Annotated in this window: 56 protein-coding genes; 16 read left to right on the forward strand and 40 right to left on the reverse strand. The window is 70.2% G+C overall.

The window, feature by feature from the left end; genetic code table 11:
* Positions 1-101: 101 nt before the first annotated feature.
* The 4 genes from H9Y04_RS42080 to H9Y04_RS42095 are packed head-to-tail and all read right to left on the reverse strand — an operon-like array spanning position 102 to position 3,762.
* Positions 102-770, reverse strand: a complete 669-nt coding sequence (locus tag H9Y04_RS42080) for a response regulator (protein WP_187819550.1) — start codon at positions 768-770, stop codon at positions 102-104.
* Positions 770-2,017, reverse strand: a complete 1,248-nt coding sequence (locus H9Y04_RS42085; protein WP_187819551.1) for a sensor histidine kinase — start codon at positions 2,015-2,017, stop codon at positions 770-772. The genes H9Y04_RS42080 and H9Y04_RS42085 overlap by 1 nt, the downstream gene beginning before the upstream one ends.
* Before the next feature lie 24 nt (positions 2,018-2,041).
* Complete coding sequence (locus H9Y04_RS42090) at positions 2,042-2,845, reverse strand: ABC-2 transporter permease (RefSeq protein ID WP_187819552.1); 804 nt, start codon at positions 2,843-2,845, stop codon at positions 2,042-2,044.
* A complete protein-coding gene (locus H9Y04_RS42095; RefSeq protein ID WP_187819553.1) occupies positions 2,842-3,762 on the reverse strand; it encodes an ABC transporter ATP-binding protein in 921 nt (306 codons plus the stop codon). The genes H9Y04_RS42090 and H9Y04_RS42095 overlap by 4 nt, the downstream gene beginning before the upstream one ends.
* Positions 3,763-3,909: 147 nt before the next feature.
* On the opposite strand from H9Y04_RS42095, the gene H9Y04_RS42100 reads away from it, so the two are divergent.
* Positions 3,910-4,455, forward strand: a complete 546-nt coding sequence (locus H9Y04_RS42100; protein ID WP_187819554.1) for a GNAT family N-acetyltransferase — start codon at positions 3,910-3,912, stop codon at positions 4,453-4,455.
* On the opposite strand, the gene H9Y04_RS42105 is transcribed toward H9Y04_RS42100, so the two are convergent.
* Together H9Y04_RS42105 and H9Y04_RS42110 are read right to left on the reverse strand one after the other, a co-directional pair.
* The gene (locus H9Y04_RS42105; protein ID WP_187819555.1) at positions 4,452-5,030 is read right to left on the reverse strand and encodes an NADPH-dependent FMN reductase; all 579 of its coding nucleotides are present in this window, start codon (positions 5,028-5,030) and stop codon (positions 4,452-4,454) included. The two genes, H9Y04_RS42100 and H9Y04_RS42105, sit on opposite strands and share 4 nt — an antisense overlap.
* An 84-nt stretch (positions 5,031-5,114) precedes the next feature.
* The gene (locus H9Y04_RS42110; protein WP_187819556.1) at positions 5,115-6,635 is read right to left on the reverse strand and encodes an MFS transporter; all 1,521 of its coding nucleotides are present in this window, start codon (positions 6,633-6,635) and stop codon (positions 5,115-5,117) included.
* 78 nt (positions 6,636-6,713) lie between these two features.
* On the opposite strand from H9Y04_RS42110, the gene H9Y04_RS42115 reads away from it, so the two are divergent.
* Positions 6,714-7,379 carry a TetR/AcrR family transcriptional regulator gene (locus H9Y04_RS42115; protein ID WP_187819557.1) on the forward strand — a complete coding sequence of 222 codons (666 nt, stop codon included), beginning with the start codon at positions 6,714-6,716 and terminating at the stop codon, positions 7,377-7,379.
* 85 nt (positions 7,380-7,464) lie between these two features.
* On the opposite strand, the gene H9Y04_RS42120 is transcribed toward H9Y04_RS42115, so the two are convergent.
* The 9 genes from H9Y04_RS42120 to H9Y04_RS42160 form a co-directional block, all read right to left on the reverse strand.
* The gene (locus tag H9Y04_RS42120; protein ID WP_236072117.1) at positions 7,465-9,108 is read right to left on the reverse strand and encodes a P-loop NTPase family protein; all 1,644 of its coding nucleotides are present in this window, start codon (positions 9,106-9,108) and stop codon (positions 7,465-7,467) included.
* 13 nt (positions 9,109-9,121) lie between these two features.
* The gene (locus H9Y04_RS42125; protein ID WP_187819558.1) at positions 9,122-10,540 is read right to left on the reverse strand and encodes an ATP-binding protein; all 1,419 of its coding nucleotides are present in this window, start codon (positions 10,538-10,540) and stop codon (positions 9,122-9,124) included.
* Positions 10,541-10,586: 46 nt separating this feature from the next.
* A complete protein-coding gene (locus tag H9Y04_RS42130; RefSeq protein ID WP_187819559.1) occupies positions 10,587-12,137 on the reverse strand; it encodes an SCO6880 family protein in 1,551 nt (516 codons plus the stop codon).
* Positions 12,134-13,456 (reverse strand): hypothetical protein, encoded by a 1,323-nt coding sequence (locus H9Y04_RS42135; RefSeq protein ID WP_187819560.1) that lies wholly within the window; start codon positions 13,454-13,456, stop codon positions 12,134-12,136. The genes H9Y04_RS42130 and H9Y04_RS42135 overlap by 4 nt, the downstream gene beginning before the upstream one ends.
* Positions 13,446-14,297, reverse strand: coding sequence for a DUF8175 domain-containg protein (locus H9Y04_RS42140; protein WP_187819561.1), 852 nt, complete (start codon positions 14,295-14,297; stop codon positions 13,446-13,448). The genes H9Y04_RS42135 and H9Y04_RS42140 overlap by 11 nt, the downstream gene beginning before the upstream one ends.
* A 205-nt stretch (positions 14,298-14,502) precedes the next feature.
* A complete protein-coding gene (locus H9Y04_RS42145) occupies positions 14,503-14,811 on the reverse strand; it encodes a DUF8827 family protein (RefSeq protein ID WP_187819562.1) in 309 nt (102 codons plus the stop codon).
* A gap of 302 nt (positions 14,812-15,113) precedes the next feature.
* Positions 15,114-15,767, reverse strand: coding sequence for an LppU/SCO3897 family protein (locus H9Y04_RS42150; RefSeq protein ID WP_187819563.1), 654 nt, complete (start codon positions 15,765-15,767; stop codon positions 15,114-15,116).
* A gap of 97 nt (positions 15,768-15,864) precedes the next feature.
* Positions 15,865-16,251 (reverse strand): DUF397 domain-containing protein, encoded by a 387-nt coding sequence (locus H9Y04_RS42155; protein WP_187819615.1) that lies wholly within the window; start codon positions 16,249-16,251, stop codon positions 15,865-15,867.
* A 14-nt stretch (positions 16,252-16,265) separates the two neighbouring features.
* Positions 16,266-17,111, reverse strand: a complete 846-nt coding sequence (locus H9Y04_RS42160; RefSeq protein WP_187819564.1) for a helix-turn-helix domain-containing protein — start codon at positions 17,109-17,111, stop codon at positions 16,266-16,268.
* A gap of 178 nt (positions 17,112-17,289) precedes the next feature.
* Here H9Y04_RS42160 and H9Y04_RS42165 point away from each other — a divergent pair, with 178 nt between their 5' ends.
* Positions 17,290-17,703 carry an ATP-binding protein gene (locus tag H9Y04_RS42165; protein WP_187819565.1) on the forward strand — a complete coding sequence of 138 codons (414 nt, stop codon included), beginning with the start codon at positions 17,290-17,292 and terminating at the stop codon, positions 17,701-17,703.
* Here H9Y04_RS42165 and H9Y04_RS47875 read toward each other — a convergent pair.
* On the reverse strand, positions 17,677-20,658 hold the full coding sequence (locus H9Y04_RS47875) for a helix-turn-helix transcriptional regulator (RefSeq protein ID WP_187819566.1): 2,982 nt from the start codon (positions 20,656-20,658) through the stop codon (positions 17,677-17,679). The two genes, H9Y04_RS42165 and H9Y04_RS47875, sit on opposite strands and share 27 nt — an antisense overlap.
* A 245-nt stretch (positions 20,659-20,903) precedes the next feature.
* On the opposite strand from H9Y04_RS47875, the gene H9Y04_RS42175 reads away from it, so the two are divergent.
* Together H9Y04_RS42175 and H9Y04_RS42180 are read left to right on the forward strand one after the other, a co-directional pair.
* Positions 20,904-21,464, forward strand: coding sequence for a DUF6294 family protein (locus H9Y04_RS42175; RefSeq protein ID WP_187819567.1), 561 nt, complete (start codon positions 20,904-20,906; stop codon positions 21,462-21,464).
* Positions 21,465-21,593: 129 nt separating this feature from the next.
* On the forward strand, positions 21,594-22,826 hold the full coding sequence (locus H9Y04_RS42180; protein WP_187819568.1) for a serine hydrolase domain-containing protein: 1,233 nt from the start codon (positions 21,594-21,596) through the stop codon (positions 22,824-22,826).
* Positions 22,827-22,865: 39 nt separating this feature from the next.
* On the opposite strand, the gene H9Y04_RS42185 is transcribed toward H9Y04_RS42180, so the two are convergent.
* The 5 genes from H9Y04_RS42185 to H9Y04_RS42205 all read right to left on the reverse strand — a co-directional run bounded on the left by H9Y04_RS42185 (position 22,866) and on the right by H9Y04_RS42205 (position 26,454).
* Positions 22,866-23,564: a hypothetical protein gene (locus H9Y04_RS42185; protein WP_187819569.1), complete on the reverse strand. Its 699-nt coding sequence runs from the start codon at positions 23,562-23,564 to the stop codon at positions 22,866-22,868.
* Complete coding sequence (locus H9Y04_RS42190) at positions 23,564-25,054, reverse strand: hypothetical protein (RefSeq protein WP_187819570.1); 1,491 nt, start codon at positions 25,052-25,054, stop codon at positions 23,564-23,566. The genes H9Y04_RS42185 and H9Y04_RS42190 overlap by 1 nt, the downstream gene beginning before the upstream one ends.
* The gene (locus H9Y04_RS42195; RefSeq protein WP_187819571.1) at positions 25,027-25,608 is read right to left on the reverse strand and encodes a hypothetical protein; all 582 of its coding nucleotides are present in this window, start codon (positions 25,606-25,608) and stop codon (positions 25,027-25,029) included. Before H9Y04_RS42195 ends, H9Y04_RS42190 begins: the two co-directional genes overlap by 28 nt.
* Positions 25,609-25,623: 15 nt before the next feature.
* On the reverse strand, positions 25,624-26,049 hold the full coding sequence (locus tag H9Y04_RS42200; protein WP_187819572.1) for a hypothetical protein: 426 nt from the start codon (positions 26,047-26,049) through the stop codon (positions 25,624-25,626).
* A 180-nt stretch (positions 26,050-26,229) separates the two neighbouring features.
* Positions 26,230-26,454, reverse strand: a complete 225-nt coding sequence (locus tag H9Y04_RS42205; RefSeq protein WP_187819573.1) for a hypothetical protein — start codon at positions 26,452-26,454, stop codon at positions 26,230-26,232.
* A gap of 139 nt (positions 26,455-26,593) precedes the next feature.
* On the opposite strand from H9Y04_RS42205, the gene H9Y04_RS42210 reads away from it, so the two are divergent.
* Both H9Y04_RS42210 and H9Y04_RS48035 read left to right on the forward strand, forming a co-directional pair.
* Positions 26,594-28,066, forward strand: a complete 1,473-nt coding sequence (locus tag H9Y04_RS42210; RefSeq protein WP_187819574.1) for a DUF7059 domain-containing protein — start codon at positions 26,594-26,596, stop codon at positions 28,064-28,066.
* 345 nt (positions 28,067-28,411) lie between these two features.
* Positions 28,412-29,725: an Ig-like domain-containing protein gene (locus tag H9Y04_RS48035; RefSeq protein WP_187819575.1), complete on the forward strand. Its 1,314-nt coding sequence runs from the start codon at positions 28,412-28,414 to the stop codon at positions 29,723-29,725.
* Positions 29,726-29,813: 88 nt separating this feature from the next.
* On the opposite strand, the gene H9Y04_RS42220 is transcribed toward H9Y04_RS48035, so the two are convergent.
* Entirely contained in the window at positions 29,814-30,482 is a 669-nt protein-coding gene (locus tag H9Y04_RS42220) for a L,D-transpeptidase (RefSeq protein ID WP_187819576.1), read from the reverse strand.
* 315 nt (positions 30,483-30,797) lie between these two features.
* Between H9Y04_RS42220 and H9Y04_RS42225 the strand changes: the two genes are divergently transcribed.
* The 4 genes from H9Y04_RS42225 (at position 30,798) to H9Y04_RS42240 (ending at position 35,097) form a co-directional block, all read left to right on the forward strand.
* Positions 30,798-31,607, forward strand: coding sequence for an ABC transporter ATP-binding protein (locus H9Y04_RS42225; RefSeq protein WP_187819577.1), 810 nt, complete (start codon positions 30,798-30,800; stop codon positions 31,605-31,607).
* Between the two features lie 5 nt (positions 31,608-31,612).
* Positions 31,613-32,941: an ABC transporter permease gene (locus H9Y04_RS42230; RefSeq protein WP_187819578.1), complete on the forward strand. Its 1,329-nt coding sequence runs from the start codon at positions 31,613-31,615 to the stop codon at positions 32,939-32,941.
* Positions 32,942-33,087: 146 nt separating this feature from the next.
* The gene (locus H9Y04_RS42235; protein WP_187819579.1) at positions 33,088-34,119 is read left to right on the forward strand and encodes a C40 family peptidase; all 1,032 of its coding nucleotides are present in this window, start codon (positions 33,088-33,090) and stop codon (positions 34,117-34,119) included.
* Positions 34,120-34,383: 264 nt separating this feature from the next.
* Positions 34,384-35,097, forward strand: a complete 714-nt coding sequence (locus H9Y04_RS42240; RefSeq protein ID WP_187819580.1) for a phosphatase PAP2 family protein — start codon at positions 34,384-34,386, stop codon at positions 35,095-35,097.
* A gap of 62 nt (positions 35,098-35,159) precedes the next feature.
* On the opposite strand, the gene H9Y04_RS42245 is transcribed toward H9Y04_RS42240, so the two are convergent.
* From H9Y04_RS42245 to H9Y04_RS42255, 3 genes are all read right to left on the reverse strand, one after another.
* Positions 35,160-35,483: a hypothetical protein gene (locus H9Y04_RS42245; protein WP_187819581.1), complete on the reverse strand. Its 324-nt coding sequence runs from the start codon at positions 35,481-35,483 to the stop codon at positions 35,160-35,162.
* A 340-nt stretch (positions 35,484-35,823) separates the two neighbouring features.
* Entirely contained in the window at positions 35,824-37,401 is a 1,578-nt protein-coding gene (locus H9Y04_RS42250) for an FAD-binding oxidoreductase (protein ID WP_187819616.1), read from the reverse strand.
* A 56-nt stretch (positions 37,402-37,457) separates the two neighbouring features.
* A complete protein-coding gene (locus H9Y04_RS42255; RefSeq protein WP_187819582.1) occupies positions 37,458-37,631 on the reverse strand; it encodes a hypothetical protein in 174 nt (57 codons plus the stop codon).
* A 118-nt stretch (positions 37,632-37,749) separates the two neighbouring features.
* Between H9Y04_RS42255 and H9Y04_RS42260 the strand changes: the two genes are divergently transcribed.
* Complete coding sequence (locus tag H9Y04_RS42260) at positions 37,750-38,640, forward strand: SCO4651 family lipoprotein (RefSeq protein ID WP_187819583.1); 891 nt, start codon at positions 37,750-37,752, stop codon at positions 38,638-38,640.
* Between the two features lie 313 nt (positions 38,641-38,953).
* On the forward strand, positions 38,954-39,124 hold the full coding sequence (locus H9Y04_RS42265; RefSeq protein ID WP_187819617.1) for a hypothetical protein: 171 nt from the start codon (positions 38,954-38,956) through the stop codon (positions 39,122-39,124).
* A 39-nt stretch (positions 39,125-39,163) separates the two neighbouring features.
* On the opposite strand, the gene H9Y04_RS42270 is transcribed toward H9Y04_RS42265, so the two are convergent.
* The gene (locus H9Y04_RS42270; RefSeq protein WP_187819584.1) at positions 39,164-39,514 is read right to left on the reverse strand and encodes a metal-sensitive transcriptional regulator; all 351 of its coding nucleotides are present in this window, start codon (positions 39,512-39,514) and stop codon (positions 39,164-39,166) included.
* 226 nt (positions 39,515-39,740) lie between these two features.
* Here H9Y04_RS42270 and H9Y04_RS42275 point away from each other — a divergent pair, with 226 nt between their 5' ends.
* Positions 39,741-40,361: a DUF47 domain-containing protein gene (locus H9Y04_RS42275; protein WP_187819585.1), complete on the forward strand. Its 621-nt coding sequence runs from the start codon at positions 39,741-39,743 to the stop codon at positions 40,359-40,361.
* Positions 40,362-40,367: 6 nt separating this feature from the next.
* On the forward strand, positions 40,368-41,366 hold the full coding sequence (locus H9Y04_RS42280) for an inorganic phosphate transporter (RefSeq protein ID WP_187819586.1): 999 nt from the start codon (positions 40,368-40,370) through the stop codon (positions 41,364-41,366).
* An 81-nt stretch (positions 41,367-41,447) separates the two neighbouring features.
* Here the strand turns inward: H9Y04_RS42280 and H9Y04_RS42285 are convergent, their stop codons facing one another.
* The 5 genes from H9Y04_RS42285 to pstC form a co-directional block, all read right to left on the reverse strand.
* On the reverse strand, positions 41,448-41,882 hold the full coding sequence (locus H9Y04_RS42285; RefSeq protein WP_187819587.1) for a PIN domain-containing protein: 435 nt from the start codon (positions 41,880-41,882) through the stop codon (positions 41,448-41,450).
* Entirely contained in the window at positions 41,879-42,124 is a 246-nt protein-coding gene (locus H9Y04_RS42290; protein WP_187819588.1) for a CopG family transcriptional regulator, read from the reverse strand. The genes H9Y04_RS42285 and H9Y04_RS42290 overlap by 4 nt, the downstream gene beginning before the upstream one ends.
* Positions 42,125-42,277: 153 nt before the next feature.
* Complete coding sequence (pstB, locus tag H9Y04_RS42295; protein WP_187819589.1) at positions 42,278-43,054, reverse strand: phosphate ABC transporter ATP-binding protein PstB; 777 nt, start codon at positions 43,052-43,054, stop codon at positions 42,278-42,280.
* A 73-nt stretch (positions 43,055-43,127) separates the two neighbouring features.
* Positions 43,128-44,192 (reverse strand): phosphate ABC transporter permease PstA, encoded by a 1,065-nt coding sequence (gene pstA / locus H9Y04_RS42300; protein ID WP_187819590.1) that lies wholly within the window; start codon positions 44,190-44,192, stop codon positions 43,128-43,130.
* Positions 44,189-45,196, reverse strand: a complete 1,008-nt coding sequence (gene pstC / locus H9Y04_RS42305) for a phosphate ABC transporter permease subunit PstC (RefSeq protein ID WP_187819591.1) — start codon at positions 45,194-45,196, stop codon at positions 44,189-44,191. Before pstC ends, pstA begins: the two co-directional genes overlap by 4 nt.
* Between pstC and H9Y04_RS42310 the strand changes: the two genes are divergently transcribed.
* Positions 45,189-45,347: a hypothetical protein gene (locus H9Y04_RS42310; protein WP_187819592.1), complete on the forward strand. Its 159-nt coding sequence runs from the start codon at positions 45,189-45,191 to the stop codon at positions 45,345-45,347. The two genes, pstC and H9Y04_RS42310, sit on opposite strands and share 8 nt — an antisense overlap.
* Here H9Y04_RS42310 and pstS read toward each other — a convergent pair.
* From pstS to H9Y04_RS42355, 9 genes are all read right to left on the reverse strand, one after another.
* Positions 45,344-46,471 (reverse strand): phosphate ABC transporter substrate-binding protein PstS, encoded by a 1,128-nt coding sequence (gene pstS / locus H9Y04_RS42315; protein ID WP_187819593.1) that lies wholly within the window; start codon positions 46,469-46,471, stop codon positions 45,344-45,346. The genes H9Y04_RS42310 and pstS overlap by 4 nt on opposite strands.
* A gap of 679 nt (positions 46,472-47,150) precedes the next feature.
* Entirely contained in the window at positions 47,151-47,570 is a 420-nt protein-coding gene (locus H9Y04_RS42320; RefSeq protein ID WP_187819594.1) for an NUDIX hydrolase, read from the reverse strand.
* Positions 47,567-48,691: a CHAD domain-containing protein gene (locus H9Y04_RS42325; protein ID WP_308801989.1), complete on the reverse strand. Its 1,125-nt coding sequence runs from the start codon at positions 48,689-48,691 to the stop codon at positions 47,567-47,569. The genes H9Y04_RS42320 and H9Y04_RS42325 overlap by 4 nt, the downstream gene beginning before the upstream one ends.
* Positions 48,672-50,891: an RNA degradosome polyphosphate kinase gene (locus H9Y04_RS42330; RefSeq protein WP_187819596.1), complete on the reverse strand. Its 2,220-nt coding sequence runs from the start codon at positions 50,889-50,891 to the stop codon at positions 48,672-48,674. The genes H9Y04_RS42325 and H9Y04_RS42330 overlap by 20 nt, the downstream gene beginning before the upstream one ends.
* A gap of 287 nt (positions 50,892-51,178) precedes the next feature.
* Entirely contained in the window at positions 51,179-52,021 is an 843-nt protein-coding gene (locus H9Y04_RS42335) for an ABC-2 membrane transporter-related protein (RefSeq protein WP_187819597.1), read from the reverse strand.
* On the reverse strand, positions 52,018-52,929 hold the full coding sequence (locus tag H9Y04_RS42340) for an ABC transporter ATP-binding protein (RefSeq protein ID WP_187819598.1): 912 nt from the start codon (positions 52,927-52,929) through the stop codon (positions 52,018-52,020). The genes H9Y04_RS42335 and H9Y04_RS42340 overlap by 4 nt, the downstream gene beginning before the upstream one ends.
* On the reverse strand, positions 52,926-53,321 hold the full coding sequence (locus H9Y04_RS42345; protein ID WP_187819599.1) for a GntR family transcriptional regulator: 396 nt from the start codon (positions 53,319-53,321) through the stop codon (positions 52,926-52,928). The genes H9Y04_RS42340 and H9Y04_RS42345 overlap by 4 nt, the downstream gene beginning before the upstream one ends.
* 98 nt (positions 53,322-53,419) lie before the next feature.
* Entirely contained in the window at positions 53,420-54,337 is a 918-nt protein-coding gene (gene mshD / locus H9Y04_RS42350) for a mycothiol synthase (protein WP_187819600.1), read from the reverse strand.
* 117 nt (positions 54,338-54,454) lie between these two features.
* Positions 54,455-54,994, reverse strand: coding sequence for a cupin domain-containing protein (locus H9Y04_RS42355; protein WP_187819601.1), 540 nt, complete (start codon positions 54,992-54,994; stop codon positions 54,455-54,457).
* Positions 54,995-55,036: the final 42 nt, after the last annotated feature.

A 55,036-nucleotide genomic window follows, 5' to 3' on the forward strand; every position in this document is an offset into this window, starting at 1 on the left:
CGCCGATGGTACTGCAGGGGGGACCCTGTGGGAGAGTAGGACGCCGCCGAACTAATTTTAAAGAAAAGCCCCCGCACAATGTGCGGGGGCTTTTTTGTATTTCAGGACGGCTTCACCAGCTTGGTGTCGTACGCCAGGATCACCGCCTGGACCCTGTCCCGCGACCCCGTCTTCGCCAGAATGCGTCCCACGTGCGTCTTCACCGTCGACTCCGCGAGATGGAAGCGCTCGGCGATCTCCGTGTTGGTCCAGCCCTGGCCGATGACCGTGAGGATCTCCCGTTCACGGTCGGTGAGTTGGGCCAGGCGTGCGTCCTGTGCGAGCGCGTCCGTCTCTCCCGGTGCCGGCAGCTTCTCCGCGTACGCGTCAAGGAGCCGGCGCGTGAGGCTCGGTGCGACCACGGCGTCTCCGGAGGCCACGGCGCGGATGCCGGCGAGGAGTTCCTCCGGCTGGGCGTCCTTGACCAGGAAGCCCGAGGCTCCGGCCCGTAGACCTGCGTAGGCGTATTCGTCGAGGTCGAACGTGGTGAGGATCAGGACGCGGGTGCGGTCGCCGGCGGCGACGATACGGCGGGTGGCCTCGATGCCGTCGAGGCCCGGCATGCGGATGTCCATCAGGGCGACGTCCGGGCGGAGTTCGGAGACCAGGCGTACCGCTTCGGCGCCGTTGGCCGCTTCGCCGGCGACCGTCATGTCGTCCTGGCTCTCCAGGAGCATGCGGAAGCCGAAGCGCTGCATGGGCTGGTCGTCGACGATGAGCACGGTCGTCACTATGCGGGGCCTTCCAGGGGCGGGACCGGGATACGGAGGTGGACCCGCCAGCCGCCGGCCGGCTGTGGTCCGGCCTCAAGTGTGCCCTGGTAGAGGGAAGTTCGCTCCTTCATACCGGCGAGGCCGCGGCCGCCGTCGGAGGGTGTCCCGCCCTTTCCGGTGTCGGTGACGGTCGCGGTGACCTCGTCCGTTCCGTACGAGAGAACGACCTCGGCCGTGGCCGAAGGGCCGCCGTGCTTCAGGGTGTTGGTGAGAGCCTCCTGGATCACGCGGTACACGCTGAGCTCCAGGCCGGGCGGGAGGTCCGCCGGGGAACCCTGGACCGAGACACGGACGGGCAGGCCTGCCGCACGTACGCCTTCGACGAGGGAGTCGAGGTCGGAGAGCGCCGGGGCCGGGGCCAGGTCCGCGGCGGGGGAGTCCTCGCGCAGGACGTCCAGGAGGCGGCGCAGCTCCGCGAGCGCGCCGCGGCTCGTGGTGCCGATGGCCTCCAGGGCCTGGACCGCGCGTTCCGGGTTCTTCTTCGCCGCGTACGCGCCGCCGTCCGCAAGGCCCGTGATGACCGAGAGATTGTGGCCGATGATGTCGTGCATCTCGCGGGCGATACGGGTGCGTTCGGCGGCGGCGGCCAGCTGGGCCTGCTGGTCGCGTTCGATCTCGAGGCGGTGGGCGCGGTCGACCAGGGACGCGAGGTGCTCCATGCGGGAGCGGACCGCGATGCCCAGGAGTGCGGAGAGGATGAAGCCCCAGACCGCGGGGCCGAAGGAGCCGTCCCAGGCCGCGAGCGGATAGCGCAGGGCGCCCGGGATGAGCGGGACGAGGACCACCACGGCGGCCGGTGCCAGCTGCTTGAGCGGCCGGTGCACGGCCAGGTTGAACACCGCGGCCAGCTGGACGAAGTGGGCCTGCAGGATGGCGCCCGTCCAGCCGTTGGCCAGCGCGAAGGGCGCGGTGGCGAGCAGGACGCCCATGGGGTGGCGGCGGCGCCAGTAGAGCGGCACGGTGAAGCCGAGGCTGATGACCAGGAGCTGCCAGTCCGGCACGTCCAGGTTCTGGGCGATCATCCGCCAGCCGCTGCTCGCGTAGTCGGTGAGGGCGGCGCCCACCCAGAAGAGGGTGACGGCGAGGTCCCACACCCAGGGCCTGCGCCGGTCGAAGGCGCGGAGGTACTGCAGGAGTTGACGCAGCGGGCGGGTGGACGAGAGGGTGCCCGCGCCGCGGACACCCTCTCTGTGCTGATTGGTCACGGGATCATCCTCTGCCACGGCAGGTCATACGTCCCGGCGCTTGAGGAAGAACGCGGCGACGGCGACCGAGCCGGCCGCCCACAGGACCAGGGCGATCAGGGACGCGGCGGGCGACGGGGCGCCCGCGATCGGGTCGAGTGCGGCGACATTGCCCGCGGACTGGACGGGGAAGTACTCGATGGCGGTGTCCACGGCGTCGATCGGGATCATGGAGATGACCTCGGGCAGGATCATGATCCCGCCGACGAAGGCCGCGATGCCGCCCGCGACCGAGCGGAGCACGGCACCGAGCCCGAGGGCGAAGACGGACAGGGCCGTGATGCCGGCGGACATCCCCAGGACGGCCGTGAGCACACCGGGGTCGGTCAGGGCCGCCTCCTGGTCGGTGCCGGCCAGGAAGGTCTGGGCGAGCGGGTAGGCGATCAGGCAGGTCACCAGGGTCAGCGGGAAGACGATGGCCGCGAGGACGGCGGCCTTCGCCCACAGGACCGTGACCCTTCGGGGCACCGCGGTGAGCGAGGCGCGGATCATCCCGCTCGTGTACTCGCCCGCGATGATCAGGACGCCCAGGACGGGCAGGGAGATCTGGGCGATCTGGGTGCCGGCCAGACCGATCCCGATCGGGTCGACGAACTCCCGGCTCCCCGTGTCGTAGTTGGCGGAGACCAGCAGCCCCAGGCCGATGATCAGGACCGCCGAGGACAGCAGGGTGATCCAGGTGGAGCGGACCGTCCAGAACTTGTGCCATTCGGAGCGCAGCACACGTACGGGTGTCACGGCGTAGGAGGACGTGGTGCGGGTCTGCCGGGCGATCGTGGCGGTGCTCATGCTGCGTGTCCCTTCACGGTGGCGTTGTACTCGACGGAGTCGCGGGTCAGGTCCATGAAGGCCTGCTCCAGCGAGGCGGCCTGCGGGGTGAGTTCGAAGACCGGGATGGCGTGGGCGGCGGCGGTACGGGCGATGTGCTCGGCGTCGACGCCCTGGACGGTGAGCGTGCCGGTGCTCTCGGACGTGACCGTCACGGCGGGGCCCGCCAGGAGCGAGGCGAGCTCGCCGGCCGACGGGGTGACCACCTTGACGGAGGCGGCGCCTGCTTCCCGTACGAAGGCGTCCACCGTCGTGTCCGCGAGGAGCCTGCCGCGGCCGATGATGACCAGGTGGTCGGCCGTCAGGGCCATCTCGCTCATCAGGTGCGAGGAGACCAGGACCGTACGGCCTTCGGCGGCAAGGGACTTGAGGAGGTTGCGGATCCAGAGCACGCCCTCGGGGTCGAGGCCGTTGACCGGCTCGTCCAGGATCACCGTGGCCGGGTCGCCGAGCAGGGCGGCCGCGATGCCCAGGCGCTGGCCCATGCCGAGCGAGAAGCCCTTGACGCGCTTGGCGGCGACCTCGGTGATGCCGGCCAGGTCCAGTACGTGGTCGACGCGGGAGCGCGGGATGCCGTGGGTGAGGGCCAGGGCCATGAGGTGGTTGCGGGCGCTGCGGCCCGGGTGGACCGAGCGGGCCTCCAGGAGCGCGCCGACCTCGGTGAGCGGTGCGGGGTGGTCCGCGTAGGCGTGCCCGCCGATCGTCGCGGTGCCGCGGGTCGGGGTGTCGAGGCCGAGCAGCATCCGCATGGTGGTCGACTTGCCGGCGCCGTTGGGGCCGAGGAAGCCGGTGACGGTGCCGGGCTTGACCTCGAAGCTCAGGTCGTCGACGACGGTCTTGTCGCCGTACTTCTTGGTGAGTCCGTTGGCTCGAATCATGGAGATGACGCTACGGAGCGCCAAGGGCCGTTCCGTCGGACCGGGGACGGCATCTGGCGGGCGGTTCTAGTACCCCGGTACGACAGCCGCGTCGCACCGGGGGATACCCCCTTGCGTGCAGTCGTGACCTGCGGCGACGATCACCGTATGAGCTACGAGATACGCGCGGTACGGGCCGACGAGTGGGAGCAGGTCAGGGACCTGCGCCTGCAGGCGCTGCAGGACCCCGCCGCACCCATCGCCTACCTGGAGACGTACGAGGCGGCGAACGCGCGGCCCGACCAGTTCTGGCAGGACCGAGCCGCCGGCCATTCGCACGGCCTGGACGGGCGCCAGTTCGTGGCGGTGGACGAGCACGGCATCTGGGTCGGGGCGACGGTGTCGATCATCGAGCACGCCGGCCGGGAGGACTTCTTCGGTGTGGTGCTGCCGGTGACCGGTGCGCACTTCGTGGGGGTCTACGTGGACCCCGAGCACCGCGGACGCGGCCTGGTGCAGCGTCTCTTCGAGGCCGCGGCCGAGTGGTCGTGGACGGTCGAGGGCGTGGAGCGGGCGCGGCTCTTCGTCCACCAGGACAACCACCGGGCGCAGGCCGCGTACAAGAAGATCGGCTTCGAACGCAGCGGAGGGGTCGTCCCGTTGGAGAGCGACCCCTCGAAGCTGGAGTACGAAATGGTGCTTGCGAAGCCCTAGTTGTACGGGCGCTCCGCGCGCGCCGTGCGCAGCGCCTGGGCCCACCAGTCCAGCTGGTCCAGCATCGTCTTGGCCGCGCCCGCCGCACCCTGCGGGTCGTGGGCCTTGCCGTCCTCGCCGAAGTGGTCCCAGGCGCTGTGGAAGCTGACGCCGTCGCGGATGGTCACGCAGTGCACCTCGGCGAAGACCTGGCGCAGGTGCTCGACCGCGCGCAGACCGCCGGAGACACCGCCGTACGAGACGAAGCCGACCGCCTTGGCGTTCCACTCGGTGCGGTGCAGGTCGATGAAGTGCTTCAGCTGGGCCGGGTAGCTGTGGTTGTACTCCGGGGTGACCACGACGTACGCGTCCGCGGCCTCGACCCGGGCCGCGAGATCGGCCAGGGCCGGGGTGCGCTCGGTGCCCCAGTCGGGGTGGCAGGCCGGCAGCTCCAGGCCGGCCACGTCGATGATGTCGAGCTCGGCGCCCGAGTGCTCCTCGGCGAGCGCGGTGAACCACTGGCCGACCGTCGGGCCGAAGCGGCCGTCACGGGTGGAACCGATGATCACGGCGAGGCGGTAGGGCGTGGTGGACATGGATGAAGCTCCTCTTTGGCAAATGTGTCAAGTGTGGGTGATATCCGGACAGTTGAGGCTCCGGGCCGTGGATACGAGCGGTGATCAGCGAGTCTGCAGGGTTGTGGCTTTCGCCGGCGGCGCCGGGTCGGTCTTCGTACGGTCGGCGGTCGTGCCGCCGGAACGGGTAAGCACCCCCACGACCAGCCCCAGTGCGAGGACCAGTCCCGCCACCGCCCACAGCGTGAGCCGCATCGACTCGGTGAACTGCGCCGCCTGGAGCGCACCTTGGGAGACACCCGAGGAGATGCGTCCCGCCGTCCCGGCCGATCCCGTACGTGCTTCGAGCAGGGCGATGAGCACGGTGGCGAAGACGGTGAGCATCACCGCGCCCGTACCGCCGCGGACCGTGTTGAGGAAGCCCGAGGCCATTCCCGTGCGGGAGGGCTCGACCATCGTCAGCGCGTGGGCGTCGATGATGCCGAGCGAGAGGCCGATGGCGGAGCCCAGGAGGCCGACCGGGCCCGCGAGTTCGGCCGCCCCGATGCCGGGGTGCAGGGCCGCGCCGAGCCAGAGGTTGGCCGTGGCGATCAGGGCCAGGGAGGTCAGGAGCAGGGTGCGCGGGGGCACTCCGCGGTTGGCGAGGCGTGCGCCGAGCTGGGGCAGCACGGCCATCGGGACGCTCAGGAAGAGCAGCACGAGCCCGGCTTCGCGTGCACTGTAGCCGCTGGTGCCCTGCAGGTACGTGGGCAGGAAGATCATGGTTCCGGTCATGCCGACGCCGAGCGCGAAGGAGCCGAGGGGCCAGGCGATGAACCGGCGGTTGCCGGCGAGGGAGATGTCGAGGATCGGGCGGCCGCCGGCGGCCGAGATCCGCCGCTCGATGCGGACGAAGGTGACGAGCAGGCCGAGGCCCAGGGCCAGCGGAAGCAGCGTGGCCGGTGCCGTCCAGCCTTGCGCGGAGCCCTGGGTGAGCGCGAAGAGGGTGAGCGCGAGGCCGGAGATGAAGGCGACCGCGCCCGCCTTGTCGACCTTGGGGCGCACCTCGGCGCGTGCGTCGGGCAGGACGGCCGAGCCGATGAGGATGACCGCACCGACCGCCGCGTAGGCGAGGAAGGTGGCGCGCCAGCCGAGGCTGTCCACGATCGCGCCCGAGACGGTAGGGCCGAGCGAGACGCCGACCGAGCCGGTGGTGCCGACCAGGGCGAACGCCTTGGTGCGCGCGGGGCCTTCGAAGATCGTGGCGAGCAGGGCGGTGCCGGTGGCCATCACTCCGGCGGCACCGACGCCGACCATGATGCGGGCGAGGTCGAGCAGCAGGATGTTCTGGGCGGCGGCCGAGGCGACGGTGCTCACCGTGTAGACCAGCGCGCCGAGCGAGAAGAGCCGGCGGCGGCCGTAGAGATCGCCGAGCGAGCCGGCGACGAGCATGAAGGAGGAGGCGGCCAGGAAGTAGCCGGTGACCACCCAGTTCAGTGCCGCACCGCTCGTGTCGAGGTCGGCGCCGATCCTGGGCAGGGCGACGGTGGTGCCGGACATGGCCATCGGGAGGGTGAAGAGGCCGAGGAGGACTACGGCCAGAGTCGTCTTGCCCCTGTGCGCCGGGGCGTGCGCTGCGGTTGGCATGCCGATAAACTACAACGGTCGTTGTAGTGATTACAACGGTCATTGTAATTTTCGGGTCAAGCTAGGTTGAGGTTTGGCATGGCGAAGCAGGGCGAAACCGAGCAGAAGCCTCTGCGCAAGGGGATGTTGGAGAAGCGGCAAGCGATCCTGAAGGGCGCGCGTGCCGTCTTCGGACGGGACGGCTACACGCGGGCGAGCATCGACGCGATCGCCGCGGAGGCCGGGGTCTCCAGCCGTACGCTCTACAACCACTTCGGCGACAAGGAAGGGCTGTTCCGCGCGGTCCTAATGGACAGCTCGGTCGCGGTGACCACGGCTCAACAGGCGCTCCTGGAGCGGCACTTCCACAAGTTCCGCGACCCCGAGGCGGATCTGTACGACCTCGCCGTCGAGTGGGTCGGGGGCACCGAGACGCATCCCGAGCACTTCGCCCTCGTACGGCAGATCATTGCCGAGGCCAGCCGGCTGCCGCTCGACGTGCTGCGGGAATGGCAGCGGATCGGGCCGAAGGCGACGCGGGCGGCGCTGCGCGGGCACCTCCTGGAGGCCGGCCGCGCCGGGCTGCTCGCGATCGACGAGGAGAACGCGGACCGGGCGACGCGGCACTGGGCGCTGTTCACGGCGGGCGCCGTGCAGACCGAGTCGGCGCAGGGCGCGCTGCCGCTGGAACCCGAAGTCTTCGAGCGGCTCGTACGCGAAGGGGTCGAGCTCTTTCTGGGGCTGTACGGGAAGCCGCAGTCCTAGAGGTGACGTCCTCTGCCGGTGGGGTGAAGTCCTCTGTCTGTACGGGTAGTTCGTCGTCCGGCTATATGGGCAGTCCGGCGTCCGGCTATACGGGCAGTTCGGCGTCCGGCCAGCGTGAGCGGCCCTGCTCCCGGGAGCGGAGCAGGGCCAGTGTCACCAGACCCTGGTGCTCCGTGCCGGGCGTGAGCAGCTCCGGGAGCTGGGGAAGCGGAGCCACCGCGGCGACATCGTCAAGGACCAAAGTCAGTGGTGGGTCGAGGCGACCGGCAGATGACCGTTCGGCCATGCGCCGGCCGCGCTCGACCACGCTCGACACGAGTGCGGTGAGCAAAGGCATGGCACCGGGCTGCGTCCGTGGATCCTCGATGGCTTCACCCACCACGTAAAGCGTGCCCCCTTCGTCGGCGAAGGAATCCAGGGTGAGGGCATCTGTTCGGTTCGGTGTGCACGCCTCGCGGATGTGGATCGAGAAGAGCGAGGACAGGGCGCGGGCGGTCAACTCCTGTGCCATGTCACGTCGTTCGGGGTGTGCGGTGAGCTCGGCTTCGAGTTCGCCTGCCGAGCCGGGTGCGGCCTTCGTGTGCGTACGGAGGGTGCGTACGGCCTCCTGGACATTGCTGCCCTGGGCCCAGCGGTGGACGTGCTTGAAGGCGCGGCTGTCGAGTGCGGCGGCGTGCAGATAGCTGCGCAGCAGCGTTTCTGCGGTGGCGGCGGTGGCCGCGTCGAGTTTGGCGGTCGGCCGGACCGGGGCGAGCAGCGCTTCGGCGCGCTGCTTGGCGGTCTGCTTGTCCTCGCAGCCGACGGCGGGGTTCCAGTGCATACGGGCCGGGGTGTCGCAGAGGTGGCCCGGGTCGTAGAGGAGGACGGGGCCCAGCTTGGCCCGGGCGTCCTTGGTGTCCTCCCACACCGTGGGGTCGCTCGTGACGATGACGGCTGCGCCCTCGGCGTCCTGGATGGCCTGTACGGCCAGGGGTTTACGGGTCCGGGGGCCGCCCAGGATCAGCGGCTGGCGTTGCCGTGGGAGGGCCGACGGTCCCTGCGGGGCCGGTGCTTCCGGCACCAGCGTCTCGGGCGCCTGCGGCGCCGCGGGTCGTGGCGCCTCCGGCGCGAGGTGCTCCGCGACTCCGTCGCGGGATGAAGTGCGCGGACCCACTTCGATGCCCCCGGAGAAGGCAGGGGAAGCGGAGGGGGTGGGCGCGGAGGACTCGGGGTGCGTGGAGGCGGTGGGCGCGGAGGACTCGGGAGGCGCGGAAGCCCCCGCGGTGGAGGCCGCCCCATCGGTGGACGCCCCCGCGGTGGAGGCCCCATCGGTGGACGCCTTGGACGACGCCCGCTGGGCCGCCCGCACCGCACGCCACCGCGTCCACGTGCCCATGACGAACACCGTCAGGACGACCAGGATCATCGCCTGGCCGATCACCAGGCCCCAGAACAGCCCGTATCCGGAGAGTTCCGCAGCCGGAGTGGTGGGCCAGGCGCCCGCCACGTCGTGCGGCTTGGCCACCAGGTGCCTTATCGCCAGCGGGGTCCGCCCGAAGGTCACACCCGAGGGCCAGGACCCGTGCGCGAAGAGGCCCGCGAGCCCCGTGGCCGTCCACACGAGGACGGAGAGACCGAGCACGAAGCCGAGGAAACCCAGGAGCAGCCCGTCGGGAATGCCGCCGGACCCGGACCCACCGGGATCCGGTCTGCGCTCCCGGTGATACCCCCGCTCATGCCCGTACCGCATCAAGCCACCGCTCTCACGCCACCGTGGACTCGGACGACGAACCCATCTGGTACTCCATGGCCAACGCCCGTTCCTCCGCCTCCCGTTCGGCGGCGAGGAGCTCCTCCGACGCGGAACTCTCCTGCTCCACCGACGACTCCGTCATGGCGCGGTCGGTGTACACCAGCGGCCGCTCCATCTCCGTAACGAGATGCTTGACGACTTGGACATTGCCGTTGACGTCCCACACCGCGATGCCCGGAGTCAGCGTGGGAATGATCTCCACGGCCCAGCGCGGCAAACCGAGAACCCTTCCGGTGGCCCGCGCCTCGTCCGCCTTCTGGGCGTAAATGGTGCGCGTGGAGGCCATCTTGAGGATCGCCGCCGCCTCCTTCGCCGCCGCGCCGTCCACCACATCCGACAGGTGGTGCACCACCGCGACGAACGAGAGACCGAGGCGCCGGCCGAACTTCAGGAGCCGCTGGAACAGCTGCGCCACGAAGGGCGAGTTGATGATGTGCCACGCCTCCTCCACCAGGAAGATGCGCTTCTTGCGGTCGGGCCGGATCCATGTGTGCTCCAGCCACACGCCCACGATCGCCATCAGGATCGGCATCGCGATCGAGTTGCGGTCGATGTGCGACAGGTCGAAGACGATCAGCGGGGCGTCGAGGTCGATGCCCACCGTCGTCGGACCGTCGAACATGCCCCGCAGGTCACCGTCGACCAGACGGTCAAGGACCAGGGCCACGTCCAGGCCCCAGGCCCGTACGTCCTCCAGGGCGACGTTCATCGCCTCGGCCGACTCCGGCTCTGGGTGGCGCAGTTGCTCCACGATGTCGGTCAGGACGGGCTGGCGCTCCACGATCGTCTCGTTGACGTAGGCGTGCGCGACCTTGAGCGCGAAGCCCGAGCGCTCGTCGAGCCCGTGCCCCATCGCGACCTCGATGATGGTCCGCAGGAGGGCCAGCTGACCGGTGGTGGTGATCGAGGGGTCGAGCGGATTGAGCCGGATGCCCATGTCCAGGGCGGCCGTCGGGTCGAGCCGGATCGGAGTTATGCCCAGCTCCTGGGCGATGAGGTTCCATTCGCCCACGCCGTCCTCGCCCTGCGCGTCGAGCACGACCACCTGGCGGTCGCGGAACCTCAACTGCCGCAGGACGTACGTCTTCTCCAGCGCCGACTTGCCGTTGCCGGACTCCCCGAGCACCAGCCAGTGCGGGGCGGGCAGCTGCTGCCCGTACAGCTGGAAGGGGTCGTAGATGTAGCCCTTGCCGGAGTACACCTCGCGCCCGATGATCACGCCCGAGTCGCCGAGCCCGGGGGCGGCCGTCGGGAGGTAGACGGCCTGGGCCTGGCCGGTGGAGGTGCGCACGGGCAGACGGGTCGTCTCCACCTTGCCGAAGAGGAAGGAGGTGAACGCGTCCGTGATCGCGGTCAGCGGATCTCGCATGAGCTGGGCCCCTTACGACGGCTCGGCGGCTCTCGCCTGATGACGGCTAGCGGCGGATGCCGGTCGCGAACGGCAGGGTGTTGACGAAGGCCCGGTGGTGCTCGCGGTCGCACCACTCCAGCTTGAGATAGGACTTGCCGGCCGAGGCCCGGATGGTCCGCTTGTCCCTGGCCAGCGCTTCGGGATTGCGGGCGGACACAGTGATGTAGCCGACGAGATTGACGCCCGCCGCACCGCTCGCGAGGTCCTCTCCGCGCTGGTCGAGACGGGAGTGCGCGGCGATGTCGCGGGGGTCGACGGTCCGGTTCATCTTCATCTGACGCGAGGCCTCCGCCTCGTCGTTCGTCTTCTCGGTCAGCATCCGCTCGATGGCGATCTCGGTGGGCTCGAGATCCATCGTCACGGCCACGGTCCGGATGACGTCGGGGGTGTGGACAAGCAGCGGGGCGAGGAAGTTGACCCCGACCGGCGTCATCGGCCACTCCTTCACCCAGGCCGTCGCATGGCACCAGGGCGCGCGCGTCGAGGACTCCCGCGTCTTCGCCATCAGATACGTGGCCTCGCGGGCGTCCAGCTCAGCCGGCCAGGCATTGCGCTTGGTCATGGCCTGGATGTGGTCGATGGGGTGGTCCGGGTCGTACATCGAGTGCACGAGCGAGGCGAGCCGCCCCTGCCCGAGCGGCTGCCGTACGCGGATGTCCGCCTCCTGCAGCCGCGAGCAGATGTCGGTGAGCTCACGCGCCATGACCACTGCGAGCCCGGCGTCCTTGTCCACCTTGCGGCCCGCGAGCGGCCGGGTCGCGCGGGCCATCGCGGCGCCCTCGGCGGCCAGTTCCCGGCTGTAGTGCATGCACGCCACGAGGTAGGCGCGGTGCTGCTCGCTGCTCGTGGACACCATGGACTGCAGCTGCTCGTACGAGTCCTGCAGCCACACCGGCGCCTTCTCGTCCCCGCGTACGGCGACGTCCTTGGCGTGGGCGTCGGGGTCGGCGGGCAGGGTGCGGGCCAGCATCTGGAGGCGGGTGACGAAGCCGTCGCCGTTGGCCACGTGCTTGAGCAGCGTGCCGAAGCGGTCGACCAGGGCCTCCTGGTCCTCGGAGTCCCGCAGCCCGACGCCCGGGCCCTCGATCTCGATCGCGGCCGTCACCGTACGGCGGTCGGCGTGCAGCAGCACGGCGATCTCGTCGGGTCCGAAGGGCGCCGCGAGCCAGGTGATCCGGCCGATCCCCGGCGGCGGTCCGACCTCGACCTCGCGCCCGTCCATCCGCACACCGGCCTCGGGCGCGCCCGAGCGGTAGGCGGTGCCCTGGCGCAGGGTGCGCTTGTAACTCCGGTTGATCTCGAACCACTTGAAGAACGTCCGGCCCTTGTACGGGACGTACACCGCGGAGAGCGCGAGCATGGGGAAGCCCATGAGCAGCACGATCCTGAGGCTGAGCACGGGCACGAGCAGCCCGCACATCATGCCGAGGAACGCGCCCACGATGATCAGTGCGATCTCGCCGGTCTCACGGTTCTTGCCGATGATCGCGTTCGGCCGGGCGCGGCCGATGAGATAGGTGCGGCGGGGCGTGACCGTATGGGACTGGGTCGTCAACGCCCTTCACCTCCCGAGCGGTTGCTGGTGCGGCTTGCTGTGGTGCTGCGCGAGCTGTGGGTGCCCGTGCCGGGGGTCGAACGGGGTGGGGGTGCGGCGGAGGGGACAGTTCCGCCGCCGCCCGATCCGCGGCTGCTGTGCGCGGCCATGCCCCCGGAGGCCTGGTTGGCGGGGCGTGGCTGCTGGCCGCCGCCGTCCCCGCCACGGCCGCGTGAGCTGTGGGTCTTGATGCCCTGCGAGACGAGGGCGGCCGGCGAGGAGATCACGGCGGCGGCCTTGCCCTCGGCGCCCTGCATGATGCGGTTGTTGCGGCCCGCGGCGATCTCGTCGCCGAAGCCGGGCACGAAGCGGTAGATCATCCCGCTGGCGAAGATGGCGAGCAGGATGATGCTGAGCCCGGAGACGACGGCGGAGAACGCGTTCGGCCCGTCCTCGTCGCTGAGCGCTCCCGCGAGCCCGAGCACGATGACGATGACCGGCTTCACCAGGATCACCGCGATCATGATCCCGGCCCAGCGCCGTACGTGGCCCCAGAGGTTCTTGTCGACGAGCCCCGCATAGACCACGGTGCCGAGCAGCGCGCCCACGTAGAGCAGGGCGGCCCGGATGACCAGTTCGAGCCAGAGGATTCCCGCGGCGAGGATGCTGACGAGCGAGACCACGATCAGCATGATCGGCCCGCCGCCGATGTCCTCGCCCTTCTTCAGGGCCTCGGAGAAGGTCCCGAAGAACGTGTCCGTCTGGTTCCCGGTCGACTTCGCGATGACGTCGGTGATGCCGTCGGTGGCGGAGACGATCGTGTAGAGGATCAGCGGTGTGAAGGCCGAGGCCAGGACCGTGAGCCAGAGGAAGCCGATGGCCTCTCCGATGGCCGTGGTGAGGGGGACGCCTCGTACGGCCCGCTTGGCCACGGCGAGCAGCCACAGGAGCAAGGTGAGGATGGTGGAGGCGGCGAAGACGACGGCATAGCTCTGGAGGAACTTGTCGTTGGTGAAGTCGACTTCGGCCGTCTTGGACACGGCTTCGCTGAGCTTGTCGACTGTCCAGGAGGCGGCGTCGGCACAGCCCTTGGCGAGGGAGGAGAGGGGGTCGAGGGTGTTGAGGGCGTCGTCGGCGGGGTTCTTGGGGGCGTCGCCGGAGCCGGAGCGGCCGTTTTCGCAGTACTCCTTGGCGGGGCCTCGGATCAGCTCGCAAGGATCGTCGGTCGGCTGCGGTGTGGGCGCCGCGAAGGCGCGCGTGGCCAGACCGAAGACCGCGGTCTGTGCGGCCACGGCGACCGCGGCGAGGGTCAACGTCCGGCGGCGGTGGTTAGCGGGCATACGTGAACCCTCCGAATTCCTCGACCGCTTCGGCCATGTCCTTCGCGGTGGAGGCGGTTTGGTCCTTCCCGACCGGGACGGGCCCGTCCTTCTGCTCGAAGTCGGCGACCTTCCAGTCACCGTTCTCCCACTTCATCTCGTACGTCGTCGTGTACCAGCTCTCCGTCACCGGGTGCTCGGAGCCGTCGCCGGCGAGACCGAAGAGGGAGGAGTACCAGAGCTCGACAGTGGCCGAGTCGCCCCCGTACTTGGTGGTCTTGGTGCCCACCGGGATGACGCGCGAGATGAAGGTCATCCCCTTCGGCGCCGTGCCATCGGCCTGGAGGCCGATGCGGCCGAGGAAGTCCTTGTCGGAGTACGCCTTGTCGAGGTCGCCCTTGCGCGCGGTCGCCACTGCGCGGGTGTAGACCGTGTCGACGATCTCCGTGCGGCGGCCCGCGTCGAACATCTCGGCGGAGCCGAGCGCGACCCCGTAGTTGGTGGCCGCGCTCTGCGCACCCGACGCGTTGTGCGCGTACCCGGTGGGGATGCCGGCCTTCTGATCCTTGACGGGGTCCTCGCCTGACGGAGCCGTCGGGTTCGAGCCCGCCTGCGAACCACCCGAACCCGAGGAGTCCGCATCGCCACCACCCTGATTGGCAAAGGCAATCGCCGCGATCAGGAGCACCACGACACCGACCACCGTCACCAGTGACCGAGAAGGGCGGGCAGCACGGCGGGGAGCGCCGTATCCGTCGCCGGAGCCGTCGGGCAGGCGCGTGCGCGTCGTCCCCGTACCGCCGTAGAAGAGCTCGTCCTCGGGACCGGGACGATCGTCGTCGTAACCGCCGACAGGACTCATGACGCGTACGCCCCCTCAACCGATTGCCGAACCGCGCAGTACGACGTTAGCCGTGCCGGTCGCCGCGTGTACGCGGAGTGGTACTGACTGGACATCAGGGAGACGCAACCTCAGCCGGTGGGCACGACGGACGAATGGAAAGGTGGCCGGGAACAGTCGGTGGTGCCCCGGTCGGCTACGGCGAACTCGGGTACGGGGAAGGCGTCTAGACGGCCATCCCGTACACGATCGTGAACAGCGTGCCGAGCGAGCCGATGATGAAGACGCCCGTCAGGCCGGCGACGATCAGACCCTTGCCCTGCTCGGCACTGAAGGTGTCCCGCAGAGCCGTCGCGCCGATGCGCTGCTTGGCCGCGCCCCAGATCGCGATGCCGAGACAGATCAGGATGGCGATCGCCATCACGACCTCGATCATCACGCGGGCTTCGCCGCCCAGGCTCCCGAAAGGCCCCCAGTCAGGGGCGATCCCGCCGATGATCGTGGTGATGTCGCCCTTTTCGGCTGCCAGAAGCATGTAACTCACCGCCCCTTGTGGGTAGTTCCGCACCCCCTGCCGCTGCGCAGAGGCCAGGAGTCATTGTCTCCGAGATTTGCCCGGCGCATGTCGACTTACGGCCATCAGTTGCCAGAGTTGTCCCGGAGGCGTGCCGGACCGACGAATACCGCCCGGCGCTCCATGTGCTGGGGAGATCCGGGCGGTATACGGCGTTCCGTATGGTCACTCTGTGTATCACGGGCGGTGACGTGGGGCAATGAGCTGACGTGATGCTGGATCTCGTGCCCTTTTCGCGTGTGCCTCGTTACCTCGCGGTCACGTCAGCTGCGGGCGTACGAGCCGAGGCCGACCAGGCAGTAGACGTACTCGTTGATGGTCGCGCCGTTCAGGGTCTGGCGTGAGGAGTACGCGTACTCGGTCTTCGGGTTCGCGTCGCAGGAGCTCATGTCCGAGGTGAACGGGAAGGTCTGGATCACCTTGTAGTGCGCGTCGGACGCGGAGCACTCCACTTCCTCGACGCCGCTGGCGTCCTGCGGGGTGTCCGAGTCCGGCAGCTCCCCGTTGAGGCAGGTGCCTTCGGTGAACGGGTCCGGGGGAGCGCTCTCGGTCGGTGTCTCGGTGCCCGGGGTCGCCGGCGCGGAGGTGGCCGGCGGGGTGGTGGTGCCGCCCTTGGCGTCGGCGGGGTCGTCGTCGTCCTTGGTGACCAGGATCAGGCCGCCGACGACCAGGGCGCCGATGACGAGCAGGGCGCCGAAGCAGCCCCAGGCGGGCCTGGTCCTCGCGGCGCCGGGCTGGTTCCCGACCACGATCTTGAGGAACACCTGGTTGCCGGCGAGGTAGGCCGGGATCATGTCGCCGTTCCGGCACGGGGGTACTTGGATCTGGATCGGTGTGCCCCGGTCGTTCAGCGTGAACGTCACGCCGGTGGCCGCCTGTTGCGGAGTCAGCGTGATGGGTATGACCTGCGGCGCCATTGGGTTCCCCCCTGGGATGGTCGTGGTCGACGCGCCGATTGTGGCGGCGCGGGGTCCACTTGTCCCGGTCCGCGGGGGAACTGTTGCCGGGTTGCGATCAGGGAGTCGCGAAGTGGTCGAACTCGCCGTCCCGTACGCCGAGTTCGAACGTGTGCCACCGGCCGGCGCTCGTGGTCATCACCGTGTCCGGTGCGGCCTGGTCTCGTACGCGGATGGTGTCGCCCTCGGCGTCGACGCGGAGCGGGCCGCCTGTCGGGTGCCCCGCCTTGATCCCTTGGATCAGGGCGCTGAAGGCTGCGGGGGTGGTGCGGACTATGGCCCCGGTGGGGTCGGAGCTCTCGGTGAGATGGATGGTGCCGGGGGCGGCGTCGACGTGTACGCAGGACTCGCCCTCCCCGCAGTACGACGACTTCTGCGGTGTGCTCGCGACGTGTACGCAGGAGTCGCCAGATCCGCAGTGCGACGACTTCTGCCAGGCATGCATGTGCATGGGCTACCTCACAGTTCTCGAATGATGCTGTGGATGAAGTCTTGGGACTCGGCGGGATTGAGGGCCATCTCCTCCAGCCGCCCGAACAGGGCCTGGTATTCCGCGAGTTGCGTCCCATCGCTGAGGAAGATCGGGCCGTGGACTTGGTCGAGATGAACGGTGTCCAGCTGCGGTACGGGGCCATGCGAGTAGTAGATCGACTGTCCTGAGCCGGGGAACGCTCCGGCTGAGAATGGGATGACCTGAATGGTGATGTTGTCGCGCTCCCCAGCGCTCAGCACGTGGTCGAGCTGGGCGCGAGCCACTTTGGGCCCTCCGAACTGCATGCGCAGTGCGGCCTCGTGGATGATCGCCTGGTACGGCGTGGGGGTGTCGCCGTACAGGGTGGCTTGGCGCTTGATGCGGAACGAAACGCGATGCTCGATCTCGGGTGGCGAAAGCACGGGTACCACCTGCCGGAACACTTCACGTGCGTGTTCGACGGTTTGAAGCAGGCCTGGAATGTGCGCGGTGATCGCCGTGCGCAGTCGTGTGGCGTGGTGCTCCACCTCGGCAAGGTCGAGTAGTCCTGCGGACAGGATGCCGCGGTACTCCTCCCACCAACCGCGCCCGCGCTCCCCGGTCATGTCGACGAGTGCGGACACGAATTCCTGGTCGGAGCATACGTAATGGCGTGCCAGGGTTCGCAGGCGCTCGGCGCTCACGCCGACGCGACCCGCCTCCATGTTGCTGACCTGGTTCTGCTTGATGCCCAGGAGTTGACCGGCATCCGTCGCCGTGAGTCCGGCGCGCTCGCGGAGTCTCCGCAGCTCGGCGCCGAATCGGATCTGGCGGCCCGTCGGGTTGCTTCTCACGGACTACGTGCCTCCTGGTCACCCACACGAGTGGCAGATAATGCATATCTCGGGATTCGGTTAACGCGATAACTCGGCATCGCTACCTTAACGGTCAGGCCGATAGCCGGAAGTGCACCACGGGACGCCGTGGCGGAGCCACCGGACCCAACTCACGCCAACCAAAGGAGACTTCGCCATGCCAACCGTAACCCCGCCCCCCTGGGCGTACACGCTCCAAATGCCCCACGACCCCCGGGCGCCGGGAATCGCCCGCGCAACCCTTCGCGCGATCCTCCACACCCACGATCTCGCCGAACTGAGCCTCACCGCCGAGCTGTTGACGAGTGAGCTCGTGACCAATGCGTTCCTGTACGCGGACGGGCCGTATGCCCTCCGTATCGGGGAGCGGCCCGACGGGCGGTTGCGCGTGGGCGTGTGGGACGCCAACCCCGAGATCCCGCCCCCCTTCGCGGACGTACCCGTACCAGGCGAGCCGGAGCGCGAGGGCGGGCGCGGGCTGCTGCTCGTGCAGGCGTGCGCCGACCGGTACGGGGCGTACGCGCTCAAGGAGCCCGGGAAATACCTATGGGCGGAGTGTGTTCGCCCGTGAGGGGTCGAGGACGCGGGCCAACTCGGCGCGGCTGGTCACGCCGAGCTTGGCCGAGAGCCGGTACAGGTGGCCCTCGACCGTGCGGACGGAGAGGGTCAACCGATCCGCGATCTGCTGGTTGGTGAGGCCCGCCGCCGCGAGGAGGGCGATCTCGCGTTCGCGGCGGGTCAGCGGGAGCGGGCGGGCGAACGCGAGCAGGGCCGGGGTGCGCAGCCCCTGGCAGTCGGCCGCGAGCCGGTCGGCCGCCGCGGCCTCCGTGCCCGCCGAGCCCGAACGCCCGGCGCGCTGGAAGGCGTCGGCCGCCTGCGCGTGCGCGTCCGCGGCCGCGGCGGGCGCGCCGCCGTCCAGGAGGAGCAGGGCCGCGGCGCGCAGGGCCTCGCCGTCGTCGTCGGCCAGGGCGTGGGCGTGCCGGGCGGCGCCCTGTGCGGCGGGGCCGCCCACCTGGAGTTCCAGCTCCGCGAGCCGGTCGGCCGTGGCCCGGCGGGCGTCTCCGAGGCGTACGGCGGTGTGCAGGGCCCACACCTCGTACGCGAAATGGTGTCGGGAGGCGGCCAGTTGGGCGCCCGTGCGGGCGTGCGCGACCGCCTCGCTGAGGGCGCCCTCCGCCGCCGCCACCCAGGCGCGGGTCACCCAGAGCTCGGGGTCGCGCACCGCGAACACGGGACTGTGCACGGATTCGGCCTGGGTGAGGGTGTGCCGTGCCTCGTCCCGCCGGCCGAGGAGCGCGCGGGCGCGAGCCAGGGCCACCAGGGCGAACTGGAGGAAGCCGCCCGCGGTGCCGTGCTCGCGCAGTCCGTCCACGGCTTCGCGCAGGAGGTGTTCGGCGTCGGCGGTCCTGCCCTGTTCGAGCACGGCCTCGCCGAGCACGCAGTGGGACCGCTCGGGCCCGAACGGGACGGCCGCCTCCGCCTCGCGGTGCAACTCGGCCAGCGCCACCGCCTCGCCCGTACGGCCGGACAGCCACGCGCCCACGACCTCGGCCAGCGACAGCGGGGTGCGCAGATAGCCGAGCTGCCAGGAGCGGGCCAGCGCCGCGCGCGCCTGGCCGGCCGCCTCCCGCGCCGGGCCGCCGCGGCCGCCGACGGCGTGGGCGATGGTGCGGGTGAGGTGGGCGAGGAGGAGGGGCTCGGGCTGGTCGGCTTGTGCGGCGGTGTCGGCGTCGCGCAGGGCGGCCGTGTCCCCGAAGGTGGACATAACCCTCCCGCCCGGGGGCCGAGCCCTTTCAAGGCTATCGGCGCCCACTGACAACGCCGGGGTCCCGGTGACCGGCGCCGAGGTGCCGCCCGACAACTCCGGGCCCCCACCCGACAACCCCGTAGCCCCACCCGACATCCGCGACCCCCCGGCCAGTACCCCCAAGTAGCCCCGGATCCCGGCAAGGTGGCAGTGCGCCACCGGGTCCCGCAGCCGGGCCGCAGTCGCCGTGAGCGCGTCGTGGGCCGCCGCCGGGTCCTGCGCGATGAGCGCGAGCCCCATGATCTGGGGCACGGCGGCCTGGACGTGCTCCAGGTCGGTGCGCGCGAGGCGGGTCAACTCCTCCAGCTCCGCCGCGAGCTGTTCCGTACGGGACTGTGCCGCGACGGCCGTGGCGACCACGAGTTGGGCGGGGAATCCGGCGCCGCCGGTGAGGGCGGCGCGGGCGAGGCGTTCGGCCAGCGGCATGTCGGCGAGCAGTGCCGCCTGCTGGGCCGAGCGAAGGGAGAGGCCGGGGTCGGGCGGCAGGTCGGAGTCGAGGCGGAGCAGGGCGCGGCGCAGGCGCGGTGCGGTGGGCTCCTCCCAGGTGCCGGTGCCGCTGATGCTGTCCGTGCGGAGCGCGCCGTACGGGCCGCGCCGTCCGTCGGCACGCTCGGGGTCGAGGGCGCGGGCCACGGTGCTGCCGGGGTCGAGGGCGCGGGCCAGGGTGCTGCCGGGGTCGAGGGCGCGGGCCAGGGTGCCGCGCAGCCGGCGTCCGCGCAGGGTGCCGAGCCCGGCACGGCGGACCTCGCCGTAAAGGGGGTGGGCGAGCCGGGCGTTGAGCCGGCCGTTCTCGTCCTCGGTGACCGTGACGAGGCCCCGTTCCTCGGCCGCCTCGACCGGGTCCGCCGGGCCGGCCGGCACGAGGCGGGCGAGCAGCCGGATGTCGAGAGGCTCGCCGAGTGCCAGATAGTCGACGATCTCCCGTACGGGGTCCGGGAGTTCACCCATGCGGGCCGCGATCAGGTCGACCAGCGTGGGCGTCACCATCGGGACGCCCTTCCAGCGCCAGGTCTCCGCCGCCTTGTACAGGCCGCCCGTGGCCCGTTCGCCCTCGACGAGGTGGCGCAGGAACAGCGCGTTGCCTTCCGTGAGATGCCAGAGGCGCTTCGCGGATACGGAGTCCACCGGACCGCCGAGCACCGCGGCGAGCAGCTGTCCGCACTCCGCCAGGTCGAGCGGCGGCAGATCGAGCCGCCGCAGCTGCCCGCTCCGCCACAGGCCCGCCACCGCTTCCGGTACGGGCTCACCGGAGCGGACCGTCAGGACCAGGCCGGCCGCGCCTTCGAGCGCCAACTGCTGGACGAGGAGCGCCGAGAGGTCGTCGAGGAGCTGCGCGTCGTCGATGCCCAGGACGAGCCGGCGGCGGGGCGCGGCCCGACCCGCGCCTTGGCCCGAGCCCTGGTGGCCGCCCTGGTCCGCTCCCTCGAACAGTGCCTGCCGTGTGCGGTACAGCGCCTCGGCCGCTCCGGTGTCCACGGGCACGGCCCAGGTGGCGAACGCGCCGAGCGGGACGGCGCGGGCGCCGGGCGTGCCGGCCGCCCAGTGCGTCAAGGCCCCGCGCCGGGCAGCCTCGGCCACGGCCTCCGCGGCGAGGCGGGTCTTGCCGACCCCCGGCGGTCCGATCAGGACGGTCCCGGCGGGAGAGCGGCCTCCTTTGAGTGTGTCCGCGATGGTACGTAAGTGCTCGGAGCGGCCGGTAAGCGGCCAATCGGGCGTCACGCACCGAGCATAGGGACCGGCGGCGCCGACGGGAACGGGGTGTTGACAGCCTGGTCGTACACCCGTAGGGCCCTTCTGGTCCGTCGGAGGAGCCTTGTCGAGCAGGCGAGTTGAGTACTCGGACGCGCGTCCCCGCGGAATCGAGTAGCCGACTACTCGTGCCGCGCCCCCGTATCGCACGGATTCTGAGGATGTCCCGGACGACAGGCGCCGGGCTCGGTGCACAGCCCACGGGGGAGAGATCCATGAACGAGACCAAGAAGTCGAGGAAGCTGATGAACCGCCGCACTCTGGGCGGGGTCGCCGCCCTGGCGGTGGCGGCCGGAACGCTCGGCGTCGCGATGGGGATGCCGAACGAGGGCAGCAGCCCGAAGAAGTCCGTCGCCGCCAAGCAGGCCACCGAGACGGCGCAGGCGACCGGGGTGACGCAGGCGGGCGACGCGAAGGGGATCGTCACGAAGGCGGGCACGGAGACCAAGGTGTTCACCTTCAGGACCACCGCCGTCGGCGACTGCCGCCGGATGAACGGCGCGACCTGGAAGCTCTCGTCCAACGGGCACGCCTACTTCAAGGGTCACTTCTGGAGCAGCAGCGGTGACGACGCCTGGCTGATGTACGCGAAGCTGCTCGACCACCGCGGCGGGCTGATCGGCTACCTGCACGCCGACCGCAACCCCGGTGACTCGCGGAAGTTCGTGATCAACCTGTCGGAGGCGAACCAGATCGTCACAGCGGGCCGCAACGCGTACTTCGCCGACCACCTCTGGGACGACGTCACGACCATCAGCCTGACGCGGCACTGCTGACGGCGGCACCGCTGACGGGGGCGTGCGCCCGGCGCGCACGCCCGGCGTATGGAAATCACCGAAGAGGTGGCGTCCCGGGCGCATCGCGGCTCATGATCTCAACTCATCCTTCGCTTAAGGAGTTTGGGAATGCCGCACGCTTCGAACGGTTTCACCAAGACGGGCCTCGGCCGACTGCACGACGTACTGGCCGGGCACGTCGACTCCCAGAAGATCCCCGGTCTCGTCGCCCTCGTCAGCAGGGGCGACGAGACCCACGTGGAAGTACTCGGCACCTTCGAGCACGGCGGTGGTGGCGCGGCGATGAGCCGCGACACCATCTTCCGGATGGCCTCCACGTCCAAGCCCGTCGCGATCGCCGGCGCGATGGTGCTGCTCGACGAGTGCCGGATACGGCTCGACGACCCGGTGGACCAGTGGCTGCCCGAGCTCGCCGACCGCCAGGTCCTCAAGCGGTTCGACGGACCGCTGGACGAGACCGAGCCGGCTCGTCGCCCGATCACCGTACGAGACCTCCTGAGCTCCACCTTCGGACTCGGTATGGACATGACGTCGATCGGCACCCCGGTCATGAACGAGGTGTTCGGCCAGGGGCTCACGCCGAACCTGCCGACGCCGATGCCGGAACCGGACGAGTTCATGCGCCGGCTCGGCACGCTGCCGCTGATGCACCAGCCGGGGGAGCAGTGGCAGTACCAGCTCAGCCACGACGTGGTGGGCGTGCTCGTGTCGCGCGTCTCGGGCCAGTCGTACGGTGACTTCCTGCGCGAGCGCATCTTCGAGCCGCTCGGCATGAAGGACACCGGCTTCTACGTACCGGCCGACCAGATGCACCGCTTCCCGCCGCTGTACGCGCCCGACCCGCAGTCGGGCGAGTTCCACGTCTGGGACACCGCCGAGGGCGGCCGGCACTCCGCGCCGCCGGCCTTCGAGGGTGGCGGCGGCGGCCTCAACTCGACGGCGGACGACTATCACGCGTACTTCCGGATGCTGCTCAATGGGGGCGTGCATGAGGGTGAGCGCATCCTGTCCCGTCAGGCCGTCCGGCTCATGACCAGCAACCAGCTGGACGCGGCCCAGACCGCGGCCCGCACCAAGCTGGCCAAGGACAACGTCCACATCTCCTACGGCCAGGGCCAGCACGGGGGTTGGGGCTTCGGCATGGCGGTACGCACGTACGTCAGCGACTACGCGCCGATCGGCCAGTTCGGCTGGGACGGCGGCTCGGGTGCGTCGACGTACGCGGACCCGGTGAACGGCGTGGTCGGCATCCTGCTGACCCAGGTCGGGGCGTCGGCCCCGTACTCCATCCACGCGATGCACGACTTCTGGACGACGCTGTACCAGTCCTTGGACGACTGACCCTCCGCCCCTTCCCTGGTTCCGGTCCCCGTCCCCGTCTTAGTCCTTGACGGAGGCGGGGACGGTGGTGGGGATCTCCGGCTTGTTGGTGCAGCCGAACTCCTCGGCCATCACTTTTGCCGAGTGCAACAGGTGTTGAAAGTGGCCCTTCTGGCTCTTGTCGCGAGTGAGGCTGTCCTTCATCTTGCCTTCCAAAGGCACCTCGTTCAGCTGCGAGATGGGTGCCCCCGGCACGCCGCACCGGATGTACACGTAGTACAGCGGGTCGTCGAGCAACGGGTCCTTCCAGTAGAGGAGCTTTACGTCCGGCCCGGCTTCCGTCATCACCCGCTTTTCCCGCTTGTCGTTGCTTTCCTCGAAGGCAAAATCGAAGGGGAAGGTGGAAGCTCCGTACTCGATCACCAGATCCTTGTCGCGGGCCTGCGGATTCCCGGCGTGGCAGAGCTCGGAGTTGACGAAGCGAGGAATGTCGTTCTCGTCCGCAGGTTTCCAGGCGAGAACCTGATCGCGGAATACTGTCCGCGCTTCCGTAACGCTCGAAGAGCTGTTCATCTTCCGCTGGGACTCTGTTGTGTGGTTCGTGAACCACGCCATGCCTTCCGTCCCGAGCAGCTCCTTGCAGGGTCCCGGGTTGGCGTTTGCAGGGTCCTTCTTCTCCTGCGGAGCCCCGCTACTGCACCCGCTGAGGCTGAGTACTGCTGCTCCCAGGAACGCGGCAGCAACGCGCGTACGAACCATCAGTGGCCCCTTGCATTGTCCGTGTCAGTGAGGCCCTTACCCTCGCTGTAGAGGGTCGAGCCATTCCTTTCCAGTTGCCTTACCTCGCCGGGACTCAGCCCTTGAGACTCCGCGTAGTTCATCAGTGGCGTCATCGCCGCATGCTCTCCGGCCCGCTCAGCGGCCTTGATTCCCTTGACGGAGTCCGCGCTGTTGTCGTACTCCCGTTCCTCGAGCCAATCGACGGTGTTGTTGGCCCAGGCGGTGTCGAGAGCGCCCCCGAGGGTCTCGATGGCAATCGGAACCGCGATCAGAGCTGCCCCGCCGGTGGGTACGGCCAGCGCGGTTCCGACGCCAACTGCCGCTCCGGTGACGGCACTACCGAGAAAGTTGCGCCATTCCGCGCTCTTCTCGAGCTCCTTGTTCCTGGCTGCCTCGTCATCGGCGAATTCCTTGCCGATCGCCTCGAACCTGGCCTCGTCAAGCATTCCATGGACCTTGACGCTGTACAGCCCGGCATCCATGGCGTCCGTCTTGTTGTCCTGAGCGGCGATGACACTCGAACCGTAGAGCTGCTCCGCCGCGGAAACTGTCGCGTAGGAGTCCTGGTCCGAAGCCAGTGCGCTCAGGAAGGCCGCGGAGTCGTTCTTGCCGAAGTCCTGGAGCCGATGGTCCTGGACGCCGAACAGGTCGTTGACGCCGCTCAGGTGGTCCTGTTTTGCGGAATCGCCGAATCCCGCTACGGAGTACGTGAGGCTGCCGATGTGCCCCGAGGCCATCTTCGCCAGGCTGTCCCGCATACCGGGTTGTCCGTCGATCACGTCTGCAGTGTTGTAGTGGTCGACCACCCTGTGCATGAGATCGGTGCGCTTCTCGCGCGCCGCGATGGCGTCCTCGCCCTTCAAGGAAGGGATCTCCGGCGTCTTGTCGTCATACGCATACCCCAGTGTCGCCGACTCCAGCGCGTGGCCCAGGCTCGCGTAGCCGATCGGCTTGCCGTCCTCGCCCTCCGGCCACTTGCGGGGGTTCTCGACCGCGTCGGAACCCGCTTCCGGTACGCCGGACAGGTACGCGAGGTTGTTGACGTCGTCCAGGCCGCCCCCGGACGTGGACTTGCCGAAGAACTCCACCGACGCCTCGGGGTTGTGGGCCAAGCCGTCCAAGAAGCCAGCCACCGGATCGCTGGGCTTGTCCGAGGGGGGATAGTCGAGCTGGAAGGGGGTCTCCCACAGGTTGCCCGGCTCGCCGAGCACCGAGTCGTTGCCCTTCTTGCGCTCGAACTCGATCAGTGACGTGCCGTAGTCGTTGAGGAAGCCCGAGTCGAACTTGCCCTTCTGCATCAGGCTGCTGGCGATCTGGTAACCGTAGGGGCCCTGCAGGCCCTCCCGGATCGGGAACTGCTTGTCGCCGGCCGCGATGACCTCGCGCTGCCACGCGTCGATGCCGGGGGCATTCGAACTGGTCGCGTTCGCAAGGGACATGCTCAGGTTGTCCTGGACCTGGGCCAGCATCTTCGCGCGGTCGCCCTCGATCGGCGGGCCGGCCGGAGAGGCCAGCTCCCGCCAGAACTCGAGGGTGCCCTCGCCGCCCAGGCTTGTGGCGAGAGTCGCGGCCGCGTGATCTTCTCGGCGGCGGCGTCGAGTTCGGCCTGCGGCACCGGGTCCGTGTTGCCGCCGTCTCCGACCGAATGAACGTAGCCGTCCTCGGTCGAGCCGTTCTGGTGGACGCGGATGTTCTTCGCGCGCGCGTCCACCAGGGCGGTCTTGAGGTCGCTCTTGTGCTTCGTGAAGTCGTGGTGGATGTCACTCAGCAGCCCGAGGATCGTCTTCGCCTCGGCCGCGGCGTGGGTGAACTCGCGAGTGGTCTTGGTGATGAACTCCCGGGTGACGGTCGCGTTCACGCCGCTCCAGTCGGCTCCGTTCGCCTGCTGGGCGAGTTCGGCCGCGGAGATGTCGCCCTTGCCGTCGGCCAGGCGCTGCAGTTTGCCCGTCATCGTCTGCCACTGGTCGACGGCTTCCTTCAGCTTCCCCAGACGGAGTTCCGTCAGCTCCGAGACAGTCAGCACCTGTTCCCCCTGCTTCTACTTCAGATAGCTCTCGATGACCGACGACTTGATCGCGGTCTCGATGTCGACGTCGTCCTTCGCGTGCTGCGAGCGCGCGAAGTCGAGGCCGTTGGAGATGTGGGCGCAGGCTTCCTTGAGGGTCTGGGTCTTGCTGTTCCAGGCGTCGTGCAGCTCAGTGAGGGCCGATCCCGTGTCGAGGCCGTCGTTGAAGAGCTCGATCGAGGCGTCGAAGGTGCTCGGGCGGGCCAGGTCGCTGTCCACGCGGAAGCGCTCGCGCAGGTCGTAGGCCATGTTGCCCAGCTTGCCGAGCTCGTTGTCCCGTACGACGAGGTCCTTGCCGCCGCCACCGCCGCCTTCGGCCGGCAGCTGGTTCAGTTGCATCTGCGTCTGCTGCCGCCCCGCGGCATCAGCCTTCAGCTGCTCCCATTCTTCCCATGCCATCCTGAATCCCCCGTCGGGTCACTGCCGCTGCAGACGACCAGGTCGCCAAGACCCTATGGATCACCCGAGCGTCGTTGCAAGGGCTAACTGTGAAGGTTTGCGACGAACCGGCCGCCCCAGCAGAAGCGCCCGCGTCGTCCACAGCCTGTGGATGACGCGGGCGCCGTGCCGCGGGGTCGGTCAGAGTGCCGCTCCCAGAGGGCCGAAGCCCGCGTTCGGTTCGTGGGACGCGGGGTGCGCGGCTGACGGTGCCGTGATGGCCGGATCCGCCGGGGCGACGACTTCGCGGTCGGAGGGGCCTGCGGCCATCGCGTACGGCATCGTGAGAGCCGAGCCGACGCAGATCAGTCCGCCTGCGAGGCCCGCGCGCAGGCGGCGGGTCGGGGTGGTGGTGCTGGATTCCATGAGGACTCCATAGCAGGACGATTCGGGCTGTTGATCTCAACTCGCCGTACGGCAAGGTCAGTTCAGTCCGTTCGCTCAATGGCATTAACCGCATGGAGTAAGGGTCAAGACGCGTGGATTGCCCGCCGAATACCCTCATATGACGACCAGCACAGAGCCATTGCTCACGCCTCAGGCCAACGCGGCACTGCGCGATGTACTGCTGCAGTACGGCTACACGCGGGACGGGATCGTCACGCGGATCGGACTCGAGGCCGCCCAGGCGCTCAATCGCTACGACCCGGAGCCCGCGCTCCAACTCCTCGGTGAAACCGATCCGTTGGGCGTGCTGATCCGGTTGTTCATGTGCGGCCGCAGTGTCCCGATCGTCCAGGTCGAGGAGGCCGTCGTGTCGCTGCTCGAACCGGCGGGCGAGGGCCTGGTGCGGGCGGCCGTCTATCTCCATCCGTACGAGAAGTGGTGGGCGGTGTCGGACTTCCCGCTGTTCCTGCGGCCCGAGCCGCACGACCGGCGGGCCGACCGGGTGCTGCCCATCGGACCGACGGCGACGCTGCTGCGGCGGGCCACGCTCGGCCACCAGGTGGAGACGGCGCTGGACCTGGGGACCGGATGCGGGGTGCAGGCCCTGCATCTGTCGGACCAGGCGGCTTCGGTGGTCGCGACCGACCTCTCGCACCGGGCGGCACGTTTCGCCGCGACGACGGCCGCGCTGAACGCGCTCGACTGGGAAGTGCTCGAAGGCGATATGGCCCAGGCGGTGGCCGGGCGCCGCTTCGACCTGGTGGTCTCCAACCCGCCGTACGCCGTCGGACCCGGCACGGTGCACTGCGTGTACCGCGACTCGGGCCGTCCGGGCGACGGCGTGTGCGCCGAACTGGCCGGTGCGGCACCGGAGTTGCTGACCGAGGGCGGCCATCTGCAGTTCCGCGCCAACTGGGCCCATGTCGCGGGCGAGGACTGGCGCGAGCGCGTCGCGCACTGGATTCCCGAGGGGTCCGGGATGGACGCGTGGGTCGTGCAGCGGGGCGTCACGGACGCCCGGGCCTACGTGGACCACTGGCTCGAACAGAGCGGTGGCGAGGAGCACTTGGGGCAGCGTGAGACCTGGCTGCGGTGGTTCGAGGACCGGAAGATCACGGGGGTCGGCACGGGGACGGTGGTGCTGCGCCGCACGGAGCGCCGCGACCCCGTCGTACGGATCGAGGAACTGTCGCCGGAGGCGGCGGAGCTGACCGGTGGCCAGGTGGCCGAATGGTTCACGCGGCAGGACTGGCTGCGCGACCACGACCCGCTGACCTCCCGCTTCCGCCCGGGCCCGGGCGTGCGCCTGTGGCAGGAGGCGGGGCTGCGCTCCGACTCGCCCGCCGGGCCGGGCGGCTGGCACCTCAACCAGCAGCTCCTGAAGATCCCCTCGGACGGCCTCAACTGGAACGAGCGCACCACACCGCTCGGCGTCGCCCTGATCGGCGGCAGCGGTCGCCCCGACGAGACGCTGGGCGACCAGCTGACCCGGCTCGCGGAGGCGGAGGGCACGGACCGCAGCCGGCTCGTCCTCGCGGCGCTCCCGGAGGTGGCCCGGCTGGTGGAGCGGGGAGCGCTGATCCCCGGGTGACCTCCCGCCGAGCAGGCGGTACCCCGTCATTGCACGGGGGAGCGAAGTTACTCGCCCACCGGATGCAATACGGGAAGCGGCTGCCGGTCTCCGCAGCGGCGCGGGTGTACGCGTGGCTTGAGTGTCCGATCGTCAACAGAGCGGGCGCCTCTTCACACCCCCGAGTATCGAGGAGATCCATAGATGCGTGCTGTCAGAAGCACGTCCGCACTGGTCGCCATGGCGGCGGCCGCCTTCTTGGCGATGGGGAGCGAGCCGGCAGCGGCTGCCCCTGGCTCCGGACAGGGTACGGACGCGACGCGCGGGAGGGCGGCCTGTACGCCTACCGCCCCGTACACAGGCTGTGTGACCTTCGCCTACACCGGTGCCAACCAGACCTTCACCGTCCCGGACCGGGCCATCGAGCTCAAGGCCGAGCTGAAGGGCGCCGGCGGCGGTGGCAGCTTCGAGCTGCCCCCCGCCGGCGGCAGCCAGCAGGCCGGCGCCGGCGGTGTGACCACGGCGACCATGCCCGTACAGCCGGGACAGCAGCTCACCGTGGTGGTCGGCGGCGGCGGCAAGTCCGGGGACAACGGACGCCGCGGCGGCTTCGGAGGCGGTGGGCACGGCGGCAACTCCGGGCGCGCCGGTGGTGGCGGCGGCGGCCGCAGCGGGATCGCCCTCGGCACCACCCAGCTGGCGATCGCCGGTGGTGGTGGCGGCGCGGGCGGCGGCACCAGCCAGCCCGGGGCGGCCGCAGGCGCCGGTGGCGGTACGACAGGTGCGGGCGCGACCATTCCCGCCGTGGGCGGTGGAGGCACCGAGTCCGCCGGAGGCGCTGCGGGCGCGGGAAGCGGCTGCACGGCTCTCCCCCTAGAGGGCGTACGCCTGCAAGGCGGCAGTGGCGGCTCGATGAACAACACCACCGGGACGCCGGACGCCGGCGGCGGCGGTGGCGGCGGCTGGTTCGGCGGCGGCGGCGGCGCCTGCTCCAGTGCTACCAGCCGTTTCGGTGACGGCGGTGGCGGCGGCGGTTCCGGCTACCTCAACAGCAGCCGCCAGGTCACCGGCACCACCACGCAGGGCGGTGGCGGCACGGCGGGCACCAACACGAAGGACGGCGGCAACGGCTCCGTCAAGCTCCAGTGGCGCCTGCTCGAGCCCCCGACCATCACGGGCCCGGTCACCGGTGACCTCGAGGGCGAGGGTGAGCCCGGCGCCGTGGTCACGGTGAAGGACAAGGACGGCAACACCGTCTGCACGGCCACCGTCAACCCCGACGGCAGCTGGTCCTGCACGCCCAGCAAGCTCATGCCGTGCGGGCCGAACGAGTTCACCGCCACGCAGACCAAGGGCGGCGTCACCTCGGAGGTCGGCAGCTACACGGTGGATGTCGGGCAGCCGTGTGTCAGCCCGCCGGTGATCACCGAGGCGGAGGAGAAGGAGCCGGTCACGGGCGTGGCCAAGGTCAAGGTGCCCGCCCAGGTGACCGTCCGCGACCAGGACGGCAACGTCGTCTGCACGGCGACCGTCAAGGCGGACGGCACGTGGTCGTGCTCCCCCAAGAAGCCCCTGCCGCCGTGCACCGAGCTGACGGCGACGATCACGAAGGACGGCGTCACCTCGAAGCCGTCCAAGATGTACCGCACGTACTGCCCGCCGAAGTACGGCAAGAAGTGACGCGGTAGACAAGCTGGTCGAGCAGTGAGTCCGTGGGGGCGCGACCGATCCGGTCGCGCCCCCACGGTGCGTAGGTCACGCCCCGTGCTCAGCGCGGCTTGCGGCCGAAGACGACCACCGCGTCACCGATCTGCAGCACCTTGTACAGTCGCGCCGCGTCCCCGGGCCGCAGGTTCACACAGCCCGCCGAGCCGGGCCCGCTGAACAGATTGCTCAGCGAACCGTGGATGGCCTGACCGCGCGAGAAGTACTGGGAGTGCGGCATCGGGGCGTTGTCGTACAGGGTCGAGATGTCGTGCCGCTTTTTGCGGAACACGGAGTGCCAGCCGTTGCGGGTCTCCAGTCCCGGGCGGCCGCTGCGGATCGGCACGGTCGCGTAGACCACCTTGCGGCCCTGCTGCACCCACATCAGCTGCCGCGTCAGGTCCACGCACGCCACCCGCCGGTTTCGGACCGGGCAGCGCCCGCCCGCGTTCGGGTTCTTGCGGGCCGCGGCCACCGTCAGCATGTGGAGCGTGGCGCGGCTCGCGTAACCGTTGGCGGGCTTGATGCCCTCGCGCCGCTGGAACGCCTGGACCACCCGGCAGTCCTGCGGTGACTGGCTGCCGTCCACCCGCAGCTTGAGCAGCTTCTCCACCTGCTTCTGATACGGGCCCGTGGCCACCGCGCAGGCCTCACCCGCGGCCGTACGGCCGGTGGCCGCAGCCGCGGGGAGGGTGCCCGCCCAGGCCACCGACGCTCCGATGACCCCTGTCATCGCGACCAGCCAAGCGCGCCTCAGTTCCATCTGCTGCCTTTCGTGCCGACTCATGCCGCCTCGTACCGACGGAAGTTCCTCGCGTTCATACGCTGATTGGTGCAGGTGCGTGACGCATCGTCAGATGCGCCAAGCGGGGCGCCACGACAGCAAACGGCCCAACTTCGAAGGTGGTCGGCGGGTCAGCCGCACCGCCTGGGGTGTACCCACCACCACCCCGCTCCGGGCCCCACGCCCAATGTGCCGCCGAGCCCTGATCCCTACCTTCGAAGTACGGCAAGGGAAACCACTCCAAACCATCACAAAGAGGCCGAGATGTTGGGGAACAAGAGGGACAGGGCGGGCGTCTCCGGGCGGCAGACCGACGAAGCCCTGCGGCTCGTCAAGGTCAGCAAGAGCTACGGAGAGGGCGAGAGCGCCGTACGGGCGCTGGACGGCGTGAGCCTGTCCCTCGCACGCGGTACGTTCACCGCGGTGATGGGCCCGTCAGGGTCCGGGAAGACCACGCTCCTGCAGTGCGCGGCCGGGCTCGAACGGCCCGACAGCGGGATCGTGATGGTGGCGGGCGAGGAGATGAGCCAGGGCAGCGAGGCCCAGCTCACGAAGTTCCGGCGGCGGCGGATCGGGTTCGTGTTCCAGCAGTACAACCTGCTGCCGACCCTGACCGTCGCGCAGAACACCATCCTTCCGCTGAAGCTCGCGGGCCGCCGGATCGACAAGGCCAAGGCACGCGCCGTCCTGGAGCAGGTCGGCCTCGGCGGACGCCTCAGGCACCGGCCCGACGAGCTCTCCGGCGGTCAGCGCCAGCGCGTCGCCATCGCGCGGGCCCTGGTCACCGAGCCGACGGTGGTCTTCGCCGACGAGCCGACCGGCGCGCTCGACATCCGCAGTGCGCGCGATGTGCTGCGGCTGCTCCAGGAGGCGGTACGGGTGCACGGCCGGACGGTCGTCATGGTGACCCATGACCCGGTGGCCGCCTCGTACGCCGACTCGGTGGTCTTCCTGGCGGACGGGCGGATCGCGGGCCACATGGAACGGCCCACGGTCGACGCGGTCGCCGAGCGCCTCGCGCACCTCGGTGACGAGCTCAACGGGTCCGACCACGCAAGCCCGTTGGGGGTGTGACCGTCATGTTCGCACTGGCCATGCGGTCCATCCGGCAGCGTCCGGGCCGGTTCACCGCCACGCTGTTCTCGTCCTTCCTGGGCGCGCTGATCATCATGACGTTCAACTCGATGCACGACACGGCCGCGGGCCCGGGCGTCGACGACCGCAGCGCGGAGACGCTGACGGTCGCCGCGAGCGTCGTGGGCGGTTACGGAAGCCTGCTGGTCTTCTTCGCCGTCGCCTCCACGCTCACCGTCGCCGTACGGCAGCGGAGCGAGGAGATCCAGCTGCTCCGTACCTCCGGGGCGACACCCGCGCAGATCAAGCGGATGATCGTCGGCGAGGCCTTCGTGGTCGCGCTGCTCGGTGCCTCGCTTGCGGTGGTGCCCGCGATGTTCGGCGGACAGCTGCTGCTCGACGTGTTCCAGGACAGCGGCCAGGTGGCCGGGTCGGTCGAGCACTCCTTCGGGGCGATCGCCTTCGCCACCGGGTTCGACATCACGCTGCTCGCCGCCGTGGGCGCCGCGTTCCTCGCCGTACGGCGTGCGGGCCGGGCGAACGGCAAGCGGCCCGGCAGGGCACGGAACTTCTTCGCCTGCGCGGCGCTGGTGGCCGGTGCCCTCAGCCTGTCGGCGACGTTCCTCCTGGACTCGGATGCCGAGATCATGATGGCGCCGCCCGCGTACGGGGCGATCCTCCTGTCGGTGGGGTGCGCGCTCCTGTCGACACGGATCCTGCCGGGCGTGCTGAGCGTCCTGGAAGGTCCGGTCACCGCGCTCGCGGGCGCCGGCGGCTATCTGACCGTGCGCAACATGCGGCAGCGGGCCGCCCAACTGTCCAATGTCCTCATGCCGTTGATCCTCTTCACCGGCATGGCCGTCGCCACCCTGTACATGCAGGGCGTCGAGAACGACGCGGTCAAGGCCTCCGGCCTGGTCAAGGACGCCGATGCCAAGACCCTGGAGACGCTCAACTACGCGGTCGTCGGGATCATCGTGGCCTTCTGCTGCATCATGCTGATCAACACCCTGTACGCGGCGACCTCCTATCGCGTACGGGAGTTCGGACAGCAGCGCCTCGCCGGTGCCACTCCCCAGCAGGTGCTCGCGATGGTCGGCGCCGAGAGCGCCGTCCTGACGGTGACCGGGGTCGCCCTCGGTTCGCTCACCGGCTTCGCGGGGGTGCTTGCCTTCACCTCCGTACGGACCGACCAGGTGCTGCCCGGACAGGGCCTCGGGATCTGGCTCGCCGTGGCCGGCATCGCGACCGCGGTGACGGTCGGCACGAGCATGGGGACGGCGTGGCGCCGGCTGCGGACCCCGGCCGTGGACGCAGTGGCCGTGGCGGCCTGAATCGGCCGCCTCACCTGGGGAGTTGGCTGATTCGCGACGGTTCTCCACAAGGCTTCCGAGCAGTTGTCCACAGGTCCCGGACCAGAAGTCCGCCCGCCCATACACTTGGGCGCGGCGGACTTCCTGCGAGTGAAGGGCGGTGGACGATGCGTAAGGCCTGGCTGGTCACGGCCGCCTTCGCGGGCGGCGGGCTCGCCTTCGTGCTGCTGCTCGTTGTCGGCACCTTCATGGTCGCGGGCAATCTGGTCAACGGGGTGGGCAAGGGAGCCGTGGGCCTCGCCAAGGGCGCCGTCCCGGCCGCGTACCAGCCGCTCGTACAGAAGTGGGGCAATCTCTGCCCGGCCATCAATCCGGCGCTGCTCGCCGCGCAGTTGTACCAGGAGAGCGGGTGGAACCCGAAGGCGCAGAGCCCCGCCGCGGCGCAGGGCATAGCGCAGTTCATTCCCGGCACCTGGGCGGCGCACGGCCTCGACGGTGACGGGGACGGCGACCGCGATGTCTGGGACCCCAATGACGCGATCCCCTCGGCCGCCTCGTACGACTGCAAGCTCGCCGGCTATGTGAAGGACGCCCCGGGCAATCCGACGCACAACATGCTGGCGGCGTACAACGCGGGGGCGTACGCGGTCATCAAGTACGGCGGCGTACCCCCGTATCGCGAGACCCAGAACTATGTGAAGACCATCACGACCCTGGAGAAGAGCTTCGCGCGCCCTGTTGGCCGAGTCAGCCCCTCCCGGCAGGCGGCCGGCGCGATCTCGTTCGCGCAGGAGCAGCTCGGCACGGAGTATCTGTGGGGCGGCGACGGCACGGCGGAGGACGGCGGACGCTTCGACTGCTCGGGTCTGACGAAGGCCGCGTACGAGACGGTCGGCGTGACGCTGCCGCGTGTGGCCAACGACCAGTACAACGCGGGACCGCACCCCAAGCGGAGTGAACTCCTCCCCGGTGACCTGGTGTTCTTCTCGGACGACCTCACCAACTCACGGGCCATCAGACATGTCGGCATCTATGTCGGCGGCGGCTACATGATCGACGCGCCACGGCCCGGGGCGGTGATCCGTTTCGCTCCGGTGGACACCCCCGACTACTTCGGCGCGACCCGGGTCACGCAGGACGGGGCGCAGGCGCTCGACGAGGCGCGCAAGGGCATTGCGGAGGCGGGCGCGGACGCGTGATCTGGCCGAAACCCGACGGCGGAGCGGCCCTCTGAGCTGCAACGATGAGTCACTCTTCGATAACGTCCGAGTGATCTTTCGGTGGAGAGTGGAACGTAATCAGGGGAAGTGAACGTTCTTCTGGCGACGTACCGCAAGACTGGTTCATGACACCGGACAGCACCAGGCAGCAGACGCACTGACCAAGCTCTGAAGCACGGGGGTTGAGAACAGCACGGGCGCGCTCGCACGCGCGCCTCCTGAGAGACAAGGGGCCGAGGCGCCATGGCCGGACCGGAGCTCGCCGTCGACGGCGCGAACCTCGACGTCGACCTGCTGTACGACATCAACGGGCTCACCAAGTCGACCCCCGAGTGGCTCGACCGTGCGATCGGCTTCGTCGGCGAGTACGGACTGCTCGTCGCCCTTGTCGTCCTCGTGCTGTGGTGCTGGACCTCGGTCAGGCGCCGCCCCGACCCCGAGGTCTCGGTGGCCGGTCTCGTCTGGGCACCGCTCGCCGCGGGCATCGCGGTCCTGGTCAACATCCCCATAAGGGGATTCGTCGAGCGGCCCCGGCCCTTCGTCGACCATCAGGGCCTGGAGCTGCTCGTGCACGGCAAGAGCGACTTCTCGTTCGTGAGCGACCACGCCACGCTCGCGATGGCGCTCGGCGTCGGACTCTTCGTCGCCAACCGCACGTTCGGCCTGATCGGCATCGGCCTCGCGCTCGTCGAAGGCTTCTGCCGGATCTTCATGGGTGTGCACTATCCGACGGATGTCGTGGGCGGCTTCGCGCTCGGCACGGCGACGACGCTGTTGCTCGCGCCTTTGGCGATGGCCCTGCTGACCCCGCTCGTGACATCGATCGGCCGCTCGCGGCGGGCCGGTCTTCTCGTACGGGCCCGTCGGGCGGCGGCGCCCCACAGCGCTGTGGAGCTGCCGGAGCCGCGAGTGGCGGACGATGTCGCGGGGTCGGGGCGGAGCGACTTGGCGGCCTGACGGTTCGGGCTCGGCCTCTGGCTTGTCAGCTCGCCGAGTTGCCGGGCTCGGCCCTTGGCCTGTCAGCTCGCCGAGTTGGCGGGCTGGGCCGTCAACTGGCCTTCCTGGGCCGCGATCTGGGCTCCGGTGTCGGCTGGTTCCGGCTGGGGTGCGGGTGGCTGGGCCTCGTGTGCGTGGCGCCGGCGCATCAGCTTGAGACCGTAGCCGCCGGCCACGGCGGCGACCGCGGCGGAGGCGAGGGCCAGCGGGCCGGCCTCGGGGTGGGCGGCGGCGAACTCTCCGGTGCCGGAGGCGGCGGCTGCGGGGGTGGCGCCGGCTGCGAGGAGGATTGCGGCGGCGGCGATGGAGCCGAGTGGGGCTATTCGGGTACGGGTCCTTCTTGTCATGTGTGGGCCTGCCCTCGGGTTGCGGTGGGGACCGGTGTCTCCAGGTCAACCCCGGGGGGTGTGGTGGGCCAGCGGAGGGTGTGTCGAAGTGGGCCGTCCGGGGGGTGGGTTGGGCCGTCCGAGGTCTCGGTCTCGTCGTCGGGTGCGGGTGGGTGGCGCCTGCGGCGGGCTGGTTTCCCCTACCCGCCCCTTCCCGAAACCGAGGGCTGCGCCCCCGGACCCCCATGTATGGAGCCCCCAGGGTGGGTGGGACCCACGGGGGCTTCTCCCCCTGCACCCCCGCATCCGAGCTTCGCTCGGATCTGCTCAAGCGCCGCAGGGGCTGGATGGGGCTGAAATGTCACAGCGCCTGCGGAAACGTGAACACCCTGTCCGGGTCCCACTCGTGCTTCAGGCGGGTGAGGCGGTCGGCCGCCGGGCCGTAGTACGCCTCGCGCCAGTTCTTCAGGGTGGGGTCCGTGTAGTTCTGGTAGGCCCAGCCCGAGGTGAACGGGCGCAGGGACTTCTGTGTGGTGTCCAGCCAGGACTTGGCCGGGGAGGCCGAACCGCCCACCCGCCAGGACGCGATGTACTGGACGAGCATCCGCTGCCCGCGGTGGACGAAGGCCGTGGCCGTCGGGTCGACGCGGTTCACCGCTCCGCCGAGCGCCGTCAGCGCGATCGTCGCCGCGCGCAGGCCGCGTGCCCGGGACACCGAGCCGGCCAGGGCCGCGATGCCCTGCGGCGGCAGCGCGCGCGACAGGAAGTCCGAGCGGGCCGCGTACGTGTCGCGGCGCAGCGCACCTTCGGGCGCACGCCCCGGCAGCTCGCCGGGCAGATGGCACTGTGCGTCGGAGCCGAACCCCGCGCATCCCGCGGAGACCTCCATCGCCTCCACGTACGACCTGCGCTGCAGCGAGACCGTGGAGGCGGGAGAGCCGACCGCGTCGGCGAGGCGGTCGACGGCGTTCTGGAGTTCGCCGTACGTGCCGAGCGAGTAGGCGACCACCTGGACATGGGCGGGGCTGCCCGCCTCGACGCCGACATCGCATGCCGACCAGATCTCGTCCGGCTGCTCCGGGCCCCACTGCTGCCATGCGCGCACCACGTCCCCGGCCCGCTCACCGGGCCAGCGCAGGAAGCAGGTCACGGCCTGCGGCGCGGGATGCGTACGGAAGCGGAGTTCGGTGACGACGCCGAACTGGCCTGCGCCCGCGCCCCGCAGCGCCCAGAAGAGGTCGGTGTTCTCCTCGCCGGAGCACACCCGTTCCTCGCCGTCCGCGGTCACGAGCGTGGCCGAGGTCAGGCTGTCGCAGGTCAGCCCGTACGCCCGCGAGGTCACCCCGTGTCCGCCGCCGAGCGCGAGGCCCGCGATGCCGACGCTCGGGCACGAACCGGCGGGCACCGTCGCCCCCTTGGCGGCCAGCGCGCGGTAGACGTCGATCAGCCGCGCTCCGGCCCCGACGGCGGCGCTGCCCGCGCTCGCCCGTATCGCGGAGAGCCGTGAGACATCGAGGATCAGACGGCCGTCGCCCGAGGACCAGCCCGCGTACGAATGGCCGCCGCCACGCACCGCGACCGGGGTGCCGGTGCGGCGGGCGAAGGCGAGCGCCGCCCGTATGTCCTCGGCGCCCGCGACATACGCGACAGCGGCGGGCTTCAGGCCGTCGAACCGGGTGTTGTAGAGCTGACGTGCCGTGTCCCAGTCCGCGTCCGAGGGGCGGATCAGCTCGCCGTCGAGGTCCGAGGCGAGGGCGGACCAGCCGGCACCGGAGGGAGGGGCACCGGTCGGCTTCCCGCCGGTCTGCTTTCCGCCGGTCGGCGGCGCGGACGGTGAGGTCGCGGGCGCTTCGGAGCCGCCCTCCGGTCCGCTGCACGCGGTCGCCGTCGCCGCGAGCGCCAGGGACGCCCCGCCGATGAGGGCCGTACGCCGGTCCATGTACTCCATGGACGTGATGTACCCCAACGGGCATGGGGCGTACGCGAGTCGGTGCCTCAGGCGTTCGCGTGCTCCAGGGCGTCCGATCTCGCCTTGGACCGCGCCCTGCGGGCCGGGCCGCGCCAGCCGCAGGTGCAGTGCGCGAGACAGAACTTGCCCTGCTCGACCGTGCTGGTGTGGTGCACCGCGGTCGGGTCGGGCTCGCCAGGGGGTGGAGGCTTTTGATGCACGATTCAACCGTAACCGCCCTCACCCCGTGCCAGGCCCGTGACGGGGACAGGGGCCGGTCGTTAAGCGGAACACAAGGGGGCCCGCGTACGGACGGCCAGTGTTGGGGGTAGGCAGGCGATGGTGGTGCAGCAGCGCGAGGGGCGTCGGGGCGGCAGGAGCCGCCGCTTCCTGGCCGCTCCTGTGGGGGCAGGCCTGGCCTCGCTGGTCCTGGCCACGGCAGGGTGCTCCCCGGGCGGCGCGGCCGCCGACGACGCGGGCGGCGATCCGCAGGAGATCCTGCGCCACGCGGCCGACGGTCTGGTCGAGGCCCGCACCGCCCGGGCCCGTACCTCGATGGAGATGGCCTCCGGCGGCACCCGGGTCACGATCCGCGGCTCCGGCACGTACGACTTCGTCCGCAGGGTCGGCGAGCTGCGCGTGCAGCTGCCGCAGGACCCGTCGGGCGCCGAGCCGCAGGCCCCGATCACCGAGATGCTCGCGCCCGGGGCGCTCTACATGAAGAACCGCGGCGCCGGCGTCCCGGACGACAAGTGGGTCCGTATCGACACCGCGACGCTCTCCGACGGCAACCTCGTCACCGGCGGTGCCACCGACCCGCTCACCGCCGCCGAACTCCTGCGCGGCGCACGCTCGGTGGAGTACGTGGGGACCACCGAGGTCAACGGCGTCGAGGTGCGGCATTACCGCGGTTTGGCCGATCTGGGGCGCGCCGCGGAACTGGCGCCCGAGGAGAACAGGGCGGTGCTCCGGGCGGCGGTGAAAGGGTTCAGCAAGGACACCGTGCCGTTCGACGCGTATGTCGACGACGAGGGGCGGCTGCGCAAGATCCGCCACGAGTTCAGCTTCGCCAACGGGCAGACCCAGGGCGGCAGTTCGGGCGCCGGTACGGGGGCGGGGAAGCCGGTCGCCGTGATGTCGACGACCTGGCTGGACGCGTTCGGCACGAAAGCGGCGGCGAAGCTGCCCGAGCCCGGCGACATCTACGCGGGCAAGATCGCGCAGGGCTGACCCCCTGAGTGCCCTGGCCGGTTCCCGGCGGTCGGCGGCCTGAACTGTCCCCTCCGCGGCCCGAACACCCGCTCGTGCGGCCGGAACTCGTCCCAGCCCGGCCTGAACTCACCCCTGCGGGACCCGATTTCGTATCCCGAAATGGTCCGTACGTGCCATGCGCGTTCCGTAGACGGCTCCCTACTCTAGGAAGTCGGGACTCGGGCGTGCGGAGGCTCTGCGCGGCGCGCGCGGAGGATTCGGAGCCCGGGCGGCCGACGCTGGGATCTTTTCGAAGACGTGCGACCGCCGATGGCGGAAAGAGGTGATGTACGTGGCTCCGGCCCAGGGCAGGGGAGCGGTTCAGGACCACGTCGCCCTCGCCGAGATCGAGCTGTGCGGCGACCTCATCATCGCGGCGTCCACCGCGGACGAGGAGCGGCTCAGCGCGGACCGGATCGACGAGGTGCTGGGGGTTCTCGGGGAGGGCGAGGGGGAGGGATAGCCGGCAGGCGGCGAGGCCGTGGCAGGCCTCGCGCATGCCTCACGTCCGCAGCAGCCGCGCGATCGCCTTCGTCGCCTCTTCGACCTTCGCGTCGATCTCCTCGCCGCCCTTGAGCGCGGCGTCGGCGACGCAGTGGCGCAGATGCTCCTCCAGGAGCTGCAGGGCGAAGGACTGGAGGGCCTTGGTGGAGGCCGAGACCTGCGTGAGTATGTCGATGCAGTAGACGTCCTCGTCGACGAGGCGCTGCAGACCGCGGATCTGGCCCTCGATCCGGCGCAGCCGCTTGAGGTGCTCGTCCTTCTGCTTGTGGTAGCCGTGGACCCCGCGATCGTGGTCCGTCACCACGGGTGCGGACTCCGGCGTGGTGGCGCCGGCCTCGGTGGTGGTCATCCCGTCCTCCTCATCGCTATACCCCTGGTGGGTATATGGTACCCGACACGCCCGTATCGGCCAGAGCTCTTGCCGGGGCCCCTCCCACGGCAGGGCCCCCCTCATGGGAGGGCCAGTGCTGATCACTGTGCCCGATGGGCGACACTGGGGAGCGGCCGGTTAGCCGTGGCCGGTTGATGCGCCTAGCATCAGCCTCACCGAATCCGAAGCACCCCGAGGACCCCACGTGCGTTTTCGTCTGACCCCCAGGGAGACGAGCTTCTACGACATGTTCGCGGCTTCCGCGGACAACATCGTGACGGGCTCGAAGCTCCTCATGGAACTGCTCGGGGCGGATTCCTCCGCCCGGGCCGAGATCGCAGAGCGTATGCGGGCCGCGGAGCACGCGGGAGACGACGCCACGCATGCGATCTTCCACCAGCTGAACTCCTCCTTCATCACGCCCTTCGACCGCGAGGACATCTACAACCTCGCGTCCTGCCTCGACGACATCATGGACTTCATGGAAGAGGCCGTCGACCTCGTCGTCCTCTACAACGTCGAAGAGCTGCCCAAGGGCGTCGAGCAGCAGATCGAGGTGCTCGCCCGCGCCGCCGAGCTGACCGCCGAGGCCATGCCGCACCTGCGGACCATGGACAACCTCACGGAGTACTGGATCGAGGTCAACCGTCTGGAGAACCAGGCCGACCAGATCCACCGCAAGCTCCTCGCCCACCTCTTCAACGGCAAGTACGACGCCATCGAGGTGCTCAAGCTCAAGCAGATCGTCGATGTGCTCGAGGAGGCGGCCGACGCGTTCGAGCACGTCGCCAACACCGTGGAGACCATCGCGGTCAAGGAGTCCTGAGGCTTCGTGGACACCTTCGCTCTGGTCGTCACCATCGGTGTCGCCCTCTTCTTCACGTATACGAACGGCTTTCACGACTCCGCGAACGCCATCGCCACATCGGTCTCCACGCGTGCGCTGACGCCTCGTGCGGCGCTCGCGATGGCCGCGGTGATGAACCTCGCGGGTGCCTTCCTGGGCAGCGGGATCGCGAAGACCGTCTCCGAGGGCATCATCGAGACGCCGCACGGCAACAGGGGCATGTGGATCCTGTTCGCCGGCCTGGTCGGCGCGATCGTCTGGAACCTCATCACCTGGTACTTCGGGCTGCCCTCGTCGTCCTCGCACGCCCTGTTCGGCGGCCTGGTGGGCGCGGCGCTCGCGGGCGGGATCGGGGTCATCTGGTCCGGTGTGATCGAGAAGATCGTCATCCCGATGTTCATCTCGCCGGTCGTCGGTCTGATCGCGGGCTATCTGGTGATGGTCGCGATCATGTGGATGTTCCGTAAGTCCAACCCGCACAAGGCCAAGCGCGGCTTCCGTATCGCGCAGACGGTGTCCGCGGCCGGCATGGCGCTCGGGCACGGTCTGCAGGATGCGCAGAAGACCATGGGCATCGTGGTGATGGCCCTGGTCATCGCCGATGTCGAGGCCCCCGGCGACCCGATCCCCATCTGGGTGAAGGTCTCCTGTGCGGTGATGCTGTCGCTCGGTACGTACGCGGGTGGCTGGCGCATCATGCGGACGCTCGGCCGCAAGATCATCGAGCTGGATCCGCCGCAGGGGTTCGCGGCCGAGACGACGGGCGCGGGCATCATGTTCACGACCGCGTTCATCTTCCACGCGCCGATCTCGACCACGCATGTGATCACGTCCGCGATCATGGGTGTGGGGGCGACGAAGCGGGTCAACGCGGTCCGCTGGGGTGTCGCCAAGAACATCATCCTGGGCTGGTTCATCACCATGCCGGCCGCGGCGCTGGTCGCCGCGCTGAGCTTCTGGCTGGTGAACCTGGCGTTCCTGTAACGCCTCGCTTTTCTCGTACGGCCACGGGGCCGGTCCTTCTGCGGAGGGGCCGGCCCCGTTCGTGTGCCGCCGGGGCCCGCGCTACAGGTCGTCCGGCAGCAGACGGAACGCCGCGTGGTTCGTCAGCGGGCGCAGGACGCGGAAGTCTCGCCGGTCGAGGGTGAGGATCGCGTCGGTGTCGTACTCCTCTGCCAAGGCCACGTTCACCGAGTCCACCAGATCCAGGCGCAGATCCTGGTATCGGGCGCGTACGTTCAGGGCGGTGTCCAGGAGACCAGGGGTGGTGTCGGCGAGGGCCATGCGCAGCCCCGCCACCTGTCGGGTGATCGCGTTCACGATCGCGTCGGCCGTCTTGTGCCCGGCGCGGCTGACGGCGACCTGGTGGATCTCGGTCAGTGCGAGCGGGCTGATGACCAGCAGGCTCGCGGCATTGGCCGCGCGGCGAGAGGCTTCGTAGTCCTTGCCGGTGTGATCGAACAGGGACAGGACGCCGGAGGTGTCGGCGATGACGATCATGCGTTGCGTGCCTGGCGCTCCGCGACCCCTTGCGTCACTGCCTTGCGGATCTCGTCACGGGTGACGGGATCTCCGCCCAGGTCGAACGACGGCAGGTCCATCGGCTCCTCCCACTTGCGGTGGCGCATCAGGTAGAGGCGTACGGCGTCGCGGGTGATGTCCTGCTTCGAGCGCCCCTCGGTCGCGGCCTGTTGCGCGAGCGCGGTCTCTTCTGCCTCGGGCAGTCGCATAGTCCATGCCATACGGAGATGATACCAAGTTTGGTATCAGTGGCCACGGGAATGCGGCGCCCCGTACGTACAAGAAGAGAACCCGCCCCCGAGCGAACTCGGGGGCGGGTCCGGGCCGTGCGGTGGCACCGCCATGCAGCACCGCACAGCAGATCAGGGGCAGGCCTAGCCGAAGCGGCCGGAGATGTAGTCCTCCGTGGCCTGGACCGACGGGTTGGAGAAGATGCGCTCCGTGTCGTCGATCTCGATGAGCCGGCCGGGCTGGCCGACCGCCGAGAGGTTGAAGAACGCGGTGCGGTCCGAGACACGGGCCGCCTGCTGCATGTTGTGCGTCACGATGACGATCGTGAACCGCTCCTTGAGCTCACCGATCAGGTCCTCGATCGCGAGGGTCGAGATCGGGTCGAGGGCCGAGCAGGGCTCGTCCATGAGCAGGACCTGCGGCTCCACCGCGATGGCGCGGGCGATGCAGAGGCGCTGCTGCTGACCGCCGGAGAGGCCGGAGCCCGGCTTGTTCAGGCGGTCCTTGACCTCGTTCCAGAGGTTGGCGCCGCGCAGGGACTTCTCCACCACGTCGGCCAGCTCGGCCTTCTTGTAGTTGCCGTTCAGGCGCAGGCCGGCCGCCACGTTGTCGAAGATCGACATGGTGGGGAAGGGGTTCGGGCGCTGGAAGACCATGCCGATCGTGCGGCGCACGTTCACCGGGTCCACGGCGGAGGCGTACAGGTCCTCGCCGTCCAGCATGACCTTGCCCTCGACGCGGCCGCCGGGGGTGACCTCGTGCATACGGTTCAGGGTCCGCAGGAAGGTCGACTTGCCGCAGCCGGAGGGGCCGATGAAGGCCGTCACCGAGCGGGGCTCGACCGTCATCGAGATGTCTTCGATCGCCTTGTGGGATCCGTAGTAGGCGGTCAGCCCGCCGACGTCGATTCGCTTGGCCATGTCAATCACTGCTTCTTTCGGAAGGTCTTGCGAGAGGTCGCTGAGCGGCTCCGTGGGGAGCCTCATGGCCGCGTCAGCGGCCCGTCTTGGGGGCCTTCCAGCGGGCGATACCGCGGGCCACCAGGTTGAGAACCATGATCAGGATGATGAGGGTGAGGGCCGCCGCCCACGCCCGGTCGTAGGCCGCGGGGGAGCCGGCGCTGTTCGCGTACTGCTGGTAGATGTACAGCGGCAGCGAGGCCTGCGGGCCTTCGAACGGGTTGGTGTTGATCAGCGGGTTGCCCCAGACCAGGAGCAGCACGGGGGCCGTCTCACCGGCGATACGGGCCACCGCCAGCATCACACCGGTCGTGATGCCGCCGATCGAGGTCGGCAGGACCACCTTGAGGATCGTGCGCCACTTCGGGACACCGAGCGCGAGCGATGCCTCGCGCAGCTCGTTCGGGACGAGCTTCAGCATCTCCTCGGTGGAGCGCACCACCACCGGCATCATCAGGATCGCGAGGGCCATGGCGCCGGCGAAGCCGGAGTAGCCCTGGCCGAGGATCAGGATCCAGAAGCTGAGGATGAACAGACCGGCGACGATCGACGGGATGCCCGTCATGACGTCGACGAAGAACGTGACGGCCTTGGCGAGCTTGCCGCGGCCGTACTCGACCAGGTAGATCGCGGTGAGCAGACCGACCGGGACGGCCATCAGGGTGGCCAGACCCACCTGCTCCAGGGTGCCGATGAGGGCGTGGTAGATACCGCCGCCGACGTCGGTGTCCGCGAGGACGCCCATCGAGGTGGTCAGGAAGTACGTGTCGAGGACCTTGATGCCACGGGCCACCGTCTCCCAGATCAGGGAGACCAGCGGGATCACCGCGAGCAGGAACGCGACCCAGACGACGCTGGTGGCGATCCGGTCCTTGGCCTGCCGGCCGCCCTCGATCTTCGCGGCCAGGAGGTAGGTCACCGCGACGAACAGGATCGCGGCGATCAGACCCCACTGGATACGGCTGTCGAGACCGCCCGCGAGACCGATGCCGCAGCCCGCGGCGACCGATCCGGCGGCGATGACATACGGGGCCCACTTGGGCAGACGCGCGCCCTGGAGGGTGCTCGCCGGCTGCTTGGTGTTGATCGCGTGGCTCATGCGTTGGCCCCCGAGTACTCCTTGCGGCGGGCGATGATCGCGCGGGCCGCGCCGTTCACCAGCAGCGTGATGACGAAGAGCACCAGGCCCGACGCGATCAGCGCGTCACGGCCCTGCTCGCTCGCCTCGGCGAACTTGCTGGCGATGTTCTGGGCGAAGGTGCCGCCGCCCGGGTCCAGGACGCTGGCGTTGATGAGGAAGCTCGGGGAGAGCACCGTGGCGACGGCCATCGTCTCGCCGAGCGCGCGGCCGAGGCCCAGCATCGAGGCGGAGATGATGCCCGAGCGGCCGAACGGCAGGACCGACATCCGGATGACCTCCCAGCGGGTCGCGCCGAGCGCGAGCGCCGCTTCCTGGTGCATCTGGGGGGCCTGCTTGAAGACCTCACGGCTCACGTTGGTGATGATCGGCAGGATCATGATCGCGAGCAGGATGCCCACGGTGAGCAGCGAGCGCGGGGCGCCGCCCTGCCACTCGAGGATTCCGGTCCAGCCGAAGTAGTCGTTCAGCCAGCTGTAGACGCCGGTCAGGTGCGGCACCAGGAAGAGGGCGCCCCACAGGCCGTACACGATGGAGGGCACCGCGGCGAGCAGGTCGATCACGTAGGCGATCGGACCGCTCAGCTTGCGCGGCGCATAGTGCGTGATGAAGAGCGCGATGCCCACGGCGATCGGGACCGCGATGATCATCGCGATGATCGAGGAGACGACCGTGCCGAAGGCCAGGACCGCGATGCCGAAGACCGGCGGAACGGCGTTGGCGTTCCACTCGAAGGTCGTCAGGAAGTTGCCCTCGTTCTCCGACAGGACGATCGAGGCGCGGTAGGTCAGGAAGGCCGCGATGGCGGCCATGATCAGCAGGAGCAGGATGCCGGACCCGCGGGAGAGACCGAGGAAGATCCGGTCACCGGGTCGGGTGGCGCCGCGCGCTGCGGCCTTGGTCGGCAGGGGAGCCGGCCTCGTGTCCTGCGGTGGGGGAGGTGCGGTGGTGGGTGATATGTCCATGGGAGTCTCCGGTCTGCGGAGCGGCAGTGCGAGCTGCGGGCTGCTGCTCCTGGAGCGGCGGCGTGGGCTGCTGCTCCTGGCGGCGGTGCACCGGACGGTGCGGGCCGGCGGTCACGTGGAGCGACCGCCGGGCCGCACTCGGTTCCATTAGCTCAGGGCGGCGACGGTCTCGCGCACCTTGGCGTTGATCTCGGCCGGGATCGGGGCGTAGCCCTGCTTCTTCAGCTCGGCCTGGCCGTCCTCGCTGGCGGCGTAGCCGAGGAAGGACTTGGTGGCGGCCAGGGTCTCGGCCTTGTTGCCCTTCTCGCAGACGATCTCGTACGTCACCAGGGTGATCGGGTAGGCACCCTCGGCCTTGGTGGCGTAGTTGAGCTCAAGGGCGAGGTCCTTGCCCTTGCCGACGACCTTGGCGTCGGCGATCGCCTTGGTGGCGTTGTCGACGGTGGCCTCGACCGGGGCGGCGGCACCGGTGTCGATCGCGACGGTCTGGATGCCGTCCTTGGCGTAGCTGAGCTCCATGTAGGAGATCGAGCCGGCGGTCTGCTTCACCTGCTGGGCGACACCGGAGGAACCCTGAGCGGACTGGCCGCCCTTCGGCTCCCAGGCCTTGCCCGGCTCGTACGGCCAGTTCGCCGGGGCGGCGGCCTTGAGGTACTTGGTGAGGTTGTCCGTGGTGCCGGACTCGTCCGAACGGTGGAACGCCTGGATCTTGGTGTCCGGGAGCTTGGCGTCGGGGTTGAGCTTCTTGATCGCCGCGTCGTCCCAGTTGGTGATCTTGTTGTTGAAGATGTCGGCCAGGGTCTTGGCGTCCAGGACCAGGTTGTCGACACCCGGGACGTTGTAGCCGACCGCGATCGGGCCGCCGACCATGGGCAGGTCGATGGCCTGGCTGTCCTTGCAGACCTTCTTCGACTCTTCGAGCTCCTCGGGCTTGAGGGCGGAGTCGGAGCCGGCGAAGGCGGTCTGGCCCTGCAGGAACGCGGTGACACCCGCGCCCGAACCCTCGGGCTTGTAGTTGATCTGCACGCCCTTGCAGGAGGCCGTGTACGTCTTGATCCAGGTCTGGATCGCGTTGGCCTGCGCGGAGGAGCCGTTGGCCAGGAGCTGGCCCTTGGCGTCGTCGCACTTGATGTTGGAGTTGGCCTTGGGGGTGCTGTCCGTGCCACCGGTTCCGCCGCTGGTGTCGTCCGAGCCGCACGCCGTGAGGGCCAGGGCGCCGGAGACGGCGAGAGCACCGAGGGTGAGGGCCCGCCGGTTCATGCGCTGAAGCTTCACTTTCGGGAGTTCCTTCCAGGAGCCGCCGTCTGTTGCAGCGGCGTGCGATGTCGTACGTGACGTCTGTGCGGCCCGCTGGAGGGCCCGTTCTTATCTCGGCGGGGTGCCTGCTGCGTTGTGCCAGCGACACGCACCGCGTACAGCCGAAATTAGGCAGGGCAGGTGAAGCGGCCGATGGGCGAGAGTGAACGGGAGGTGAACCTACGCAGTCTGTGTGGTTAGGTCACGGGCCGATTACGGCGGAATCGGTCCGGGGGGTGTAGTGGGTCACATTCGGATCCGGCCGGGGTGGCTCTGTGCCCGTCTGGCGGTGGGGGCCGGTCTGGGGTGCTGCCTGTCCGGCGGCGTGTGGCGGTCTGGGGTGCTGCCCGTTCGCTGGCGCTGCGCGTGCGGTTCGTTTTGGGGTCGGTGCCGGGCTGGGGTACCTGGTTTTCGGGCAATGTGGGCCGGTACCGAGGGACTCACGTTGGTGGTGACGGACCGCCCGAGAACCAGGCACCCCACCCCGTCCCCTCCGGCCGGTTCCGCGACTGCAGGCCGGGTGGGCACCCCTGTCAGCCGGATCGCTGCGGGGCGGGAGGTGTCCCCTCCGGTCGCATCGCTGTGGGGCGGGTGGGGTTCGGCGTCGATCCGCGGCGGAACAGGGGGCGCGAGCCGTACGACGGCGGCGAGCCGGCCGTCAGCGCAAGGAGCCCAGGACGCCCAGGAGCTCGTCGATCAAGGTGCGGTCGCGGGGCTGGGTGGCGCGGGAGCGGGCCGCCGAGGGGGACAGCCACAGGACGCGGTCGACCTCGCGGTTCGGCGTGAAGCGGCCGGACGTCGCCTCGGCCGCCCAGTAGTGGACGACCTTCGGGCGGCCGCCGGTGAAGTAGCTGACCGAGGGGAGGCGGGGGCCGGGAGTGCAGGTGTGGCCCGTTTCCTCCTCGACCTCGCGCAGCGCTCCGGCGAGGGGGTCCTCGCCGCGCTTGAGCTTGCCCTTCGGGTGCGACCAGTCGTCGTACTTGGGCCGGTGGACCAGGCAGATCTCCAGGGAGTCGTCCACCGGGGACGTACGCCACAGCACGCAGCCCGCCGCCCGGACGATGTCGGTGTCGGTCATGACAGGCTCACCGCCGAGGCGGAGCCCGCCCGCTGCCAGGCCCCCTTGAAGGCGAAGCGGGAGGCCTCGACCTCGTGGCGCTGGTCGGCGTGCAGGACGCCGAGGGCGTAGGCCGTGGCCGGGGCGATGCGGGGGGTGCGGGCCGCGGAGGACGCGGCGGCCGCCGCTTCCGCGGCGTCGCGGTGGCGGTCGAGGGCGTGGCTCGCCGCGACGAGGTGCGGGTCGAAGTCCCGTACGCCCAAGGCCTCTTGGGCGTAGCGGTGCAGTCGCAGGAGGAGGCGGACCTGGTGCCAGGGGGCGTCCTGGGATTCGGGGGCCGTGTCGGAGGACAGGCCGTGGACCAGGGCCTCGGCGTTGTAGGGGTGGCCTGCCCGGACGAGCGGGAGTGCGCGGACCGCGTCCGTCAGGCGGGCCTCCACGTCCGCGGCGAACGGCGCGAGCCGGTGGGCCGACGCGTCCTTGCGCAGCGGGACGTCGCTGGCCAGGACCGCGACCCCGTCCGCGACCGCGTGGAAGCGGGAGGAGCCGAGCGCTTGCAGTGCGGTGGAGTGGGCGCGGGTGCGGGCCAGCGTGAGCTGGCGGTCGAGCAGTGCGCCCGCCTTGGCCGCGCCCACCGTGAGCTGGCCCGTCGGGGAGGCGGAGGCCTGGGCCGGTACGGGGGCGGTGGAGCCCGCGAGGCGTTGCAGCGCGGTCAGGAGCCGCTCCAGACGCTCCGCGTAGGCGTGCTCGCGCGCCAACGTGCCGGACAGCCAGGCGAGTTCGGTGCGCAGCTCGTCCGACCAGGACGCGTCGAGCAGCGGCCGGAAGGTGTGCAGGGTGCCGCTGATCCGGCGGGCGGTGCGGCGCAGCGCCATCGCCGGGGCCGGGGCGTCCTCGACGCCGCTCTCGCGGTGGCGGCGCAGGGCGCGCAGGAAGTCGGTGGCCTGCGCCCGCAGGTACCGGGCGAGGTCTTCCGCGCCGCCTGAGGGAACCCCGCCCCCAGGAGCCCCGGCGCCGAGTGCCTCGAGGCCTGCGGCCCGGGCGCCCGGGGCTTCGCGGCCGCCGGCCCCTCCGCTCAGGGCCTCACGGCCGGCGGAGCCCCCGCCCAGGGGCCCGCCGCGATCAGGGTTTCGCTGAGCCACGCCGGCGCCTCCGCGCGTCGATGAGCATCTCCTGCACATTGCGCAGGGGCTGTCCTTCGGAGTCCGTGGCGTGCCGGGTCCAGTCGCCGTCGGGGCCCAGGTGCCAGGACGAGGTGGTGTCGGACATACCGGTCTCCAGAAGCCGGTTCAGTGCTGCCCGGTGGGCCGGGTCCACGACCCGGACGAGTGCCTCGATACGGCGGTCGAGATTGCGGTGCATCATGTCGGCGCTGCCGATCCACACCTCGGGCTCGCCGCCGTTGCCGAAGGCGAAGACGCGCGAGTGCTCCAGGAAGCGGCCGAGGATCGAACGGACCCGGATGTTCTCGGAGAGCCCTTCGACGCCGGGCCGGATCGCGCAGATCCCGCGGACCCAGATGTCGACCGGCACGCCCGCCTGCGACGCGCGGTAGAGCGCGTCGATGAGGGCCTCGTCGACGATCGAGTTCACCTTGATACGGACATGCGCGGGCCGTCCTGCCCGGTGGTGCTTGACCTCGTCGTTGATCCGCGAAATCAGGCCGTCCCGCAGGGACTTGGGGGCGACCAGCAGGCGGCGGTAGGTCTCGCGGCGCGAGTATCCGGAAAGGCGGTTGAAGAGGTCGGACAGGTCCGCGCCGACCTGCGAGTCGGCGGTCAGGAGGCCCAGGTCCTCGTACAGGCGGGCCGTCTTGGGGTGGTAGTTGCCCGTGCCGACGTGCGAGTAGCGGCGCAGGGTGTCGCCCTCCTGCCGTACGACGAGCGAGAGCTTGCAGTGGGTCTTCAACCCGACCAGGCCGTACACGACATGGCAGCCCGCCTCTTCCAGCTTGCGGGCCCACTTGATGTTGGCCTGCTCGTCGAAGCGCGCCTTGATCTCGACGAGGACGAGCACCTGCTTGCCGGCCTCGGCGGCCTCGATCAGGGCGTCCACTATCGGCGAGTCGCCCGAAGTCCGGTACAGGGTCTGCTTGATGGCGAGTACGTCGTCGTCGTTCGCGGCCTGCTCGAGGAAGGCCTGGACGGAGGTCGAGAACGAGTCGTACGGGTGGTGCAGGAGCACATCGCGCTCGCGCAGCGCCGCGAAGATGTCGGGCGCGGACGCGGACTCCACCTCGGCGAGGTCGCGGTGCGTACCGGCCACGAACTTCTGGTACTTGAGCTCGGGGCGGTCGAGCGAGGAGACGTTGAAGAGTCCGGTCAGGTCGAGAGGACCCGGCAGCGGGTAGACCTCGGCCTCGGAGATCTTCAGCTCGCGGATCAGCAGATCCAGTACGTAGCGGTCGATGGACTCCTCGACCTCCAGCCGCACCGGCGGCCCGAAGCGGCGCCGCATGAGCTCCTTCTCCAGGGCCTGGAGCAGGTTCTCGGCGTCGTCCTCTTCCACTTCGAGGTCTTCGTTCCTCGTGACACGGAACATGTGGTGCGCGCGCACCTCCATGCCCGGGAACAGCTCCTTGAGGTGCGCAGGCGCCGAGATCACGTCCTCGATGGGGACGTAGCGGCCGGGCGAGGCCTCCAGGAAACGGTTCAGCAGGGGCGGCACCTTGACGCGCGCGAAGTGGTTGTGGCCGCTGACGGGGTTGCGGACGACGACCGCGAGGTTCAGCGAGAGACCCGAGATGTACGGGAAGGGGTGGGCCGGGTCGACGGCCAGCGGGGTCAGGACCGGGAAGATCCGCTGCCGGAAGAGAGTGAACAGGCGGGCCTGCTCCTTCTCGGTGAGATCGTTCCAGCGGACTACCCCGATGCCCTCCTCGGCGAGCGCCGGGCCGACGTCCTCCTGGAAGCAGGCGGCGTGCCGGGCCATCAGCTCGCGCGTGCGGTTCCAGATCAGGTCGAGGACCTCGCGGGGCTGCAGGCCCGAGGCGGAACGGGTGGCGACACCGGTCGCGATACGGCGCTTGAGGCCGGCCACGCGGACCATGAAGAACTCGTCCAGATTGCTCGCGAAGATCGCGAGGAAGTTGGCACGCTCCAGGAGCGGAGTCGCGGGGTCCTCGGCGAGTTCGAGCACCCGCTCGTTGAACGCCAGCCAGCTGCGCTCCCGGTCCAGGAAACGTCCCTGCGGCAGCTCCGCGCCCTCGTCCTCGTACGCATCGAGGTCGGCGTCGATGTCCGGTTCGAGGTCGGAGACCGCGGCGGCCACGGTGTGCGGCCGGTGCGCGGCTATGGAACCGACGGAGGGCTGGGCGTGCACGGGCACCTGGGGCGTGTTCATGTACTCATTGTTCCGTGTCGCCGGTGGCACGGCGATTACGGCGGCCGGGTCGTCGGAGGCGGCACGGACGAGGTGGGGCTTCGGCGGGGAGGTGGTCGGGCTCTCGGCGGGGGCCTGCATTCAGCGAGGGTCGCAAGGCCGTCTGAATCGTCGGTTACGGCGACATGACGTGCAGGACATCGTGGGGCGACCCGGAGGTTCACCTTTTCGGGTCGCCCCACGTGCGTACGTCCTGCCCCCTGTTCAGGGCGTACGGGGGTGATGGTCGGGGGGAGGCGCGCTGTGCGTCAGGGGGTGCGGCGCTTGAGGAGCCAGAAAGCGGCGGCGGTGAGGGCCGCGGTGAGGGCGAGGACGACGCCGGTCTCGATGAGCTGGAGGGGCCAGAAGTGGCTGGCCGGGTGGTCCTCGATGCCGCCCGCGGACCACCAGCCGCGCAGGCTCATGGAGGTGCTGTCGGTCGGCCAGAGCTGGTCGCGGACGCGGGTGCCGCCGTCGAAGACGGCGAGCATGGCCACCAGGGAGAGGCCCATCGCGGGCAGGGTGCGGCGTACCGCCACTCCGGTGAGTGCCCCGACCGCCAGGGCGCACAGCAGGTACGCGACGGCGACGGGGCCGCGGTCCAGGTAGATGTCCGGGTAGGCCCAGCTGTTGCGCAGGGCGGGGTCCGCGTCCTGCCACATCCACCGGTAGGCCAGGACGAGAACGGTGCCGCCCGCGGTCAGGGCCACGGCCGGCACAAGGAGCTTCCCGGCCAGCCAGCGGGCGGGCGAGACCGACTGGGTCCAGACGACGGTCGCCGTGCCGTTCTCGATCTCGCGGGCGATGAGCACGCCGCCCGCATACACGGCGACCGCGAAGCCCAGCCAGGCGATCACGGTGGCGAGCGTGCTCGCGTAGCCGGGCCAGTCGAAGAGCACGGCGGGCTCCGGGGCTCGGCAGTCCCGCAGGCCGGGGCGCGGCGGGGTGGCGCAGCCGGTGTTGAGGCGCTCCGCGTCGATGCCGAGCGAACGGAGATAGACGGTCACGGCGACCATGACGGCCAGGAACAGCCCCCAGAGCGCCAGCGCCGACCGGTGCAGCCGCAGCACCGCCCACGTCAGCCCCCGCGGGGCGAAGGTCATGGTGCTCATGCGGTGGTCTCCTCGGGGGCGGACGAAGCAGGTGCGGGCAACGCGGGCGCGGACGACCCCGTCGTGCGCAGGTGGGCCAGGACGATCTCCTGAAGCGAGGGCTCCATCGCCTCCCAGCCCGGGGGCAGCGCATCACCCCTACGGACGAGCGCCGTCGCACCCCGTCCCGCCGGACGCTGCTCGACCACCCGGTGGCCGGACAAGGACCCCGATCCCGTGAGCAGCACGTGCGACGAGACCAGTTCGTCGACCGGCCCCGCGAGGCGGACGCGGCCGTCGCCGAGGAGGACCAACTGGTCGCAGGTGCTCTCCAGTTCGGGCAGCACGTGCGAGGACATCACGATCGTGGTGCCCTCCTCGGCGGCCGAGGCCATCAGCGCCCCCATCAACTGGCCGCGCGCCACCGGATCCAGATCCGCCATCGGCTCGTCGAGCAGCATCAGGCGGGCCCGTTTGCCGAAGGCCAACGCCAGCGCCACGCGCGTGCGCTGGCCGCCGGAGAGCGAGTGGATGCGGGCCTTCGGATGCAGCCCGCCCTGCTCGTACGCGATCGACTCGGCGGCCGCGGCCGACCAACGGCCCGAGGACCGGTTGAGCTCCGCACCGAGCCGCAGCACCGCCGCGACCGTGAGCTGGGACGGCAGCGGCTTGGCCTGGGCGACGTACGCCACGTCCGCGCGCGCACCCGGAGGCACCGAGCCGAGCACCTTCAGGACACCGGACGTGGGCCGCAGCAACCCCGCCGCAAGGGCGAGCAGCGTCGACTTGCCCGCCCCGTTCGGGCCGACCAGACCGCAGACGCTGCCGGTCGGCACCGTAAGACCGCAGTCGACGAGCACCGGGGCCCGCCTGCGTCCGTAGCGCATCGTGAGGCCTTCGGCCTCGACTGCCCATTCCTGCGCGCTCATTGCGCATCTCCCTCGCGCCCCTGCGGAAAGTGTTCCTCGAGTACGGCGGTGACCAGGGCCAGTGCGTCCTCGCGTTCCAGGCCTTCGGCCCGGGCGCGCGCGGCCCATTCGGCGAGGTCGCCCCGCAGTCCGTTGTGGTCCGCGCGCCCCAGCGCCCGGCGTACGAAGGTGCCCAGGCCGCGGCGGGCCTCGACCAGGCCCTCGCGTTCCAGCTCGCGGTACGCCTTGAGCACCGTGTTGGGGTTGATCGCGGTCGCCGCCACCACCTCGCGGGCGGTGGGGAGTTGATCGCCGACGTCGAGCAGGCCGAGGCGCAGTGCCTGCTTAGTCTGCTGGACGATCTGGACGTAGGTGGCCACTCCGCTGCGCCGGTCGATCCGGTACGCGAACACGCGCTCAACCCTCTTTCACTAATTGAGTAGTGGAAGGGTGATGCAGGGAAGGGGCCGCGTCAAGAGACGCGACCCCTGGGGCAGTTGGGCGAGGCCCGCTATGACTCGGTGCGGTACATCAAGTCCGTCTCGTACGTCGAGAAGCCGAGCCGCTCGTACACGGAGACCGCCGCCTTGTTGTCCGCGTCCACGTACAGCATCGCGGTGGGCAGGCCCGCGGCCGCGAGGTGGCGCAGGCCGACGGCGGTGAGGGCCTTGCCGAGGCCGCCGCCCTGGGCGCCGGGGCGCACGCCGACCACGTACACCTCGCCCAGCTGCTCCTCGGCGTGCACCTTCGTCCAGTGGAAGCCGATCAGTTCCCCGTCGCGGAACGCGAGGAAGAAGCCGGCCGGGTCGAACCACGGCTCGGCCTTGCGGTCGTCGAGGTCGCGCCGGGTGAGGGAGCCCTGCTCGGGGTGGTGCGCGAAGGCCTCGGAGTTGACCTGCAGCCAGGCCGCGTCGTCCTGTCCCGGCACGAAGGTGCGCACCGTGACGCCCTCGGGGAACACCGGCTCGGCGATGGCCGACGGGTCCAACGGGCGGCGCATCTGGCGTAGTTCACGGAACAGGGACATGCCCAGGATCTGGGCCAGATGACGGGCCGCGGAGTGCCCGCCGTGCGCCCACACCCGCAGCCGCTTGCCGGTCGCGCCGAGCAGCGCCTGGCCGAGCGCGCGGCCGTGGCCGTGGCCGCGGTGGGCGGGATGCACGACCAGTTCACCGGCGGGGGCCTCGACGGGGTCGGTGTCCTCGAGCTGGGCGTAGCCGAGGAGCACCCCGTTCACCGTGAGCAGCAGATGGCGTACGCCTTCGCGGGGTCCGCCGCGCAACTGGAGCCTGCCCTGCTCGGACACGGCCTGCTGGCCGTCGGTCCGCGCGGCCTCCGCGAGCAGCCGCGTGACGGCGTCGATCTGCTCGGGGGTCAGCGCGTCCAGGGTTTCGAGGGTGCGGGCGGGCGGGGTGGCTGCGTCAGTCATGGCTTGAGAGTACGGCGGGGTGTGGGGGCGCAGCCCCCACGGGCACGCTGGATCAGGGCGCCGCGACGGCTGGGCACCCACCGGATGAGGGCGGGGGTATGGGGGCGGCAGCCCTCATCAGCGGGCCTCCAGCTCCGCACGCCAAACAGGGCTGTCCACGTAGTGGTTGTCGTAGAGCTCGGAGGAGTCCTTGATCTCCTGCGGGCTCGCCTCGCCGCGCAGCACACGGCCGAGCAGCCGCAGGTAGTCGAAGCGCGGCATCCCCGGCGTGAACAGGAACAGCACATCGGCCTCGCTGCCCGTCGCGGCCGCGAACGCGTGCGGGGTGTGCGGCGGTACGTGCAGGAAGTCGCCGGCCTCAAGGACCTCGATCTTGTCGTCGAGCAGCACCCGGAGCCGGCCGCTGATGACGAAGAACAACTCCGAGGCCCGCGTGTGGAAGTGGGCCGGTGCGCCGACCGCACCTTCGGTGAACACGGAGCGGTAGGTGGTGAGCGGGCTGCCGTCGGTGCCGAAGTCGGCGAGCAGCGTCATCACGGCGCTCGGGTCGCTGGTGGTCTCGGCGGTGGCGGCGCGGGTGAGCAGGGGCTGCGCGGTCCGGGGCTGCGCGGTCTCGGGCTGCACAGTCTGCGTGTTCTGCGTGGTCTCTGTGTTCATGATGATCAGCTTAGGACCCGGAAAGACCTCGCGGAGGGTGCA

Origin of the sequence: Streptomyces polyasparticus, from assembly GCF_014493765.1 — a bacterium.
In the GTDB taxonomy this organism is placed as follows: domain Bacteria; phylum Actinomycetota; class Actinomycetes; order Streptomycetales; family Streptomycetaceae; genus Streptomyces; species Streptomyces polyasparticus.

What these genes read in the sequence shown, in the direction of transcription:
- H9Y04_RS42090 (WP_187819552.1), bottom strand. Translation starts at nt 2,845, where the DNA reads ATGAGCACCGCCACGATCGCCCGGCAGACCCGCACCACGTCCTCCTAC.
- H9Y04_RS42095 (WP_187819553.1), bottom strand. Translation starts at nt 3,762, where the DNA reads ATGATTCGAGCCAACGGACTCACCAAGAAGTACGGCGACAAGACCGTC.
- H9Y04_RS42100 (WP_187819554.1), top strand. Translation starts at nt 3,910, where the DNA reads ATGAGCTACGAGATACGCGCGGTACGGGCCGACGAGTGGGAGCAGGTC.
- H9Y04_RS42105 (WP_187819555.1), bottom strand. Translation starts at nt 5,030, where the DNA reads ATGTCCACCACGCCCTACCGCCTCGCCGTGATCATCGGTTCCACCCGT.
- H9Y04_RS42110 (WP_187819556.1), bottom strand. Translation starts at nt 6,635, where the DNA reads ATGCCAACCGCAGCGCACGCCCCGGCGCACAGGGGCAAGACGACTCTG.
- H9Y04_RS42115 (WP_187819557.1), top strand. Translation starts at nt 6,714, where the DNA reads ATGGCGAAGCAGGGCGAAACCGAGCAGAAGCCTCTGCGCAAGGGGATG.
- H9Y04_RS42120 (WP_236072117.1), bottom strand. Translation starts at nt 9,108, where the DNA reads ATGCGGTACGGGCATGAGCGGGGGTATCACCGGGAGCGCAGACCGGAT.
- H9Y04_RS42125 (WP_187819558.1), bottom strand. Translation starts at nt 10,540, where the DNA reads ATGCGAGATCCGCTGACCGCGATCACGGACGCGTTCACCTCCTTCCTC.
- H9Y04_RS42135 (WP_187819560.1), bottom strand. Translation starts at nt 13,456, where the DNA reads ATGCCCGCTAACCACCGCCGCCGGACGTTGACCCTCGCCGCGGTCGCC.
- H9Y04_RS42140 (WP_187819561.1), bottom strand. Translation starts at nt 14,297, where the DNA reads ATGAGTCCTGTCGGCGGTTACGACGACGATCGTCCCGGTCCCGAGGAC.
- H9Y04_RS42145 (WP_187819562.1), bottom strand. Translation starts at nt 14,811, where the DNA reads ATGCTTCTGGCAGCCGAAAAGGGCGACATCACCACGATCATCGGCGGG.
- H9Y04_RS42150 (WP_187819563.1), bottom strand. Translation starts at nt 15,767, where the DNA reads ATGGCGCCGCAGGTCATACCCATCACGCTGACTCCGCAACAGGCGGCC.
- H9Y04_RS42155 (WP_187819615.1), bottom strand. Translation starts at nt 16,251, where the DNA reads ATGCATGCCTGGCAGAAGTCGTCGCACTGCGGATCTGGCGACTCCTGC.
- H9Y04_RS42165 (WP_187819565.1), top strand. Translation starts at nt 17,290, where the DNA reads ATGCCAACCGTAACCCCGCCCCCCTGGGCGTACACGCTCCAAATGCCC.
- H9Y04_RS42175 (WP_187819567.1), top strand. Translation starts at nt 20,904, where the DNA reads ATGAACGAGACCAAGAAGTCGAGGAAGCTGATGAACCGCCGCACTCTG.
- H9Y04_RS42180 (WP_187819568.1), top strand. Translation starts at nt 21,594, where the DNA reads ATGCCGCACGCTTCGAACGGTTTCACCAAGACGGGCCTCGGCCGACTG.
- H9Y04_RS42185 (WP_187819569.1), bottom strand. Translation starts at nt 23,564, where the DNA reads ATGGTTCGTACGCGCGTTGCTGCCGCGTTCCTGGGAGCAGCAGTACTC.
- H9Y04_RS42190 (WP_187819570.1), bottom strand. Translation starts at nt 25,054, where the DNA reads ATGCTGGCCCAGGTCCAGGACAACCTGAGCATGTCCCTTGCGAACGCG.
- H9Y04_RS42200 (WP_187819572.1), bottom strand. Translation starts at nt 26,049, where the DNA reads ATGGCATGGGAAGAATGGGAGCAGCTGAAGGCTGATGCCGCGGGGCGG.
- H9Y04_RS42205 (WP_187819573.1), bottom strand. Translation starts at nt 26,454, where the DNA reads ATGGAATCCAGCACCACCACCCCGACCCGCCGCCTGCGCGCGGGCCTC.
- H9Y04_RS42210 (WP_187819574.1), top strand. Translation starts at nt 26,594, where the DNA reads ATGACGACCAGCACAGAGCCATTGCTCACGCCTCAGGCCAACGCGGCA.
- H9Y04_RS42220 (WP_187819576.1), bottom strand. Translation starts at nt 30,482, where the DNA reads ATGACAGGGGTCATCGGAGCGTCGGTGGCCTGGGCGGGCACCCTCCCC.
- H9Y04_RS42225 (WP_187819577.1), top strand. Translation starts at nt 30,798, where the DNA reads ATGTTGGGGAACAAGAGGGACAGGGCGGGCGTCTCCGGGCGGCAGACC.
- H9Y04_RS42230 (WP_187819578.1), top strand. Translation starts at nt 31,613, where the DNA reads ATGTTCGCACTGGCCATGCGGTCCATCCGGCAGCGTCCGGGCCGGTTC.
- H9Y04_RS42235 (WP_187819579.1), top strand. Translation starts at nt 33,088, where the DNA reads ATGCGTAAGGCCTGGCTGGTCACGGCCGCCTTCGCGGGCGGCGGGCTC.
- H9Y04_RS42240 (WP_187819580.1), top strand. Translation starts at nt 34,384, where the DNA reads ATGGCCGGACCGGAGCTCGCCGTCGACGGCGCGAACCTCGACGTCGAC.
- H9Y04_RS42245 (WP_187819581.1), bottom strand. Translation starts at nt 35,483, where the DNA reads ATGACAAGAAGGACCCGTACCCGAATAGCCCCACTCGGCTCCATCGCC.
- H9Y04_RS42250 (WP_187819616.1), bottom strand. Translation starts at nt 37,401, where the DNA reads ATGGACCGGCGTACGGCCCTCATCGGCGGGGCGTCCCTGGCGCTCGCG.
- H9Y04_RS42260 (WP_187819583.1), top strand. Translation starts at nt 37,750, where the DNA reads ATGGTGGTGCAGCAGCGCGAGGGGCGTCGGGGCGGCAGGAGCCGCCGC.
- H9Y04_RS42270 (WP_187819584.1), bottom strand. Translation starts at nt 39,514, where the DNA reads ATGACCACCACCGAGGCCGGCGCCACCACGCCGGAGTCCGCACCCGTG.
- H9Y04_RS42285 (WP_187819587.1), bottom strand. Translation starts at nt 41,882, where the DNA reads ATGATCGTCATCGCCGACACCTCCGGCGTCCTGTCCCTGTTCGATCAC.
- H9Y04_RS42290 (WP_187819588.1), bottom strand. Translation starts at nt 42,124, where the DNA reads ATGGCATGGACTATGCGACTGCCCGAGGCAGAAGAGACCGCGCTCGCG.
- pstB (WP_187819589.1), bottom strand. Translation starts at nt 43,054, where the DNA reads ATGGCCAAGCGAATCGACGTCGGCGGGCTGACCGCCTACTACGGATCC.
- pstA (WP_187819590.1), bottom strand. Translation starts at nt 44,192, where the DNA reads ATGAGCCACGCGATCAACACCAAGCAGCCGGCGAGCACCCTCCAGGGC.
- H9Y04_RS42310 (WP_187819592.1), top strand. Translation starts at nt 45,189, where the DNA reads ATGTCCATGGGAGTCTCCGGTCTGCGGAGCGGCAGTGCGAGCTGCGGG.
- pstC (WP_187819591.1), bottom strand. Translation starts at nt 45,196, where the DNA reads ATGGACATATCACCCACCACCGCACCTCCCCCACCGCAGGACACGAGG.
- H9Y04_RS42320 (WP_187819594.1), bottom strand. Translation starts at nt 47,570, where the DNA reads ATGACCGACACCGACATCGTCCGGGCGGCGGGCTGCGTGCTGTGGCGT.
- H9Y04_RS42330 (WP_187819596.1), bottom strand. Translation starts at nt 50,891, where the DNA reads ATGAACACGCCCCAGGTGCCCGTGCACGCCCAGCCCTCCGTCGGTTCC.
- H9Y04_RS42335 (WP_187819597.1), bottom strand. Translation starts at nt 52,021, where the DNA reads ATGAGCACCATGACCTTCGCCCCGCGGGGGCTGACGTGGGCGGTGCTG.
- H9Y04_RS42340 (WP_187819598.1), bottom strand. Translation starts at nt 52,929, where the DNA reads ATGAGCGCGCAGGAATGGGCAGTCGAGGCCGAAGGCCTCACGATGCGC.
- mshD (WP_187819600.1), bottom strand. Translation starts at nt 54,337, where the DNA reads ATGACTGACGCAGCCACCCCGCCCGCCCGCACCCTCGAAACCCTGGAC.
- H9Y04_RS42355 (WP_187819601.1), bottom strand. Translation starts at nt 54,994, where the DNA reads ATGAACACAGAGACCACGCAGAACACGCAGACTGTGCAGCCCGAGACC.